The following is a 55,523-nucleotide window of genomic DNA, read 5'->3' on the forward strand; positions in this document are numbered from 1 at the left end:
CGTGCGGCGCCGGGGTGTCCACGGGTTGTCCACCGGCCGTCTTGCGGATCGGGCGGGGTGCGGGGGTGGGGAGCCGTGCACTTAGACTCACGCATTGGCGATGGTTATGACCGTGTAAAGAAACGTCGTAGAACTGCCTTGTAGGGCGGTTTTCACGGCCGATGTGGAGGCGAAGGCATGGAGGGGCAGCAGGCGGCTGCCGCCGCGGCCGACCCGGCGGTCGGCAGCGGCTACTTCGACGCGTATGCCGCGATGGGCCTGCTCGCCGTCGTCGGCGTGCTCTTCGTCGCCGTGGCGTTCACCGCCAACCGGCTGCTGCGGCCGGTGGTGTACTCGCCGGAGAAGCTCCTCGCCTACGAGTGCGGCGTGGACCCGGTGGGGGAGGACTGGGCGCACACGCAGGTCCGCTACTACGTCTACGCCTTCCTGTACGTGATCTTCGCGGTCGACGCGATCTACCTGTTCCCGTGGGCGACCGTCTTCGCCGCCGACGGGTACGGCGCCGGGACGCTGATCGAGATGTTCGTCTTCATCGGCTTCCTCGCGGTCGGGCTGCTCTACGCCTGGAAGAAGGGCGTTCTGGAATGGACGTGACGCACAACCACTCGCACGGGCACGGCGCCGCCGGCGGCCCCGTCCCGCTGGGCCTCCCGGACCCGTCGCGCCCCGGCGCCGCGGTCGAGCCGCACGGTATCGGCCCGCTGGCCAGGCTCGCGCCGGACCCGGTCAAGGTCGTGCTCAACTGGGGCCGCCGCTACAGCCTCTGGTGCTTCAACTTCGGCCTGGCCTGCTGCGCGATCGAGTTCATCGCCGCGTCCATGGCCAAGCACGACTTCATCCGGATGGGTGTCATTCCGTTCGCGCCCGGGCCGCGCCAGGCCGATCTGATGATCGTCTCGGGGACGGTGACGGACAAGATGGCGCCCGCCGTCAAGCGCCTCTACGAGCAGATGCCCGAGCCGAAGTACGTCATCTCCTTCGGCGCCTGCTCCAACTCCGGCGGCCCGTACTGGGACTCCTACTCCGTCACCAAGGGCGTGGACCAGATCATCCCGGTCGACGTCTACGTACCCGGCTGCCCGCCCCGGCCGGAGGCGCTGCTCCAGGGCATCCTCAAGCTCCAGGAGAAGATCGCCGCCGAATCGCTGCCCGCCCGCTACGCCGCGCCCGCCGCGGCGCTGCGGCGTCCGCTGGTGGCCGGCCCGGCACCCGAGGGAGGGGCCTCATGAGCACCGCCGAGCAGTACGCGGCGTCGGTCGGCGAGTGGGCCACCGGCGCCGAGGCATACGGGCTGATCACCGTCGACGTGCCCGCCGAGCACTGGATCGAGGCGCTGACCGCCGCCCGGGACGGGCTGGGCCTGGCCTTCTTCGACTGGCTGAGCGCCGTCGACGAGCTGGCCGAGGGCTTCTCCGTGGTCGCGCACCTGGCCGCCCCGGAAGCCCCCGGCGTGCGCCACCTGGTGCTGCGCACCCGGGTACCGCGTGACAAGGCCGCGCTGCCGACCGCCGTGGCGGTGTACGCCGGTGCCGCCTGGCACGAGCGCGAGACCCACGAGATGTTCGGCATCGACTTCCCCGGGCACCCCTACCTGGCCACCCTGCTGCTGCCGGACGGCTTCGAGGGGTACCCGCTGCGCAAGGAGTTCGTCCTCGCGGCCCGGGTCGCCAAGGCCTGGCCGGGTGCCAAGGAGCCGGGCGAGTCCGACCACGGCGACGGGCCGGCGCGACGCAAGATGCAGCCGGCCGGTGTGCCGGACCCGAACGAGTGGGGGCCGCTCAAGGGCACCCTGCCGCCGGTCGCCGAGCGGCCCGCGCGTGGCGCGCGGGCGGCGGGGGCGGCGCGTACGCCGCGGGCCGCGGCCGGTGCGGCGGCCGGTGCTGGTGCGGCCGGTGCCGAGGGTGCCGCGCCGGTGCGGGCGGATCGTCCGCGGCGGACCAGGACCGTCGGCGAGGGGTCGGTCAGCCAGGGCGCCGAGGCCGCCGGGCCTGCCGCATCCGCTGAGCCCGTTGCGCCCGCTGAGCCCGCCGCGCCGAAGCCGGAGCGGTCGGCGCCCGCCCGTACCCGGTCCGCCGACGCGCCCTGGCACTCGCCGGTGCCCGCGCACGACGAGCCCGGGAGCGCGGCGGAACCGGACGGCGCGGAGCAGCCCGGGACCGGGAGCGAGAAGCCGGCCGCACCGGCCGACCAGGACGGAGACAGCGCGTGAACCTGCTCGACACGTTGCTGCGCTGCGTCGCCACGCTCGTCGTCTTCCTCACCCTCCCCCTGGTCATCGGCCAGACCGAGCACAAGGTGATGGCGCACATGCAGGGCCGCCTCGGCCCGATGTACGCCGGCGGCTTCCACGGCTGGGCGCAGCTCGTCGCCGACGGCGTGAAGTTCGCGCAGAAGGAGGACATCGTCCCGGCCGGGGCGGACCGCCGGATCTTCCAGCTGGCGCCCGCCGTCTCGCTGCTGCCGTACCTGTTCGTGCTGCTCGCGATCCCGGTGGGCCCGGACGGCTTCGTCGGCCAGGCGGTGGACGCCGGCCTGTTCTTCGTCCTCGCCGTGCTCGGCGTCGGCGTGCTCGGCAAGCTGATGGCCGGCTGGGCCTCGGCGAACAAGTTCTCCCTGCTCGGCGGCCTGCGCACGGCCGCGCAGCTGATGTCGTACGAGCTGCCGATGGTGCTCGCCGCAGCCTCCGTCGCGATGGCCGCCGGGACGCTGTCGCTGCCCGGGATCATGGACGCCTGGCAGTGGTACTGGATCCCGTGGCAGATCATCGGCGCGTTCGTGTTCTTCACGGCCGGCCTCGCGGAGCTCCAGCGCCCGCCGTTCGACATGCCGGTCGCCGACTCGGAGATCATCTTCGGCGCGTACACCGAGTACACCGGCCTGCGCTTCGCGCTGTTCCTGCTCTCCGAGTACGTGGGCATCCTGGTGGTGTCCGCGCTGACCGCGGTGCTGTTCCTGGGCGGCTGGCACGGCCCGCTGCCGGACCAGCTCGGCTGGCTGTGGACGATCCTGAAGACCTTCGCGCTGGCCTTCGTGGTGATCTGGCTGCGGGTCACCTTCCCGCGGCTGCGCGAGGACCAGCTGATGCGCTTCGCGTGGCTCGTGCTGATCCCGCTCGCCCTCGTCCAGCTCGCCCTCACCGGCATCATCAAGGTGGCGATCTCATGAGCTTCCCCGGCGCCGGCCTGGCCAAGGGCCTGGCCGTCACTCTGCGGACGATGACGAAGAAGAGCGTCACCGCGCAGTACCCCGAGGTGCAGCCCGCGCTGCCGCCGCGCTCGCGCGGCGTGATCGCGCTGCTGGAGGAGAACTGCACGGTCTGCATGCTCTGCGCCCGGGAGTGCCCGGACTGGTGCATCTACATCGACTCCCACAAGGAGACGCTGCCGGCCGCCGATCCGAACGCCCGCGCCCGCACCCGCAATGTGCTGGACCGGTTCGCCATCGACTTCTCGCTCTGCATGTACTGCGGGATCTGCATCGAGGTCTGCCCGTTCGACGCGTTGTTCTGGTCGCCCGAGTTCGAGTACGCGGAGACCGACATCCTGGAACTGACCCATGAGCGGGACAGGCTCCGCGAGTGGATGTGGACCGTCCCGGCGCCACCGGCGCTGGACCCGGCGGCCGAGGAGCCCAAGGAGATCGCCACCGCGCGCAAGGCGGCGGACAAGCTGGCCGCCGCCGCTGCCGCCGCGGCTTCGGACGAGGGGGGTGCCGCGGAATGAGCCCGCTGCTGCTCGCCGCGACCGGGCCGCTGGATCCGGCCGCCCGGTCCTTCCTCTCCCCGACCGGGGTGGAGATCGTCTTCCTGCTGGTCGGCATCGCCGTGCTCGGCTCGGCCGTGGTCGCCGTCACCACCAGGCAGCTGGTGCACGCCGCGCTCTGGCTGGTCGTCGCGCTCGGCGGGCTGGCGGTGGAGTTCCTGCTGCTCACCGCCGAGTTCATCGCCTGGGTGCAGGTGCTGATCTACCTCGGCTCGGTGGTCGTGCTGGTGCTGTTCGGGCTGATGCTCACCAAGGCGCCGATCGGGCGCTCGCCGGACGCCGACTCGGGCAACCGGTGGGTGGCCCTGGTGGTGGCGCTGGCTTCGGCCGGCACCCTGGTGACGCTGGTCGTGGACGCCTTCCGGACCTCCTGGATCGACCTCGGTGCGGGCGGCGGCTCGGCGGCCGTGACGGGCGCGAGCCTGTTCCGGACCTGGGTACTGCCCTTCGAGGCGCTCTCGGTGCTGCTGCTGGCGGCGCTGGTCGGGGCGATCGTGCTGTCGCGCGGGGCCGGGCGGCGGGTGCCGCCGCCCCGGGCCGGCCGACTGCGGGCCGGGCGGCCGGTGGGGTCCAACGTGACCGTCGCCGCCGCCGCGGCGAAGGCCGCCGGTACGCCCGGGGCGCCGGCCGGTCCCGCCTCGACGACCCCGCCGCAGGAGGGCTGATGCATCTCGCCTACCCCGTCGTCCTCGCCGCGCTGCTGTTCAGCGTCGGCGTGTACGGCGTGCTCGCCCGGCGCAACGTCGTCCTGGTGCTGATGTCGGTCGAGCTGATGCTCAACGCCGTCAACCTCAACCTCGTCGCCTTCGACGCCTGGCTGCGCGACTCACTCCACGCCGGCCAGGCGCTCACCCTGTTCACCATCACCATCGCCGCCGCCGAGATCGGTCTCGGGCTCGCCATCGTCCTGCTGCTGTTCCGGGCCCGGGGCACCGCGGACATCGACAAGGTCACCGCGCTCGGCGACCCGTCCGAGTCCACCGCCGAGGAGGCGCCCGCCGGCGCCGAGGCGCTGAAGGGCCAGGCCGCCGTATGAACCTCGCCCTGCCCGCCCTCGTCCCCGCCCTGCCCGCGCTCGGCGCCGCGGCCACCCTGGCCACCGGCCGGCGCGCCCCGGGCCTGGCCCGGCCGCTGGCGATCGTGCCGGTCGCGGTCTCGGCCGTGCTGGCCCTGGTCGTCGCGCTCCAGCTCGGCACCGGCCAGACGCTGGACGCCGCCACCCGGCTCACCCCGACCGGCGGCCCCGACATCGCGCTCGGCATCCACCTGGACGGCTTCAGCTCGCTGATCTCCGTCCTGGTCGGCCTGGTCGCCACCTGTGTGCAGGTCTACTCGACCGCCTACCTCAAGGACGACCCGCGCTACCCGTCCTACGCGGCGCTGGTCTCGCTGTTCACGGCGGCGATGTTCCTGGTCGTCTACTCGGGCGACCTGATCGTGCTGCTGGTCGGCTGGGAGGTCATGGGCATCTGCTCGTACTTCCTGATCGGCCACCACTGGGAGACCGCCGACGCCCGTTCGGCCTCGCTGAAGGCCTTCCTGGTCACCAAGCTCGGCGACGTGCCGTTCCTGTTCGGCATCTTCCTGCTCGGCGCCGACGCCGGAAGCTTCCGGATCCCCGACGTGCTGACCGCGGCCACCGACGGGCGGCTCGGCCACCCGACGCTGATCGCGCTGCTGCTGCTCGCCGGTGTGGCCGGCAAGAGCGCGCAGTTCCCGCTGCACACCTGGCTCCCGGACGCGATGGCGGGCCCGACGCCGGTCTCCGCGCTGATCCACGCCGCCACCATGGTCGCGGCCGGCATCTACCTGGTCGCCCGGCTGCTGCCGGTCTTCCTGCTCTCGGGCGCGGCGCTGGTCGTGCTCGCGGTGATGGCCGCCGTGACGATGATCGGCTCGGCGCTCTGCGCGCTCGCCCAGGACGACCTCAAACGGGTGCTCGCCTACTCGACCGTCGGCCAGCTCGGCTACATGGCCGGCGCGCTGGCCAGTGGCGACCGCGAGGCGTCCGTCTTCCACCTGGTCAGCCACGGCGCGTTCAAGGCGCTGCTGTTCCTGGCCGCCGGTGTGGTGATCCACGCCGCGCACACCAACTCGATCTCCGCGATGTCCCGGATGCCGGGGCTGCGCAGGCGCGTCCCGGACGCCTACTGGACGATGGGCATCGCGCTGGTCGCCCTGGTCGGGCTGCCGCCGTTCTCCGGCTTCTTCAGCAAGGAGGCGGTGCTGACCGCGGCCGAGCACGCCGCCAACGGCGAGGCGCTGACCAACGGCCTCGGCCCGGCCTCGGCCGTGCCGCAGACGGCCGGCTGGATCGTGCTGATCTCGGCCGGGCTCACCGCGCTGATCACCGCCGCGTACGCGACCCGGCTGTTCCTGGTGGCGTTCCACGGCCCGGCGGCCGCCGCCGGTGCTGCCGCTCCCGCCGCGGCCGCCGGGCCGGAGGCGGACGCGCCGTACTCGCCCGAGGTGGACGAGGCCGACCCGGCCACCGCCGAGCCGCCCGCGATGCGCTGGCCGCTCTGGGTGCTCGCCGTCCCGACCATGGGCTTCGGCGTCGCCGGCCTGCGCTCCGACTGGCTGCCCGCGCTGCTGGACGGCGGCTCGCTGCGGCCGGTGCCGGTCACCGCGGTGACCGGCACCGGCCTCGCCCTGGTGGGCGTGCTGCTGGCGTACGGGGCCTGGCGGTCGGCGACCGCACGGCTCGGCGCGGGCCGGCCGGCCCGCGCCGCCGAGGGCCGGGTGCCCGGGCAGGCCGGTGCCCCGGCCGCCGAGGTGATCGTCGCCGACCCCGGGCGCACCCTGCTCGGCCCGCTGTTCGGCCCGGCCCGGCACGGCTTCGGCGTCGACCGCCTCTACAGCACGCTGTTCGTCCGCCCGGTGACCGCCGCCGCGCGGCTCGTCCGCTTCCTCGACCGCGAGGTCGTCGAGACGTACGTCCGCAGCGGCGGGCTCGGCGCCAACCTGCTCGGCCGGGCCGTCCGGCTGGCGCAGACCGGCAACGCGCAGACCTACCTCAGCGCGCTGCTCGCCGGCGTCGTGCTGCTGGCCGTCCTGGTGGCGGTGTAGCGCATGCCCCAGCCGACCCACCCCGTCCAGCCGACCGCAGCCCGTAGGAGCCACCGATGAACGCAGTCCTCATCGCCCTCCTGGCACTGCCGCTGCTCGGTGCGGCCCTCACCCTGGCGCCGGTGTTCGGCACCGACCCGGCCGTCGCCGACCGGCGCGCGCTGCGGCTGAACACCGTCCTCACCGGTGCCGTCCTCGTCCTCACCGTCGTCCTGGCGGCCGGTTTCGACCACGACGAGCCCGCCCGGATGCAGGCCACCACCGACGTGTCCTGGATCCCGGCCATCGGTGTGCGCTTCCACCTCGGTGTGGACGGCGTCTCGCTGCCGCTGATCGTGCTGACCTCGCTGCTCACCTTCCTCTGCGCGCTGTACTCGGAGCGGCGGCTGCCGAGCGGGGAGCACGTGCCCTCCGCCCGGGCCTTCACCGGGCTCTTCCTCCTCCTCGAAACCGGCATGCTCGCCACCTTCGCGGTGCTGGACCTCGTGCTCTTCTTCCTGGCCTTCGAGATCGTGCTGATCCCGATGTACTTCCTGATCGCCCGCTGGGGGAGCGGGGCGAAGGTGCCGGCCGCCAACCGGTTCATCCTGTACACGCTGCTCGGCTCGGCCGTGATGCTGCTCGGCTTCCTGCTGGTCGGCAGCAAGGCGGGCACCTTCGACATGCAGGCCCTGGCCGCCGCCCACGGCAGCGGCCTGAGCCACACCACCCAGGTGATCGCCGCGCTGGCGATCATGATCGGGCTCGCGGTCAAGGCCCCCGCCTGGCCGCTGCACAGCTGGCTCCCGGACGCGCACACGGCGGCCCCGACCGTCGGCTCCGTGCTGCTCGCCGGTGTGCTGCTGAAGATGGGCACCTACGGTCTGGTCCGCGTCCTCCTCCCGGTCGTCCCCGACGGCACCGCGACGCTCGCCCCCTACCTGGGCGCGTTCGCCGCCGTCGGCATCGTCTACGGCTCGCTGGTCTGCCTCGCGCTCGCCCGGTCCGGAGCCAAGGGCGACCTCAAGCGCCTGATCGCCTACTCCTCCGTCGGCCACATGGGCTTCGTGCTGCTGGGCATCGCCTCCCTCACCCCGGTGGGCGTCAACGGTGCCCTGTTCGCCAACATCGCCCACGGCCTGATCACCGGCCTGCTGTTCTTCGTGGTGGGCGCGCTGAAGGACCGCTACGGCACGGCGGACCTCGACACCCTCGCCGGCTCCACCGGCGCCGCCCTCTACGGGCGGGCGCCGCGGATCGGCGCCCTGCTCGCCTTCGCGGCCGTCGCCAGCCTCGGCCTGCCCGGGCTGGCCGGCTTCTGGGGCGAGCTGCTCGCGATGTTCGGCGCGTTCGATCCGGCCGAGGGCCTGTCGCGCCCCGCCTTCGTCACCTACATGGTCCTGGCCGGTCTCGGCACCCTCCTCACCGCCGCGTACCTGCTGATCGTGGTCAAGCGCGTCTGCATGGGCGACCCGAAGCAGCCCGCCCCGGTGCCGGAGCTCGCCGATCTGCGCCCGTACGAGGCCGTCAGCTGGACGCCGCTGGCCGCCCTCACCCTGCTCGCCGGCCTCTGGCCCGCGCTCCTGCTCGGTCTCTCCGATCCCGCCGTCAAGCACCTCCTCGGGGGTGGCTGATCATGCTCGGCACCGCGCTCGGAGCCCAGCTCGCACTCGGACCTCACTCCACGGGGCAGCCCACTGTGACCTCCCTCGCCGTAGCCAACCCGGGCAGCCTGATCCAGTCCGTGGACTGGGTGGCGATCGCGCCCCCGCTGATCGCCGCCGTGGCCGCCCTCGCCGTGCTGGTCACCGACCTCTTCCTGCCCGCGCGCCACAAGAAGCTGCTCGGCCGGCTCACCGCGGCCGGACTCGCCCTCGCGCTCGTCTCCCTCCTCCCGCTGACCGGCGGCGGGCCCCGGGGCACCTTCTGCGTCCGGGACACCGGCACCGACGCCCAGAACGCCGGCTGCTCGTACGTGGCCGACCACTTCGCCCTGGTCTTCCAGCTGCTGGCGCTCGGCGGCGCGCTGATCGCCGCGCTGCTGTCGATGCACACCGTGGACGAGGAGGCGCCGGGCGGCGGCTCCGCCGCGGGGCTGCCCCGCGGCGAGTACTGGTTCCTGCTGCTCTCCAGCGCCACCGGTGCCGCCCTGCTGCCCGCCGCCCGTGACCTCGCCACCCTGGTGGTCGCCCTGGAGGTGGCCTCGCTGCCGGCCTTCGCGCTGGTCGCGCTGCGCCGCGACGGCCGGGGTGCCGAGGCCGCGCTGAAGTTCTTCCTCTCCTCCGTCACCGCGACCGCCGTGATGCTGCTGGGCGTCGGCTTCGTCTACGCCGCCAGCGGCAGCCTGCACCTCGCGCTGATCGGCCACGGCCTGGACGGCGTCCCCGGACAGCTCAAGCCGCTGGCCGAGGCCGGTGCGGTGCTCACCCTGGTCGGCTTCGCCTTCAAGGTCGCCGCCGCCCCGTTCCACTTCTGGGTGCCCGACACCTACACCGGTGCCCCGCTGCCGGTGGCCGGCTACCTCTCGGTGGTCGGAAAGGCGGCGGGCCTGGCCGGTCTGGCGCTGGTCACCACGATCGCCTTCCGCCCGTACGCGCACACCTGGGGTCTGGCGCTCGCGGTGCTGGCCGCCGTCACCATGACGGTCGGCAACGTGGGCGCGCTGCGCCAGCGCTTCGACACCTCGTACAGCGCGGTGCGGCTGCTCGCCTGGTCCTCCGTCGGCCAGGCCGGCTATCTGCTGGTGCCGCTGGCCGCCGCCGGCTACGCGCCCACCGGGACCGACCCGCTCGGCGCCACCGCCGCGTACGCGCTGATCTACGGCGTGGTGAACCTGGGCGCCTTCGGTGTGGTCGCCGCCGTCGGCCGCCGGGCCGGGACCAGGGTCGACGACTTCCGCGGCCTGTTCGCCCGGCGCCGCTGGACGGCTCTGGCGCTCGCCTTCTTCCTGCTCTGCCTGGCCGGGCTGCCGCCGGGCGTGGTTGGTCTGTTCGGCAAGGTGGTGGTGTTCCGCGCCGCCGTCGACTCCGGGCTGGGCTGGCTGGCCGTGGTGATGGCCGTCAATGTGGTCATCGCCCTGTACTACTACCTGCTCTGGACGGCGCGGCTCTTCGCGCCGGCGGCAGACGGCGGGAAGGCGGCGGTAACGGCCCCCGAGCCACGGCTGCCCGCCTCGCTGGCCGCCACCCTCGGCCTCACCGCCTCGGCCGCCGTGGTGCTCTCGGTGGCTCCGCAGCTGGTCCTCCAGGTGGCCGGCGGCACGCTGTTCTGAGCCCCGGCCGGCGGTGCGGGGGATCCGGCGACCGGGTGTCGCGGTGGTCACAAGGGAACAAGGCCGACGGCCCCACCCGTTGAGCGGGCAGAGGGACGAGGCAGAAAGGGCTTCCCCACCGCGCACCATTGGAGGGCCTGCCGTGCACCGCCGGCACAACGGACTGAGGACCGCCGCACTGCTCGGCGGCCTCTCGGCGCTGATCCTGGTGATCGGCAGCTTCTTCGGCCGTACGGGTCTGGCGATCGCCCTGCTGGTCGCCCTCGGGACCAACGCCTACGCCTACTGGAACAGCGACAAGCTCGCCCTGCGCGCGATGCGGGCCCGCCCGGTGAGCGAGATCGAGGCGCCGCAGCTGTACCGGATCGTCCGCGAGCTCTCCACCTCGGCCCGCCAGCCGATGCCCCGGCTCTACATCTCGCCGACCCCGGCCCCGAACGCCTTCGCCACCGGCCGCAACCCGCGCAACGCCGCCGTCTGCTGCACCGACGGCATCCTGCAGCTGCTGGACGAACGCGAGCTGCGGGGCGTGCTGGGGCACGAGCTGAGCCACGTCTACAACCGGGACATCCTGATCTCCTCGGTCGCCGGGGCGCTCGCCTCGGTGGTGATGTTCCTGGTGAACTTCGCCTGGCTGATCCCCTTCGGCCGCAGCGAGGACGACGACGGCCCGGGGCTGTTCGGGATGCTCGCGATCATGATCCTCGGCCCGCTCGCGGCCTCGCTGATCCAGCTGGCCGTCAGCCGTTCCCGCGAGTACCAGGCCGACGCCGACGGCGCCCGGATCACCGGTGACCCGCTCGCCCTGGCGAGCGCCCTGCGCAAGCTGGAGATCGGGACCAGGCAGCTGCCGCTGCCGCCGGAGCCTCAGCTACAGACCGCCAGCCACATGATGATCGCCAGCCCGTTCCGGCCCGGCGAGGCCGGCGCCAAGCTGTTCTCCACCCACCCCCCGATGGCCGAGCGCATCGCCCGGCTGGAGCGGATGGCGGGCCACCGCGGCTGAGCCGCCGGCTCGCGGCCCGGGTGGCCCTGGCGGCCCTCTGTCGGCCCTGGCGCGGCCCGGGTCAGCCGGTCACGCAGCGCGCCCGTACCTGAACGGGGGTACGGGCGCGTGGACGGGCCTGTGGTGCCGGGTGGCGCGGAGCGCGGTCAGTGCGCGGCCTGCTCCGGGCGGTAGACGCAGAGCGCCCAGATGATGAAGACGTCGAGCGCGATCACGACGAGCGACCAGAGCGGGTAGTACGGCATGGACAGGAAGCTCTCGGCGGCGCTCAGCACGGTGAGGACGATACCGGCGTACCGGGCCCAGGCGGCTCCCCGGAGGACGAAGAGACCGACCACCGCGACCAGCGCGCCGACGACGATCTCGATCCAGCCCCATCCGGTGAGATCGAACCGGAACACGTACCGCGGGGTGGCGATGAACAGCTCGTCGTTCGAGACCGCCATGATGCCCCGCAGCACCTCCATGAAGCCGTTCAGCAGCATCAGGACACCCGCGAACATCACCAGGCCGGGGGCCCAGTCGCTGAACCGCTGCCCGGGCGGGGCGCCGGACCCGGCGCGCCAGGGCTGTGGCTGCTCGGGGCCGGCCGGCGGGGTGCCCGAAGCGCTGTTCATCTGCTCCTCCAGGGCCGAACGGACATGTGCTCCTCCAAAAGCCGAACGGACATTCGGACTTCGACCGTCTGCCGGGCCCGGGCGGCCGGCAACCGGGCCGCGCCTGTTCGGGTGACGCGTCGTGCGTGCCCCGGACGCCCACCGGCGGCGACTGGTAGTGGTTGTCCGACCACTGTCCGGGCCCGGTCCGGCCCCGAGCACGGAAGGCGCGGTGCGTGACTCTTCTGCCGCAGGACGTCGTGGAGCAGGCCCCGCACCCGTCGCACGCCCCCCGGCTGGACCGCTGGCTCTCCGTCCGGCGGCGCCGCCGCGGCCAGGCCCTGGTGGGCTGGCTGACCACCACCGACCACAAGCGCATCGGCACCCTCTACATCACCACCGCGTTCCTGTTCTTCCTGGCCGGCGGGGTGATGGCGATGCTGATGCGGATCGAGCTGGCCCGGCCGGGGCTCCAGCTGCTCTCCAACGAGCAGTTCAACCAGCTGTTCACCATGCACGGCACGATCATGCTGCTGATGTTCGCGACGCCGCTGTTCGCCGGCTTCGCCAACTGGATCATGCCGCTCCAGATCGGCGCGCCCGACGTGGCCTTCCCCCGGCTGAACGCGCTCGCCTACTGGCTCTACCTGTTCGGCTCGCTGATCGTCATGGCGGGCTTCCTGACCCCCGACGGCGCGGCCGACTTCGGCTGGTTCGCCTACGCGCCGCTGAACGGAGCCGAGCACAGCCCCGGTATCGGCGCGGACCTGTGGATCATGGGGCTGGCGTTCTCCGGCTTCGGCACCATCCTGGGCTCGGTCAACTTCATCACCACCGTCGTCTGCTTCCGGGCCCCCGGGATGACGCTGTTCCGGATGCCGATCTTCGTCTGGAACATCCTGCTGACGGCGGTGCTGGTGCTGTTCGCCTTCCCGGTGCTGGCGGCGGCGCTGCTCTGCCTGGAGGCGGACCGCAAGTTCGGGGCGCACGTGTTCGACGCGGCCAACGGCGGGGCCCTGCTCTGGCAGCACCTGTTCTGGTTCTTCGGCCACCCGGAGGTGTACATCATCGCGCTGCCGTTCTTCGGCATCGTGACCGAGGTGATCCCGGTCTTCAGCCGCAAACCCGTCTTCGGCTACCCCGGCCTGATCGGGGCGACCATCACCATCACCGGGCTGTCGGTCACGGTCTGGGCGCACCACATGTTCGTCACCGGGCAGGTGCTGCTGCCGTTCTTCTCGATCATGACGATGCTGATCGCGGTGCCGACCGGGGTGAAGTTCTTCAACTGGATCGGCACCATGTGGCGGGGCTCGCTGAGCTTCGAGACGCCGATGCTCTGGACGGTCGGCTTCCTGGTCACCTTCCTCTTCGGCGGTCTGACGGGCGTTCTGCTGGCGGCCCCGCCGATCGACTTCCACGTCTCGGACTCGTACTTCGTCGTCGCCCACTTCCACTACGTGGTCTTCGGCACCGTCGTCTTCGCGATGTTCGCCGGCTTCCACTTCTGGTGGCCCAAGTTCACCGGCAGGATGCTGGACGAACGGCTCGGGCGGATCCACTTCTGGACGCTCTTCGTCGGCTTCCACACCACCTTCCTGGTGCAGCACTGGCTCGGCGCCGAGGGCATGCCCCGCCGCTACGCCGACTACCTCGCCACGGACGGCTTCACCACCCTGAACACCGTCTCCAGCATCGGATCCTTCCTGCTGGGGATCTCCACGCTGCCGTTCCTCTACAACGTCTGGCACACCGCGCGGTACGGCGAGAAGGTCACCGTGGACGACCCGTGGGGTTACGGCCGCTCGCTGGAGTGGGCCACCTCCTGCCCGCCGCCGCGGCACAACTTCGTCACCCTGCCGCGGATCCGCTCCGAGTCCCCGGCCTTCGACCTGCACCACCCCGGGATCGCCGCGCTCGACCGGCGGGAGAACACGCGCGAACCGCTGCGCTGACCGGCCGGGCCGCCGCGCTGCCGGGCCGCGCTGCCGCCCCGGGCCGCTCGTTAGGATGACAGCGTGTCCCGCCGGCCGCGGGGCGCACCATCCGGAGGGAGTGGCCGTCATGGCAGAGGAGAGACACGGCCAGGCGGCCGGGGATCCGCGTGCCCGGCGGCGCGGCCAGGGCGAGCTGGAGGCCCAGGTCCTGGCGGTGCTCCAGCGAGCGCCGGGACCGGCCACGGCGGGGTGGGTGCAGGAGCGGCTGGACGGCGACCTGGCGTACACCACCGTGATGACCATCCTGTCCCGGCTGCACGCCAAGAAGGCCGTCTCCCGGACGCGTTCGGGCCGTTCGTACCTGTGGCAGGCGTCCTCCGACGCGGCGGGTCTGGCCGCGCTGCGGATGCGCCGGATGCTCGACGGCGAGGCCGACCGGGACGCCGTGCTGGCCAGCTTCGTCAGTGCTCTGCTGCCGCACGACGAGGAGTTGCTGCGGGCGCTGCTCGACACCGCGTCCGCCGATCCGGCAGTGGCCGACCGTGAGAGCTGACCCGTGGGCTTCTTCGTCTTCCTCCCGCTCATCCTGCCGCTGACGGCGGTGCCGATCGCCCGTCTCACCGAGCAGCATCTGCATCCGCGGGCCGCGACCCGCCTGCTGACCGTGATCAGCGCGGTGATGGCGGTGTGCAGTGCGCTCTGCCTCGGCCTGATCGGCGTGGTGGGCACGGCGCAGATCCCGGGCAACCCGCTGCCGGACAGCTGGTCCGACCCGGAGGTGCGGGCGGCGCTGCCGTACCACGAGACGGTCGGCACGGCGGCGATCTGCCTGCTGGTCGTGGTGACCGGGGCCTGCCTGCGGACGGTCGTGCGGCATCTGCGGGTGCGGGCCCGGGCGCGGCGGGCGCTGGACGGGCTGCCGGCCGGGCCGGCCGACGATCTCGCGGTGCTGCCGGACGAGAGCCCGTACGCGTACGCGCTGCCCGGGTCGCCCGGGCGGGTGGTGGTGTCGACGGGCATGCTGGCCGGGCTGGCCGAGGACGAGCGGGAGGCGCTGCTCGCGCACGAGCGGGCGCACCTCGTCCACCGGCACCACCGCTATCTGCTGACCACTCAGCTGGCGGGCAGCGTCAACCCGTTCCTGCGGCCGTTGCGGCAGGCGGTGGCGTTCAGTGCGGAGCGCTGGGCGGACGAGGAGTCGGCCCAGGCGGTGGGGGACCGGCGGATCACGGCGCGCGCGGTGGCGCGGGCGGCGCTGGTCTCGCGCCAGGCGCCGACCCCCGGGTTCGCGGCCTTCGCCGCCCCGGCGCCCGTTCCCGGCCCGGTGCCGCGCCGGGTGGCCGCGCTGCTCGGCCCGGTGCCGTCCACGCGGAACTGGCCGCCGGCGCACACCCGGGCGGGGCTGGCCGCGATGGTCGCCGCGGTGGGTACCGCGGCGTCGGCGCTCTGCGCGCTCAACGCGGCGGTCGCGCTGCTGCTGGTGCTGAAGGCCGTTACGCCGCTGTAGGCCCGCCGTGCCCTCGGGGCCGGCCCTGGCCTGGTCGGCGGCCGTCGATCGAACGTTTGTTCCTTCCTGTTCTATTGAGGCAGGGGTTCGTATGCATGGCGCCCAAGGGGGCGCCCGGCTGCATATGAGGGCGTGCGCGGCGTTTTGCACGCCGGTGCCGGGCTGTGCGGAATCGATTCCTCCCTTGGTGAGGGCGTGCCTTCCGTGGAGAAACCGCCGTTCCGGGCCGGTCTGCGGGTCCGAAAAAACCGGCCGACCGGCCGATCGATAGTCATATTTTCTTAACTATCGATTTGTGATCTGAACTTATCACTCCTAGGGGTGACGGGGCTGGACAGGCCGCCGGGGTGTCGACAATCTTGACGCGAAGTAAGGACCAATCACGTATGCCGAGTTGACCGCAGGCCGGTCAGCGGAATTCTTGGGAGACATCCCGTGGCGGAAGCCCGAGCAGAGTCGGCCCCCGTTATCCAGCAACGTGACACCAGGCGTCAGTTACGCACCGCCCCGATCGCGGCCACCACCCTGTGGGCCGGCACCCTGGCCGAGGTGTTCGATGCCCGGCTGTTCCGGGCCAGTACCGAATCGGTGGCCAGCCGGCTGGAAAAGCACCTGGCCGACGTGGCGATCCGAGGGCTCGAACTCACCGATCCCGAAATCCTGACCAAGACGGCCCGCGGGCTGATGACCCCGGAACGGGACCGGATCGCCGCCTTCGACGAGGAGCGGTTGTCGGCAATCGTCGACCTCTATGTCCGGACCGGAATCCAGGTCCACTCTCCCGGGGCCATGGGGCGGCAGTTCTCGGGGGTGATCCCGCTCGCCGGGGTCGTCGATTTCGTGAGTTCGGTGGTCAATCAGCCGTCCTCGTTCTACGAGGCGGGCCAGCTGCCCAATGTGGCGGAACGCATCATGGCGGAGGAGCTCAACCGGTTCATCGGGTGGGAACCGGACAGCTTCGCCATGGTGACGACCTCCGGGGGCTCCCTGGCCAATCTCACCGCGCTGCTGGCGGCGCGGAACAAGCACTTCCCGGACTACTGGTCACAGGGCGGCGGCGCGCTCGCCGGGCGGCCCCGGCCCGCCATCGCGGTCGGCGCGGACGTGCACTACAGCGTCTCGCGGGCGGCCGGGGTGATGGGGATCGGCGACGAGCAGCTCGTCCGCCTGCCCCTCGACGCCGACCAGCGGATCTGCCTGGACCGGGCGCGTGCGGCGCTGGCCGAGGCCGAGCGGCGCGGGCTGGAGGTGTTCTGCCTGGTCGCCTCGGCCGGCACCACCGCGGTGGGCGCCTTCGACCCGATCGACGGGCTCGCCGACCTCGCCCGGGAGAAGGGCATCTGGCTGCACGTGGACGGTGCCCACGGCGCCAGCCTGCTGGTCTCCGACAAACTCCGGGGAAAGCTCGGCGGAATCGAGAAGGCGGATTCGCTGACCTGGGACGCGCACAAGATGATGTTCGTCCCGGCGCCCTGCACCCTGCTGTTCTACCGGGACAAACGGGACAGTCTCGGGGCATTCCGCCAGCAGGCCAGCTACGTTTTCGACGAGCAGCCGGACATCTACACGGCGCTGGACAGCGGGGACAAGAACTTCGAGTGCACCAAGCGCCCGATGATCATGCCGCTGTGGGCGCTCTGGAGCATCCACGGGCGGGCCCTTTTCGCGGAGAAGATCGAATACCTCTGCCAGCTGACCGAGGATATCCACCGCATTCTGGTGGACGAGCCGGACTTCGAACCCGTGCACCGGCCGGAGGCGAACATCCTCTGCTTCCGGCACCTGCCGGACGGCCTCGGCGAGAACGAGGTGCACCGCCTCCAGCTGGATATCCGGAACCGGCTCAAAATCCAGGGCAATTTCTTCATCTCCAAGGTCGACATCGACGGGGTGGCCGCCCTGCGGGTGGTCATGATGAACCACCGGACCACCACCGAGCATTTCCGGATGCTGCTCGGCGAGATCAGGCGGGCCGGATACGACCTGCGCCACCGCGACCACAGCAGCGACAGTGAATAGGAATTCGACGATGAGCCCAGTGAGCGTTCCGCAGACCCGGACGCCGACCGTCGACGCCGCCGAGCTGGCGGTCCGGCTGATCCCCGACTGGGAGCTGAAGCCGGACTCGGTCGACGCGGTCGGCAAGCTCCCCACCTTCCTCAGCCGGATGCGGGAGGCCGAGCGGGCCTGCCACGCCCCGTACAGCGAGCTCCCGCACGAGGTGCAGGACGCGCTGGTGCTGCGCCGGCTGCAGCAGATGGTCAACACCGCGCTGCTCAACCCGCTCTGGCGCGAGCGGCTGGCCGGTGGTGGCATCGCCGGCGCCCCCGCGACGTACGAGGACTGGCAGCGCGTCCCGCTCTCCGACAAGGACGTCCAGCGCGACTTCTTCATGGACGGCCGCCCCGGCATGGTGGTGCCGATCGCGGCGGGCGGCTTCGAGATCGTGGCCAGCGGCGGCACCACCAGCGGCCGCCCGCTGGAGACCGTCTACTCGCTGCGGGAGCTGCGCGACACCTACGAGGTGGCCGGCCACTTCATGGGCACGTACCAGCTCGACGAGTACCTGGGCGGCACCGATCCCAAGTGGCTCTACACCACGCTGGCCGACTACCAGATGTGGAGCAGCGGCACCATGGTCGGCGGGGTGCTGGCCAACGTGCCCGGCATCAACTACATCGGCGCCGGCCCGGTGACCGCCCCGGTCCTGGAGCACATGTTCTCCTACCCAGGCCCCAAGGCGCTGATGGGCATCACCGCGGGCATCGCGATCCTCGGTGAACTCGGCGCCGGGATGAGCCGGGAGGCCAAGGAGAGCTTCCGGGTCGCGCTGTACGGCAGCGGGGTGCTGCCGCAGCGCAAGCGGGCCGAACTGCAGGCGATGTACCCGAACCTGGCGATCCTCAGCTACTTCGCCGCCACCCAGGCCGAGACCATCGGCCTCCAGCTGCGGGAGGAGTCGCCCTTCCTGGCCGCGGTCCCCGGTCTGCACCTGGTGGAGATCGTGGACGAGCCCGGCCGCTGGGTCGCCGAGGGCGAGGAGGGCGAGCTGGTCGTCACCCGGCTGCACGCCCACGAGGCGCCGCTGCTGCGGCTCAAGCTCGGCGACCGGATGGTCCGCCGGCCGCGGCTGGACGGGCCCGGGCTGAAGGCCGAGCAGTTCGAGTTCGCCGGCCGGACCGGGGACATCCTGCACCTGAACGACAGCCAGTACTCCGCCCGGCGCGCCTACGAGGCCCTCCGGGACGAGCTGCGGCGGGCCGGGACGGTCGACCTGGACGAGGTGGCGCACGAGATCCAGTTCGTGAACCACCGGGAGAGCAGGACCATCACGCTGCTCGCCTCGGTGGACGACGTGCCCGGCCTGACCTACCGGGCGGACACCGGGCTCGGGCCGTACGGGCTGCAGCGCGTCTTCGTCAACGCCCTGCCGCGCGCCCTGTCCCTGTTCAACCAGGGCGAGGCGAACCCGGCGTCGATCGAGAAGACCGGCTACCGGTTCCTGCTCACCTTCGTGCCCCGGTCCTCGACCGAGATCGAGCGGACGAGCGTGGGCAAGGTGCCGCTGGTCCGGGACCGCGGCTAGCGCGGACCCGACACCGAACAACCGTAGAGGACAGGAGTGTTATGAAGCCGCAGGTCAACATCGCCGTGGTGGTGGACGTCATCGGGGCGCTCTCGGCCGGCACGCTGCTCGACGGGAACCTCACCCTGGTGGACGACGGATCGTTCCAGAGCACCGGCCAGGGCACGCCCGAGCTGTGCACCGTCGTCGCCCCCGGCCAGGTGATCCAGTGGTCCGCGCTCGCGGTGGACCTCCAGACGCCGGTCGACATCAGGAGCATCACCTTCCTCGGGGCGGGCCACGGCGCGGAGCCGGACCCGGAGGACTTCACCGAGGAGGGCGAGAAGCTCGACCTCGACGTCTGGACCGGCGTGGTGCCGCCGTACATGACCCCCGGGGTGCCGTACCGGTACCGCCTCGAACTGCAGATGTACGAGGGCCCGCACAGCGTGCTGCACATCGACTCGCCCGCGCTGATGTGCATCTGACGGCACGCGCCGTCCACGGCACGCGGATCTGACGGAACTCCCCCGAACGACAACGAGAAAGGCGGGCTCATGCCCCAACAGCTAGCGGTCATCGTGCTGGTGGACGTCGGCAACGCGCTGGCGGCCCGGACGCTGCGGGACAACACCTACCTGTTCGACAACATGAAGCTGCACGGCTCCGAGGGCGAGGGCACCGGCGACCTGGTGACCATCATCAACGGCTCCTACTGGCAGGACGGCTCGCAGGCGAGCGAGCAGGTGCTCAACTGGCTCCCTTGCAGCCTCGGTTCGATCCCGCCGACGGTCCCGCGCGGCTACCACGCCGACCGGGCGCGGCAGGCCGACCAGCAGGCGCTGACGGAACTGGCGGCGCTGGCCGACGGATCGGGCACGGTCAGCGCGGCCGATCTCGGCCGGATCCGGCGCACCGCCGGCAAGCGGGTGCGCACCACGGCCGGCACCCGCGGCCTCTCCGGCCAGAAGATGCTGGACGTGACCGGCCAGCTGGTCGCCGACGGCGGGACGTCCGCGCACAGCTACCCCTCCCCGGTGATCACCGACATCATCGGCGAGGCGGTGGACCAGAAGATCATCTACCCGGCCGAGTACGGCTCGCCGGACCTGGTGACGGACGGCTGGTACTGGTCCGCGACGATCGACACCTCCCGGCCCGGCACCTACCGCTACACGATGAAGATCCAGCTCCACGACCTGGTGCGGAAGGGGGAGGACTGGGTCTGGGAGCCGGTGAACCTCAGCTTCGACTCCCGGCTCAAGATCGTCACCGAGCCGCGGCGCAACGCCTTCACCGGGACGGGCATGGGCTACCTCCCCATCCCGCTCGGCGCCCCCGCCTGATCCGCCACCGTCGACGAACGAGGAGGAGAGCAGATGACCACCCCCGCGAGCAACAGCGGTAGCAGCACCGGCGGCGGCAAGGCCAAGCAGGCCCCGCGCAAGGCCGGTTCGCAGCGGCCGATCTCGATCACCGCCGTCGTGGACTGCGTGGGCGCCCTGGCGTCCCGCAGCACCAGCGGCCATCTCTACCTGTACGACACCAACAGGGCCGGCGGCTCGACCGGGTTCGGCACCGAGGAGCTGCGTACCAAGGTCAAGGCCGGCGACCAGCTGCTCTGGAACGTCCTGGCGCTGGAGTGCGAGGCGTTCGTCGCCATCGACGACATCGTGATCGACCCGGACATCTGCGAGCCGGAGCGCAAGGTGTACCCCGGCACCGACGTCGCCTACTGGACCGCGACGGTGAAGAAGGACGCCGGCGGCGTGGTCCCGTACCGGCTGAAGTTCAAGCTGGGCACCCGGGACGCGCCGATCACCGCCGCGCTGTCGCCGGCCCTGGTCGGCTAGACCACTTTCGCACCCAACTCCACACCGAAGGAGGAACGTTGACGAGCGAGAAGCTCAACAGCGTTGAGGAGAAGCAGAATCCGGGCCAGCTGAACTCGGTCCAGCTCAACGTCGTCACCCTGGTCAACATGGAGCGGGCGGCCGCCGCCGGCTCGCTCGCCGACGCGATGTACATGATGGACAACAGCGTCGGCGGTTCCGGCCAGGGCACGTCGCACCTGGAGACGGTCTGCAAGCAGGGCCAGGTCCTGAACTGGATCATCCGCCCGATCGACATGGAGAAGCGGCTGGACGGCACCTGGCCGCCCATGCCGAAGATCAACAACATCGTCTTCCTGGACACCGAGGCCGGTGACGAGGAGGACGTCGCGGAGCGGAAGATCTTCACCGAGCTGAAGATCTACGGCATGCCCGACCGCATGCGCGACAAGTTCACCCCCGTCTACTACTACTGGGCGGGCACCGTGCTCAGCACCGCCAAGCCGGGCCTCTACCGGTACCGGCTGGTCGTCGAGCTGGAGCAGGAGCACACCAAGGAGAAGCTCTACCTGAACACGGTCGACCACCCCGCCCTGCGGGTCCTCGCGGTCTGACCCCCGCCCACGCCCTCCACGACGGCCCGCCGGTCTGCCCCCGGCGGGCCGTCGCGGCGTTCCGGAGCCGGTGGGGACCCACCGGAACGGGTATAGGCCACCGGGGGAGACCGTCCGTGGGAGGCTGGGCAGTATGAAGGTGATCGATTTCGTCCTGAACGTGCTCTGGCTGATCTTCTGCGGCATCTGGATGGCCATCGGCTATGTCGTCGCCGGCATCATCTGCTGCGTCCTGATCATCACCATTCCGTTCGGCATCGCGTCGTTCCGCATCGCCGGCTATGTGATCTGGCCGTTCGGCCGCACCACCGTGGAGAAGCCGGGCGCGGGCGCGCCGTCCTGCGTCGGGAACGTCATCTGGCTGGTGTTCGCCGGGTGGTGGCTGGCGATCGGGCACCTGATCACCAGCATCCCGCTGTTCCTGTCGGTCATCGGGATCCCGTTCGGCTGGGCCAACCTGAAGATGATCCCGATCTCGCTGATGCCGCTGGGCCGCGAGGTCGTCGCCACGGACGAGCGGTTCGGCGGGCGCTGAACCCGGCCGGCCGTCCGGCCGGGGGTGCGGGGTGGCGCCGGGGGCCGCAGCATGGAGGGCACGGGGGGTTCGACGTCCGGGCGCCGGGCGGTGGCGTGAGGAGATGCGATGGAGCCGAACGAGCCGCCGGACGCGGAGCGGTCGGCCGAGGCCGAAGCGCGGGTCGAGCTGCTGCGGGCGATCACCGACGAGGTCCACGCGCTGGGCGGGTACCCGGGGCAGCACCATCGTGCCCTGGTCGAGCTGGCGCACGCGTACGCCCTGGTGACCGGCGGCCGGGGAGCGGCCGCCACCTCCAGCCCGGAGCAGCAGCTGTAGCCGGAGCCGGAGGTGGCGTGATGGCGGGCGGTTCCGAGAGGAGTGGCGGCACGCCGGGGGTGGACCCCCGGCTGCTGGGCTCGGTGTTCACCGGGCTCTCGGCCGGCCTGCTCGTGCTGGACCCTGGCGGGCGGATCCTGGCCGCCAACCCGAGGGCCGAGGAACTGCTGGGCCGCCGGGCGGCGGCGATGGCCGGGGAGGACGCCCACGAGCTGCTGCACCGGGGGCCGGGCGGCACGGAGATCCCGCGCGAGCTGTGCGTCCTGCTGGCGGTCGCCGAGCACGGCCGGCCGGCGTGGGGGGAGAGCGACACCTTTCTGACCGGGGACGGGAAGGTACTGCCGGTGCGGTGGTCGGCGGCGCCGGTGGCCCGGGACGGGCGCGTTCTGGGGCTGGCCGTGCTGTTCGCCGATATCGCCGGAAGCAGCGCGCCGGTCGGGCGGGAGGCGGGCCGGGTGGACCTGCTGGAGGACCTGGCCGAGCGGCTGACCCTGGTCGGCGAGGTCACCGAGGTGCTGTCGGAGACGCTCGACATCGAGGAGGCGCTGGACCGGCTGGGCCCGCTGCTCGTGCCCCAGCTGGCCGACTGGGTGGCCGTCGACCTGCGGACCGCCGAGGGCGACGTCCGCCGGGTCGCCGTGCTGGGACCGAAGGGCCGGGCCACCGCGCTGGAGGCGTGGCGGGGACCGCTCCCCCCGCCCACCTCGGAGTTCCGGTCGGCGCTGGCCCGCGTCCTGCACGGTGCGGAGCCCGTGGTGATCGACGCCCGGGAGATGGCCCGGCTGCCGGACGACCCGCTCGCCGCCGTACAGGCCGGCTTCCTGCGCGCGCTCGGGGCGACCTCGGCGGCCGTCGTCCCGTTGACCAGCGCCCGTGAGATCACCGGCGCGATGACGGCGGTCCGGACCGTTCGCGACCGGCCGTTCACCGCCCGCGAGCTCGCCCTGCTCGCCGACATCGGCCACCGGGCGGGCGTGGCGATCGACAACGCCCGGCTGTTCGGGGAGCAGCGCGACATCGCCACGGCCATGCAGCACCACCTGCTCACCGACCTGCCGCAGGGCCGGGACCTGCGGCTGGCCGCCCGGTACCAGCCCGCTCCGGCGGGGTCGCGGGTCGGCGGCGACTGGTACGACGCCTTCCTGCTGAAGGACGGGACGACCGCGCTGGTGATCGGCGATGTCATCGGCCACGATCTGCAGGCCGCCGCCCGCATGGCGCAGTTGCGGAACATCCTCCGGGCGCTGGCCTGGGACCGGGGCGAGCCGCCCGCCGCCGTGGTCGCGCGGCTCGACGACGCCATGGCGGGTCTCACGGACGTCCCGATGGCCACCATGGTCCTCGCGTATGTCGAGGGCCCGGCGGGCGGGCCCTGGCTGCTGCGCTGGACCAGCGCGGGACATCCGCCGCCGCTGCTGGTAGCGGCGGCGGCCGGCCCGGCCGGTGGCGGGGCGCCCGGTGACGGCGCGCGCTACCTGGAGGCGGGACAGGGCCTGCTCCTCGGGGCGGGAGGTGACTCCGGGCGCCGGGACGGGGTCGAGCGGCTGCCGCCCGGCTCGACGCTGCTGCTCTTCACCGACGGCCTGGTCGAGGTGCCGGGCGCCGATTTGGGGGCCGGTCTGGAACGGCTCCGAGAGCTCGGCGCGGGCCTGGCGGGGCGTCCGCTGGGGAAGTTCTGCGACGGGATCCTCCGGAGCGTGCCGTCCGGCAGCACCGACGACACGGCCCTCCTCGCTCTGCGGCTGCCGTCGGCCTGAGCGTCGGCCCGGGCGCGGCCCGCTGACCGACCGCCACGGCCGGGGCGGTCGGTCAGCGGGCCGGTCAGCCGGTCAGGGAGGCGGCCAGGTCCGCCACGGCTGAGCGGGCGGCGGCCAGGGAGGCGGCGGCGAGCGGCTGGAGGCCGGCCAGGGCGGGGATGTCGTCGGCCCGGGTGAGTTCGGCGTGGACGAAGTGCAGTGCGCTGTCGGGGACGCCGAGATTGGTGAAGTAGGCGCGCAGGTAGGGGGTCTGGAAGTCGAAGGCCTCGCGCGGGGTGCCCGGGCCGTAGCCGCCGCCGCAGGCGGTGACCACCACGACGCGGGTACCGTCCAGGAGGCTCCGGCCGGTGGCGGGATCGGTGTACGCGCCGGGGAAGCTGACCCGGTCGATCCAGGCCTTCAGCGCGGCGGGAACGGTGAAGTTGTACATCGGCACGCCCAGCAGCACGGTGTCCGCTGCCAGCAGTTCGGCGATCAGCGGCTGGGTGAGGGCCCATTCGCGCCGCTCGTCCGGGCCCTCGGCCAGCGCGGACACCTCGGCGGGCGACAGCACGCCGCGGCGCTCGACCCGGCGGCCGAGGGGGGCGTAGGCGGGGCCCAGGAGGGGCACCTGGTCGGCGGCGAGGTCCCGGTAGCGGTAGCCGGACGCGCCGTGCCGGGCCCGCCAGGCGTGCGCGAAGCGGGCGGTCAGGTCACGGCTGACCGATTCGCCCGGGAGGTCTGCGCTTGAATCCAGGTGCAGCAGGGTGGTGGTGGTCATCGGGGTCTCTCCTCGTCACCTCGGTGGTGGGTGGATCGTCATCTCCGTGACGGGGTGGCCCGAGGAAAGGTGACCGATGGACGGACGCGAGGAACCGGCGGACGGGTGCGAGGAACTGGCGGCGCGGTTCGAGGGCGAGCGCGGCCGGCTGCGGGCCGTCGCGCACCGGATGCTGGGCTCGGCGGCGGAGGCGGAGGACGCCGTGCAGGAGGCCTGGCTGCGGCTCGGCCGGGCGGACGCGGCGGCGGTCGAGAACCTGCCCGGCTGGCTGACCACCGTCGTCTCCCGGATCTGCCTCGACCTGCTGCGGGCACGGGCGGTACGGCGGGAGGAGCCGGCGGGGGAGCGGCTGCCGGACGGGGCCGGCGAGGACGGTGGTCCCGAGGAGGCGGCGCTGCTGGCCGAGGAGGTCGGCCGGGCCCTGCTCGTGGTGCTGGACCGGCTCGGGCCCGCGGAGCGCGTCGCCTTCGTGCTGCACGACGGCTTCGCGGTGCCCTTCGAACAGATCGCGCCCATCGTCGGGCGCACCACGGTGGCCGCCAAGAAGCTCGCCAGCCGGGCCCGGCAGCGGGTGCGGGGCCCGGCCGCGGTGCCGGCGGCGGAACTGGCCGGGCACCGCGAGGTGGTGGAGGCCTTCCTGGCCGCCTCGCGCGGCGGCGACCTCGACGCGCTGCTCGCGGTGCTGGCGCCGGACGTGGTCCGCCGGGCCGATCCGGCCGCGCTGCCCGCCGGGCGGGCGGCGGTGGCGCGTGGCGCCCTGGTCGTCGCGGGGGAGACGCTGGTGTTCGGGCGGCGGGCGCGGTTCGCGGCGCCCGCCCTGGTGAACGGGGACGTGGGGGTGGTGGTCGCGCCGGGCGGGCGGCTGCGGCTGGTCCTGCTGGTGACGGTGGAGCGGGGGCGGGTCGCGGCGTACGAGGTGATCGCGGATCCGGAGCGGATCGCCCGGCTGGACCTGGCCCTGCTGCCGGACGGGTGACCGCCGGGGCCGTGTCCTGACTTGCCCTGTCCTGTCCTGCCCTGACCGGGCCGGTCAGGTCAGGGCAGGTCAGGGCGCCTCGGCGATCTGGACGATCATCTTGCCGGTGTTGGCGCCCCGGAGCATGCCGAGGAAGGCGTCCACCACGTGCTCGAAGCCCCGCACGACGGTCTCGTCCGGCACGACGGCGCCGGAGCGCAGATGCGGGACGAGGAAGTCGTACAGCTCCGGCCTGGCGTCCAGGTGGTTGCGGACCAGGAAGCCCTCCAGCCGCAGGCTCTTGCCGACCACGTCGAAGAGGTTGCGGGGCGCGGACGGCGGCTGCCGTAGGTGGTTGTACTGGGCGACGGCGCCGCACCAGGCGATCCGGCCGTGCTCGCGCAGCGCGGTGATCGCGCCTTCGAGGTGGTCGCCGCCGACGTTGTCCAGGTAGACGTCGAGGCCGTCGGGGGCCGCCTCGCGGAGCCGGTCGGCGATCGGGGCGTCATGGTAGTCGAACGCGGCGTCGAAGCCGAGGTGTTCGGTGAGGTGCCGGGCTTTGGCGGCGGAGCCGGTGCTGCCGATGATCCGGCCGGCGCCGAGCAGGCGGGCGAGCCGGCCGGCGGCGGTGCCGACGCCGCCGGCGGCCGCCGAGATGAAGATCGTCTCGCCGGGCTGGAGCCGGGCGACCCTGGTCAGGCCGACCCAGGCGGACAGCCCGGTGCCGCCGAGGACGCCGAGGTGGGCGGTGAGCGGGACGCCCTCGAAGGCGGGCAGCGGGGTGGCCTCGGCCGCGGTGACCACCGAGTGGGTGCGCCAGGCCCTGCGGTGGAACACCAGTTCGCCGACCGGCAGGGCGGGGGTGCGGGACTCGACCACCCGGCCGAGGGTGCGGCCCTCCAGCGGGGCGTTGAGCTCCCAGCCGCCCTCCTCCATCTCCTCGCGCATGTACGGGTCGACGGACTGGTGGATGTTCTCGACGAGCGCCTCGCCCGCGGTGAGCGCGGGGACGGTCTCGTCGAGGAAGGCGAAGTCGTCGGCGGTGGGCGGGCCCGACGGGCGGGCGACCTGGTGGACGACGCGGGCGATGGGGCGGGACATCGGGTGCTCCGGGGGTGGTGGCGGGCGCGGCGGACGTGATCACCGTAGGAAGGCGGCCGGGTCCCGGGCAGGGGCCGGCGTCGATGGAAGGCCGGGTTCCATGAGCAGCATTGATGGATGCCGGTAGATTCGGCGCATGAGCGATCTCGCCCCGCACGAACTGCGCATCCTGGTCGCCGTCGAGCAGGAACAGGGCTTCACGGCGGCGGCCGCGCGCCTGGGGATGACCCAGTCCGCCGTCTCGCACGCCGTGCGCTCCTGCGAACGGAAGCTCGGTGCGGTGCTCTTCGACCGCGGACGCCACGGCGCCCGCGCCACGGACGCCGGCGCGCGGGCCGTCACGTACGCCCGCCGGATCCTGCGGCTGCTGGAGGTGATGGGACCGGAGGTGCGCGGCGCCGGGGCCGGGGACGCGGCCGGGGAGGTGACCGGGCCGCTGCGGATCGTGGCCTTCCGCAGCGTCGCGGCCCACCTGCTGCCGCCCGTCCTGGCCCGGCTCACCGCCCGCCACCCCGGGCTGACGCCGCAGGTCCGGATCGTCCGCGAGCTCGGCCGCGGCGCGGCCGGCGAGGTCGCCGACGGCCGCGCCGACCTCGGGCTCGCCACACTCGACGACTCCGCCCCGCCGCCCGTCCCCGGTCTGCTGGCGGTGCGGCTCTTCGAGGAGTCGTACGCGCTGGTGCACCCGCAGGGCCATCCGGCGCCGCGCGGGCTGCCGCTGGTCGACTGGGACGAGAACTGCGGCTCCTACACCCGCGACTGGTGGGACCGACAGGACTGGATCCCGCCCGCAACCATCGACGTCGAGGACGACTCGGTCGCCGTCTCGCTGGTCTCCCAGGGCCTCGGCATGGCGATCATGCCCCGGACGGCCCTGCTCGGCGCCCCGGACGGCCTGGCCGTCACCGGCCTCGGTCCGCGGCCGCCGACCCGGTTCGTCGGGTACGTCACCACGCCCGAACTGGCCGGTACGGCGCCCGTCCGGGCGCTGATCCGCGAACTGCGGGCGCTCGCCCTGCCGGAGGGGTTGGAGCGGGTCTGACACATGAGGGCCGTCAGGCAGCCGAGCCGCCCGCCGATGCCCGCTCGCCCGACGCCCGCTTGCCCGACACCCGCCCGCCCGTCGTCTTCGTCAGCGCACGACCGCCGAGACCGGTCGGTGGCGTAGCGCCCAGGCGGCCGCCGACGCGGCGCAGGGCACCGCGACCAGGAGGCACACCCCGGCCACCAGCCCGACCGGCCGCCACGGCACCACCCACGGCGCCGGCACCCCGAGCAGCGCCAACCCGGTTCGCATGGCGGCCAGCTGGACGGCGGCCACCGCGCAGCCCAGCACCGCGCCGACCGCCGCCACCAGCGCAGACTCGGCCGTCGCCAGCCGCACCACCTGGGCCCGGGTGGCGCCCGCCAGCCGCCACAGGGCGAGCTCCCGGCGCCGGTCGGCGGTGGCCATGACGACGGTGTTGGCGAGCGCGAGGCCGGTGTACACCAGGGCGAGGCCGAGGACCAGGACGGTGCGCAGCCAGGCGATCCGGCCGGTGGCGGGTGCGGTGGCGGTGAGCCAGTCGTCCCGGGTGCGGACCGTCGCGCCGGACGGCCCGGCGGCGGCCCGTACCCGCGTGGTGGCGGCGGCCCGGTCGGTGCCGGGGGCGAACCGGACCTCGATCCGGTCGACCCGTGCGCCCGGGGCGTTGCGGGCGGTCACATAGAGGCCGTTGTCGCCGAGGCCGTCGCGCAGGACGGCGGCCACCCGCAGCGTCGTCCGGCTGCCGTCCGCCCGGATCACCGGCACCGGCTCGCCGACCGTCGTCCGCCCCCACCCGGCGGGCAGCACGATGCCGTCGTCGTCCAGGGCGGTCACCGAGCCGGCCGTCACGGGCAGCCGTGTGACCGCCGCCAGCCCGGCCGGATCGGCCGTCCGGGCCTCGGACCCGACGGCGATGCCGTCCGGCTCGACCAGGGCGAGCGTGGTGGGCCCCGACGGGGAGACGGTGACGTCGGGGACGGCGCGCAGCGCCTCGGTGAGCGCAGCCAGGGTCGGGGCCGGGGTCGCCGTCGTGCCGGGGACGACCACGAGATCGGCGGCGGTCCGCGCGTCGGCCTCGGCCGTCCGGGCGGCGCTCACCGTGTCCAGCGCCCCGGCCAGCGAACCGGTCAGGGCCACCGCGATCAGCACCGGCGCGGCGATCGCCCCGCTGCGACGCAGGGCCGCCGTGGCGTTCTCCCGGACCAGCCGGCCGGTGTACCGGGTCAGCCGGGCCGGGAGCCAGGTGAGGGCGCGGATCACCGGGCGGGCGAGGACCGGGGCGAGCAGCCCGCAGGCGCTGATCAGCAGCATCGGCTGGGTGGTGTAGGTCTTGCGGTGCAGGAGGTCGGCGGGGTCGGTGACGAGCGCCGTTCCGGTCAGCACGGCGGCGGTCAGCAGCAGCCCGAGGCCCCAGAGCCACCGGCCCGAGGTCATCACGCCGGTGTCGAGGTCGGCCACCCGCAGGGCGTCCAGGGGGCCGGCCCGGCCGGCGCGGCGGGCCGCCACCGCCACCCCGGACAGGGTGACGAGCAGACCGGACCAGAACGCGGCGTGCAGCGGCCAGGCCTGCTGGCCCGGTACGAAGCCGGGCGGCGCCATGCCGGCCTCCACCAGCCATCGCACCAGGCCCGGCGCGGCGAGCCGTCCGAGCGCGCAGCCCGCGGCGGAGGCGGCCGCGCCGAGGAGGAGCGCTTCGGTGAGAACGCTCCGCCGGACCTGCGCCCGGGTCGCGCCGGCCAGCCGGAGCAGGCCGAACTCGCGGCGGCGTTGGGCGACGGCGTAGGAGAAGGTGGACGCGACGACGAACGCCGAGACGAAGGCACTCACCCCGCCCGCCGTGCCGAGCGCCGCCACCAGCGAGACCAGCGCCTCCCCGCCGGGTGCGCCGACGGCGGTGGCGAGCCCCAGCAGCATCACCGCCGTCATCGCGACCCCGAGCGCGAGGGCCACGAACGCTCCGACGAGCGACGTCCAGCGGGTCTTCAGCGAGGTGATCGCGATCCGTACCATTCCCATGCCGCCAGCCAACCGTCGACGGGCACGGCCGGTCAGCGGGCCAGGGTCTACTCCGTGGGGTGGGGCGGGCCCTACCGACGCGGTCCCGGCGGGTGCCTAGGGTGGGCGTCGGCCCGAACGAGGCGGCGGGCCGGAGCCGGACCCGAACCGGCACGGGCACCCGCACCCGCACGGGAGCGGGCGCCGGCGCGGACACAGGGGGGAAGGCGGGGCGATGGACGGCGGTGGTCGTGGGCCCGGGGCGTGGGGAGCGCTGCCCCGGCCGGAGTTCATGGCGGCGGTGAATCCCTGGCGGGCGGCGGCCTACCTGCTGGCGAGCGGGACGGCCGGGCTGCTGCTCTGCGCCGGGCTGCTGGTGGCGGCGACCGCTGCCGGGCTGCTGGCGGTGCTGCTGATCGGGCTGCCGCTGCTGGCGGCGCTGGCGCTGGTCGGGGTGCCGTACGCGGCGTGGGAGCGGCGGCTGTTGAGGCTGCTGGACAGCACGCCGGTGCCCGGCCCGCATCTCGTGCCGAGCCGCCCCGGACTGCCCGCGTGGCTGCGGCTGCGCTACCGCGAGCAGGCGACCTGGCGGGAGCTGGGCTTCGCGGTGCTCGCCGCGTTCGTGCTGTGGCCGGTCGATCTGGTCGTCGCCGGCTGCGCGCTGGCGGTGCCGGGTTGTCTGCTCGCCGCCCTGCCGTTGCTGCTGCTGGACGGTGAGCAGGTGAACGTGCTGAAGCTGTTCCAGGTCCATTCCCCGCTCCTGGCCGCCCTGTTGGGACTGGGCGGCCTGCTGCTGCTCCCGTTGCCGGCCTACCCGCTGACGGCGGTGGCCGTCGGCCGGGCCGCGCTCGTCCGGCTGGTGCTCGGCCAGGGCGGGCAGGAGCGGCGGATCGGTGAACTCGTCAGCTCCCGGGCCCGGTTGGTGGACGCCTTCGAGGCGGAGCGCCGCCGGATCGAACGCGATCTGCACGACGGCGCCCAGCAGCGCCTGGTGGCGCTGACGATGGCCCTCGGGCTGGCCCGGCTGGACGCGCCGCCGGGCGGACCGCTGGCCGACCGGCTCGCCGAGGCGCAGCTGGCGGCCGGCGAAGTGCTCGCCGAGATAAGGGAGTTGATCAACGGCATCCATCCGCAGGTGCTCACCGACCGGGGCCTGCCGGACGCCTGCGCGGATGCCGCCGACCGCTCACCCGTCCCGGTGGAGGTCGGCTTCGACCTGCCCGGCCGGCTGCCGCCGCCGGTCGAGTCGGCGGGTTACTTCGCCGTCTCCGAGGCGCTCGCCAACGTGGCCAAGCACAGCGGTGCGCGCGCCGCCCGGATCCACGGGCGCTACACCGGAGGGTTGTTGACCATCGAGGTGGCGGACGACGGTCGCGGTGGCGCGGACCCGGCGGGCGGCACCGGTCTCACCGGGCTGGCCGACCGGGTCGCGGTGGTGGACGGCACACTGACGGTGAGCAGCCCGCCCGGCGGACCGACCCTGTTGCGTGTGGAGATCCCTTGTACCCAGATCAAGCCGTAGACCGGCCCCGGCCCCGACCGGCCGGACTGCGCGTGGTCCTCGCCGAGGACGGTGTCCTGCTGCGCGAGGGCCTGATCGGTCTGCTGGACCGCTTCGGCCACCGGGTGGCCGCCGCCGTCGGCGACGCCGAGGCCCTGCGTACGGCCGTCGCCGAGCACGAGCCGGACATCGTCATCACCGATGTCCGGATGCCACCGGGCCAGACCGACGAGGGCCTGCGCGCCGCCGTCGCCCTGCGCGAGCGACGCCCGCGACTGCCCGTCCTGGTCCTCAGCCAGTACGTGCAGCGCTCCTACGCCGCGGAGCTGCTGGACTCCGGGGACGGTTCGGGCGTGGGCTACCTGCTGAAGGACCGGATCGGCCAGATCGAGGAGTTCGTGGCCGCGGTCGGCACGGTGGCGGCCGGTGGCACGGTGGTCGACCCGGAGGTGGTGCGGCAGCTGCTGCGGCGTCGGCGGGATCCACTGGGCCGGCTGACCCCGCGCGAACGCGAGGTGCTGGCGCTGATGGCCGAGGGCCGGTCCAACGCGGCGATCTGCCGCGAACTGGTGGTGTCGGAGGCCGCGGTGAGCAAGCACATCGGCAACATCCTGATGAAGCTGGACCTGCCACCGGCCGAGGAGACGCACCGCCGGGTGCTGGCGGTGCTGGAGTTCCTGCGCGCCTGAGCCGCTGTCACCGCCCGGCGCCCGCCATGCGGTGCCTCACCGCGGCGCCGCTCACCGCTCCAGCGCCTCCCGCAGCCGGCGGAACTCCTCGGCCAGTGTGTCCAGGGTGTAGTGGGCGTTGAGGCCGCTCGGGTTGGGCAGCACCCAGACCTCGGTGTCGCCGATGCCCTCCGGCTGGCGGCCGACCGCCGCCCCGCGGCGGCCGAAGCCGGTCCGGTACGCGCCGATGCCGAGGACGGCCAGGGCGCGGGGGCGCAGCCGCAGCACCCGGTCGGTCAACGCGGCGCCGCCCGCGCGCAGTTCGTCGGCGGTGAGCTCGTCCGCCTTGGCGGTGGCGCGCGGGGCGACGTTGGTGATGCCGAGGCCGAGGCCGAGCAGCTCGCCCTGTTCGTCCGGGCGGAACTGGCGCGGGGTGAAGCCGGAGCGGTGCAGGGCGGGCCAGAACCGGTTGCCCGGGCGGGCGAAGTGGTGGCCGGTGGCGCCGGACCAGAGACCGGGGTTGATGCCGCAGAACAGCACCCGCAGCCCGGGCCCGGCGACGTCCGGGATGGTGGTGTCCCGGGCGGCGAGCAACTGCTCCGCGGTGGGCTTCACCGGCTGAACCGGCTCCGCGACGGGCTGTGCCGGCTTCGTGGGTTTCCGCATCCGTCCAGTCTGCCCGCCCGGCCCGGCCGGCCCGGAGGCGCCCCGTTCATCCCGGGCGCCCCCGCCACCGGGCCGCCGCTGTCACCCGGTGGCCTCTCCGGCGGCCAGGGTGAGCCGTCCGGCCCCGGCCCGCCGTTCCCGCAGCCACCGCAGGCCGAACACCACCGCCGCCGCGTACGCCCAGCCGGCGAAGATGTCGACGATGAAGTGCTCCGCCCCGTACACCAGGGTGAACGCCATCGCGAGCGGGTACGCGACGAGCAGCACCCGCAGCCACCGCGCGGCCGTCGGCCAGAAGAAGAACAGCAGCATCGCCGGGTAGGCGGAGTGCAGCGAGGGCATCGCGGCGACGTCGTTGGCGAACTGGCTGCCGTTCTCGAAGATCGACCCCGCGCGCGGCAGCCCGCTCTCGGTCAGCACGTCGGAGACCACCCGGGTGAGCTCCGGCATGTTCCCCTCCTGCCCGGTGAGCCACGGCGGGTCGGCCGGATAGAGGATGTACGTCGCGAAGCCGGCGAAGGTCAGCGCGAGGTAGCAGGTGAGCAGGTGCCGGAAGCGGTCGTGGCGGCGCCGCCAGAGCACCGCCAGGATCACGAAGATCATGAAGAAGTGCGACATGTAGACGGTGACGGCCGCGTAGTCGTACCAGTGCGGCGAGCCGGGGGTGTACAGCGCGTGCTGCAGCCGGACGGTCCAGGTCTCCCCGAGGCCGAGCAGCTCGTCGGCGCGCAACTGCGGCCGCCAGTGCGGGGCCCACGGGGTGTGCGCGCCGTAGCCGCGCAGCAGCGAGTACACCCAGACCACGGCCATGACGGGCACCCAGTCGCGCAGCACCAGCAGGAAGCCGCGCCGCCCGTGGCCGCTGTGCACGGCGGCCGCGAGCAGCGCGCCGATCAGCCAGCAGAAGACCACGTCATTGGCGTACGGCATGCCGTACGTGCGCAGGTACCAGAAGAGGGCGAGGAAATAGAGCGGCCACGCCAGTAGCCGCAGCCGGGCCAGTGCGGTGGTGTGCGCACGGGGCTGGGTCACCGGACGCAGCCGCCCGGCGCGCGCGGGTGGGGGCGGCGCCGGGCGGAGCATTTTGGTCATACCGATTGAAGCTAGCAAGGCATTCTTGGAGAACTCTTTACGTATGCGGCCTGTCGTTCAGCAAAGACTCAGACAGCGGAACGGCCCGGCCGGGCGCGCCCGTTAGGAGACGATGCCCAACTCGTGCGGCGTGTTGTTGAACCGCCGCCCGCCGTGCTCGGTGACGGTGACGATGTCCTCGATCCGCACCCCGAACCGGCCGGGCAGGTAGACGCCGGGCTCGATCGAGAAGCACATGCCGGGGACGAGCGGCCGCTCCTCGCCCTCGATCAGGTACGGCGGCTCGTGCGTGGTGATGCCGATGCCGTGGCCGGTGCGGTGGATGAAGTACTCGCCGTACCCGGCCTCGATGATCACCCGTCGGGCGATCCGGTCGATCTCCTGGCAGCTGATCCCGGGCCGGACGGCCTCGAAGGCGGTCTGCTGTGCCAGCCGGACGATGTCGTGCACCTTCCGCACCTCGTCCGGCACGTCCGTGCCGACGTGGACGGTCCTGGTGGTGTCGGAGCCGTAGCCGTCCTTGAGGCCGCCGAAGTCCAGGACGACGGTGTCCCCGGGCCGGATGACCCGGTCGCCGGCCTCGTGGTGCGGGTTGGCGCCGTTGGGGCCGGAGCCGACCACGGTGAAGTCGACCTGGCTGTGCCCGTACTGGATCAGTAGCGCGCTGAGGTCGGCGGCCACGTCGGTCTCCCGGCGGCCGGCGAACGTCACCTCCAGGATGCCCCGGTAGGCGGCGTCGGCGGCGCCGCCGGCCGCGGCCAGGCGCTCCAGCTCGTCGCCGTCCTTGACCGCCCGCAGCATCGGCAGCGCCTCGGTGAGGGAGGAGAAGCCGGTGCCGGGCAGGGCGGCCTGGAGGCCGAGCAGGTGCATGGCCCAGGCGTTGTCGGAGATGCCGTACCGCCCGGCGGGGTCGAGCAGCGGGACGGCGGCGGTGTACGGGTCCTCGCCGTCGGTCCAGTCGACCAGCCGCAGGGCGGGGGCGCCGGCCGCCTTCTCGGCGTCGGGGCGCTCCAGCTTGGGGACGATCAGGGCGGGTTCGCGCCCGGCGGTGAGGAGGAGGGCGGTCAGCCGCTCGGTGATGGCGGTGGGCTGGTAGCCGCAGAGGTAGAGCAGGTCGGGGCCGGGGGCGACGACCAGACCGGTGAGTCCGGCGGCGGCCGCCTCGGCGGTGGCCCGGGTCATCCGGGCGGTGTAGTCCTCGGTGGTGAACGGTCGTGGCACGGGTGTCTCCCGCCTTCCTTGTGTCGACGGTGTGCTGCCGGGTTCCGGTGCTGACGGCTTGTCACGGGCCCGGTGGCGGTGGTTCGGCCGGGTGGGTGAGGGGCGTTCCGGTGCCCGGGCGCGGCCCGGGCGGTCGCCGTCACGGTCGCGCGGAGTCCGCGTAGTTCCGGAGGAACAGCGCCTCCACATGGGCCATGTGCTCGATCTCGCCGGGGTCGACGCTCTCGTTGGGCGCGTGGATGAGGCAGCGAGGCTCCTCCACCCCCATCAGGATGATCTCCGCCTCGGGGTAGGTCCGGGCGAGGACGTCACAGAGCGGGATGGAGCCGCCCTGCCCCAGGAAGGACAGCGCCGTGCCGTAGACCTCCCGCACGGCCCGGTCGAGCGCGGCGTACGCGGGCCCGCCGGTGGCGGCCCGGAACGGCGATCCCGCGCTCTCCCGCTCGATCTCCACCCGGACGCCCCAGGGTGCGGCGGCCCGCAGGTGGGCGATGAGCGCCTCCTGGGCGGGGAACGCCTCGGTGCCGGGCGGCACCCGCAGGCTGACCCGGGCCCGGGCGGTGGCCGGGATCGCGGCGGCCGAGCCGACCACCGGCGGACAGTCGATGCCGAGCACGGTGACGGCGGGCCGGGCCCAGAGCCGGTCGGCGACCGTGCCGCCGCCGGTCAGCCGGACGCCGTCCAGCACGCCCGCGTCGGTACGGAACCGCTGCTCGTCGTAGCCGACGCCGGCCCAGGTGCCCCGGCAGTCCAGCCCGTCGACCCGGGTGCCGCCGTCGGCGTCGCGCAGCGAGTCGAGCATCCGGATCAGCGCGGCCAGCGCGTCCGGGGCGGGGCCGCCGAACATCCCGGAGTGCACGTCGCCGCCGAGTGTCGAGACGGTGACCAGTACGGTGGTGACCCCGCGCAGCGAGGTGGTGGCGGTGGGCACGCCGACGGCGGCGTTGCCGGTGTCGCAGACCAGCAGGGCGTCGGCGTGCAACTCGCCCGCGTGCGGGGGCAGATACGCCTCCAGGCCGCCGGTGCCCTGTTCCTCCGAACCCTCGGCGACGAGTTTGACGCCCACCGGGAGATCGTCGCCGAGCGCCCGCAGCGCGGTGAGGTGCATGACGATGTTCCCCTTGCAGTCGGCGCTGCCGCGCCCGTACCAGCGGCCGTCGCGCTCGGTGAGTTCGAACGGCGGGGAGGTCCAGGCGGCGGCGTCGAGCGAGGGCTGGACGTCGTAGTGGCAGTAGAGCAGGACGGTCGGGGCGCCGGGCGGGGGCGGGCGGTGGCCGATCACGGCGTGGCTGCCGTCCGGGGTCTCCTCCAGGTGGACGTCGCGCAGTCCGGCCTCGGTGAACGCGGCGGCGACCCACTCGGCGGCCTCGCGGCACTTCTCGGGCGGGTACTGGCGGGGGTCCGCGACGGAGGGGATGGCAACCAGCTCGGCCAGGTCGGCCTTGGCCCGGGGTATCAGAGCGGCGATCCGGCGGGCGAGTTCGTCGGTCATGGGTACGGCTCCTCGGGTACGGCCCGGGACAGGCCGTACCCGGCCAGTTCACCCGGTTGCCGAGGCCGCCGCACGCGGCGTGCGCCGCACGGGTGACCGGGGGCCGGAGCGGAGCGGCGGAGGTGCGGGCGGACGGGGCCCGGTCCTCTCGGGCTGATTCCCTTCGAGGCACGGAATCGTAAATATCGGGCCGATCGTCGGCGGGTTGAGCCAGGATGACTGAATGCCATACGAACTTCAGGCGTTGATCGGCCCGTTGGAGCTGCTCAGGGTGGCGGCCGCGGAGGTCCCGGCCGCCCGTCTCGCCCCGCTGGCCCAGGGGCTGGCGCTGATCCCGGCCACGCCCGCCTTCCTGGCCGCGCTCCGCCTGGGCGGCGACGGGGCATCCGGCCGCGCGTCCGGGTTCGAGTGGTTCCCGGAGGGCTTCGAGCGCCGGCTCGCCGCCTGGTCCAAGGCCGGCCCGATCGCCTGCGTCGAGGCCGACTACTTCGGCGGCACCGGCACCCAGCGCGCCGCCGTCTGGGCGGACGGGCGGCTGGAGCTCGGCCCGCTCACCAAGGCCGAGTCCGAACGCTTCCCGCCCGAGGGCAGCCCGATATCCCAGGCCCTGCGCCGGATCGGCGCCCGCGTGGACGGCGACCACTTCGACGAGTTCGAGGCGGTCGGCCTGCCCGCCCACCGCAGCACCGGGGGCTGGGCCCCGGCCGACTGAGCCTCCCGACACGGAAAGCCCCGGCCCCGAGGAGGCTCAGGACCGGGGCCGCGCCCGCGGGGTCAGCGGTAGTTCACGTACTGGATCGCGAAGTCCAGGTCCTTGCCCTTGAGCAGCGCCTGCACGGCCTGCAGGTCGTCGCGGCTCTTCGAGGTCACGCGCAGTTCGTCACCCTGGACCTGGGCCTTCACGCCCTTCGGGCCCTCGTCGCGAATGATCTTCGCGATCTTCTTGGCATCGTCCTGGGTGATGCCCTCCTTCACGTTCACGAAGATCTTGTATTCCTTGCCGGAGAGCTGCGGCTCCCCGGCGTCCAGAGCCTTCAGCGACAGGCCGCGCTTGATGAACTTGCTCTGCAGCACGTCCAGGACGGCCTTCACGCGCTCCTCGCCGTTGGCCTTCATCTCGATCTTCTCGCCGGAGCGGCTGATCTCGGCGCCGACGTTCTTGAAGTCGAAGCGGGTGGCGATCTCACGGGAGGTCTGGTTGATCGCGTTGTCGACCTCCTGCCACTCGACCTTCGAGACGATGTCGAAACTGGAGTCGGCCATGGGTGTTGGTCTCCTTGATGTTCTGGCTTCACTGACACGGCCCGCCCCACCGGGCGCCCGCCGCCCCAGCCTATCCAGCGCCACCCCGCCCCCGCCCGGGCCCGCCGCGCCGCGTTTCTTGATCCTCCGATGGCCAAAGGGGTGGCGAACCACCCCCCGGCATCGGGTATGGTTTATCCAGTCGAACGGGGCAGCGCCCCGCGAGACGAACATCCTGGCTGGTTGCCCGAGCGGCCAAAGGGAGCAGACTGTAAATCTGCCGGCATAGCCTACGTAGGTTCGAACCCTACACCAGCCACCGGATAGAGAACGGCCCCTGATCTGCGGAAACGTGGATCAGGGGCCGTTTTGTCGTGCCCGGGCGCAGGGGCGACGGGGCGTCAGGGGGAGCCGAGGAGGAGGGCCGCCGCGGCCGGGGTGTCGGGGGCGGTGTGGGTGGGGGCGGGGTGGTCCGCGGGGAGCGGCGGGGGTGGGGTGGGGGTGATCCAGATCGAGCGGAGGCCGGTGGCGTGGGCGCCCCGGAGGTCGGTGGCGGGGTTGTTGCCGACCATCCAGTCGTCGGGGGTGAGGGTGCGGCCGAGGCGGGCGGCGGCGAGGTGGAAGATCGCGGGGGCGGGTTTGCGGGCGCCGGCCTCCTCGGAGACGCAGACGGCGTCGACGTGGGGGAGCAGGCCGGTGCGGGCGAGCTTGGCGCGCTGGATGCCGGTGGAGCCGTTGGTGACGACGGCGATGGTCCAGCCGGCGTCGCGCAGGGCGGCGAGGGCGTCGGGGACGCCGGGGAGCAGGTGGGTGCGGGCGGCCTCGCGGGTGACGTGCTCCTCCCAGAGGGCTGCGCCGGAGTCGGGCAGTCCGTAGCGGGCGGCGATCCGGGTGAATCCGGCGGGGGAGCGGTCGGCGCGGTAGAGCTCGAAGACGGCGGGGGCGGCGTCGGCGGGGATGCCGTGGGTGGCGCAGAATCCGCCGGTCCAGGCATCGGCGGGGCCGTCGCGTTCGACCAGGGTGTGGTCGAGGTCGATGAGGAGAAGGGGACGCGAGGGGCGGGCGGGGCGATCCATGTGCGGAGCGTAGTGCGGCGGGGGTGGAGAGTGAGAATTCCTGGCATCGGCGGGCGGGCGCACTATTGCGCATTACTTGCAATTACTCCTGGCAGGCAGCAGAGTGTCCTCAGGGGTGGGGTGGGCCGTTCAGCCTCCCCGCTGAGAAGTCCCGGGCGTGCTCAGGTACGCGCCGGGAGTCCTCCGACAGTGCTGATCGTCTTCCCAACCGGCGCCCGCCGGGACATCGGCCCACCCGCCCCGTCCACGCCCCCCGGGGCCGGCCGCCGCATGGCGTCAACGGATCGTCAAAGGCACACGTCGAGGCGTCAGGAACGCGTAGGGGCAGGGGAGCGGGGCGGCACCCGGCCCGCAGGATCGGAGCAGCACCCGACTGCGGAGGTCCTGCCCGATGTCCAGCGCCACCACCACCCCGGCCGTCGCCGCGGAGCCCGAGCCCCCGGATACCGGCGCGGCCGGTGACCGGCACCGCCTCAGCGCCCTCGGCGGCCTGGCCGCGCTCTCCCTGGACGCGATGGCCTCCGTCGCGTACGGGCCCGAGTCGATCGTCCTGGTCCTGGCCGCGGCCGGGGCGTACGGGCTCGGCTTCACGCTCCCCGTGACGGCGGCGATCGCCGTGCTGCTGGCGGTGCTGGTGGCCTCCTACCGCCAGGTGATCGCGGCCTTCCCGGACGGCGGCGGCTCGTACGCGGTGGCCAGGGAGCATCTGGGCCGACGGACCGCGCTGACCGCCGCCGCCTCCCTGGTGATCGACTACATCCTGAACGTGGCGGTCTCGGTGACCGCGGGGGTGGCCGCGCTGACCTCGGCCGTGCCGGGCCTGTACGGCCACCGGGTCTGGCTCTGCCTGGGCGTGCTCGCCCTGGTCACCGCCGTCAACCTGCGGGGGATCGCCGAGTCGGCCCGCTGGTTCATGGCGCCGACGGCCGTCTTCGTGCTGTCCATCCTGGCGATCATCGCGGTCGGCCTGTTCCGGGACGCCCCGGTGAGCACCGAGGCGGCCACCGGGCACGCCTCGGCGCTGGCCGGCAACGCGACCGCGGTCGGCGCGCTGCTGCTGCTCAAGGCGTTCGCGGCGGGCTGCTCGGCGCTGACCGGGGTGGAGGCGGTGGCGAACGCCGTCCCGTCCTTCCGCACGCCGGGCGTGAAGCGGGCGCAGCGCACCGAGGTCGCGCTCGGCGCGCTGCTCGGCGTGATGCTGATCGGACTGGCCGTGCTGATCGGCCGCTTCCACCTCCAGCCGGTGGAGGGCGTCACCGTGCTCGCCCAGCTCGCCGACGCCTCGCTCGGCCACGGCGCCGGCTTCTACCTGGTCCAGTTCGCCACCGTGATCCTGCTGGGCCTGGCCGCCAACACCTCCTTCGGCGGCCTGCCCGTGCTGCTGCACCTGCTCGCCCGCGACAACCACCTGCCGCACGTCTTCGCGCTGCGCGCCGACCGCCAGGTGCACCGTCACGGCGTGCTCTTCCTCGCCCTGGTCTCCGCGGCGCTGCTGGCCGGCTCCGGCGGGGACGTCAACAGCCTGGTGCCGCTGTTCGCGATCGGGGTCTTCGTCGGCTTCACCGTCTGCCAGGTCGGCATGGTCAGGCACTGGTACGTCCGGCGGCAGCGGGGCTGGCGGGCCAGGGCGGCGCTGAACGGTTTCGGCGCGTTGCTCACCGGCGTCGCGGCGGTGGTCGTCACCGGGACGAAGTTCACCGAGGGCGCCTGGGGCATCTGCCTGGCGCTGCCGCTGCTCGTCCTGCTCTTCGAGGCGGTCCACCGCGGCTACGCGCGGATCGGCGAGGCGCTGGAGCTGGGGCGCGTGCCCGGCGCCGTCACCCGCCGGCGCAGCCTGGTCGTCGTCCCGGTCACCGCGATCACCCGGCTGACCAGGGACGGGCTGAGCGCGGCGCTCTCGCTCGGCGACGAGGTCCTGGCGGTCACCGTGGTGCACGACCCGGCGGAGGCCGAGGCGCTGCGCCGGGACTGGGAGCTGTGGCGGCCGGGCGTGCCCCTGGTGGAGATCCCGGACGGCCACCGCCGGCTCGGCCCGCCGATCGCCGCCTTCGTCAACCGGCTCGGCGCCGAGCGCGCGTACGACCGGCTCACCGTCCTCATCCCCGAGGTCGAGCCGGCCCGCCCCTGGCAGTGGGCGCTGCAGAACCGGCGCGGGGCGGTGATCGACCGGGCGCTGCGCCGCCACACCGATGCCGTGGTCTGCCGGCTCCGGATGCGGATGTAGGCCTGGGCGGGCCGTGCGTCGCGGTCGCGGCGCGGGCAAATTGCCCTATATGTGGCTAAATGTCCTATCGGGTCGTCATATCTTGACGATGTCTTAACGGGGGGGCTTAACGCCGTTGATACGCCCGGCAGGTGCGTGCTCATAGCGGCTCCGACCTGCGGGAACGCTCCTCCCGATCGGCGTGCCGGGCCTTTTCGGCACGCCTTCGGGGCCCATTGTCAGGCTGTTTTCGGCCCTTACGCTCGCCCATGTGTTCAACGTGCCCCAGGCGCTCAAGCGTCTAGTGATCGGCAAGGCCATGCGCAGCGAGGAGCTGGGCGAGACGCTGCTCCCCAAGCGGCTGGCGCTGCCGATCTTCGCCTCCGACCCGCTCTCCTCGGTCGCCTACGCGACCCAGGAGATCCTGCTGGTGCTCACCGTCGGTGGCACCGCGTTCCTCTACCTGACCCCGTGGGTCGCGGCCGGTGTGGTCGCGCTGATGGCGGTCGTGGTGATGTCGTACCGCCAGGTCGTGCACGCCTACCCCAGCGGCGGCGGCTCCTACGAGGTGGTGTCCCGCAACCTGGGGGCCAACTCCGGCCTGGTGGTGGCCGCTTCGCTGCTGGTCGACTACGTGATGACGGTCGCGGTGTCGGTGGCCTCCGGGGTGGACAACATCATCTCGGCGCTGCCCGCGCTCGCGGACCACCGGGTGGAGCTGGCGGTCGGCTTCGTCGCGCTGCTCGCGGCGATGAACCTGCGCGGTGTCCGGGAGTCCGGCAAGGCCTTCGCGGCGCCGACGTACCTCTTCATCGGCGGCATGCTGCTGATGGTGGTCACCGGTCTGATCCGGGTCGCGTTCGGCCACGCGCCGGTGGCGTCCAGCGCCTCGTACGGGGTCCTGCCGGTGGACGGCAAGGACACCCTGGCCGGGCTGGGCCTGCTGATGCTGGGCCTGCGGGCGTTCGCGTCCGGCTGTACCGCGCTGACCGGTGTGGAGGCGATCTCCAACGGCGTGCCGGCCTTCCGGGCGCCGAAGTCGAGGAACGCCGCCACCACGATGGCCGTGATGGGCACCACGGCCGTGGTCATGTTCGTCGGCATCACCGCGCTGGCACTGATCTCCAAGGTCCACATCACGGACGACGCCTGCCAGTTGACCGGGTTCCCCGGCGACTGCCACACCGCCCCGCAGCAGACCGTGATCGCCCAGCTGGCGGCCGCGATCTTCGGCGGCGACCACTCCGTGCTCTTCTACTTCGTCCAGGCCGTCACCGCGCTGGTGCTGATCCTGGCGGCCAACACCGCCTTCAACGGCTTCCCGCTGCTGGCCTCGATCCTGGCCGAGCACCGCTATCTGCCCCGGCAGATGCACACCCGCGGCGACCGGCTGGCGTTCTCCAACGGCATCATCGCCCTCGCGGTGGTGGCCGGCGGGCTGCTCTGGCTGTACGACGCGGACGTCACCAGCCTGATCCACCTCTACATCCTGGGCGTCTTCACCTCCTTCACGCTGTCCCAGATCGGCATGGTGAAGCACTGGAACCGCGTCCTGCGCACCGAGACCGAGCCGGGCGTCCGCGGCCCGGCCCAGCGTTCCCGGGTGATCAACGCCTTCGGCGCGGTCACCACCGCCCTGGTGCTGGTCATCGTGCTGCTGACCAAGTTCACCCAGGGCGCCTGGCTGGCCGTGGTCGCGGCGGTCGTGCTCTGGGTGATGATGCGCGGCATCCGGCGGCACTACGACGGTGTGGCCGAGGAGTTGGCGGTGGACGACCCGCACGCCGAGTCGGTGCGGCCGTCCAGCGTGCACGGGATCGTGCTGGTCTCCAAGCTGCACAAGCCCACCCTGCGGGCGCTCGGCTACGCGCAGGCGTTCCGGCCGGACTCGCTGGAGGCGCTGACCGTCGCGGTGGAGCAGGAGGCCACCGGCGAACTGGAGCGGCAGTGGCGGGAGCTCGACGTCCAGGTGCCGCTGAAGGTGCTGGACTCGCCGTACCGGGAGATCACCAAGCCGGTGGTGGCGTATGTGCGCGAGTACCGCCGGACCAGCCCCCGGGACGCGGTCGCGGTGTTCATCCCCGAGTACGTGGTCGGGCACTGGTGGGAGCACCTGCTGCACAACCAGTCGGCGCTCTGGCTGAAGAGCCGGCTGCTGTTCACCCCGGGCGTGATGGTGATCAGCGTGCCCTGGCAGCTGACCTCCTCCAGCAAGGCGTACCACCCGTCCCGCCGGGCCCCGGGCGCGGTGCGGCGCGGTGAGCCGGTGGGGCGGTCGGAGCACGAGAAGCTGCCGGCGCCCGAGAACTCCTGAGCGGCACCCAGGAACGCCTGCCGGCACCGGAGAACGCCCGCACGGCACCCGGAGACGTGCCCGGGCGGTCCCGGCACGACCGGCCGGAACGGGCCCCGGACAGCATCGCTGTCCGGGGCCCGAAACGTTTCCGCACACGGCCGGTCTCGGCCCGGTGACGCGGGCGTCAAGGTCGCGTCAACGTCGCGTATCCGCCCGTATGGAGGGCGTCAGGGAACCGTAGCGCCCCTCAACCGGCTGGTTTGCTGCTTCAGCCGGTCTTCCGCCGGTGCCGTGCGGTGCCTCCGGGCCCGGCCGCGGCCGTCTCCGAACCACTGTGGTGGAGCCCATGTCCGATCTCATCTACGTCGGTGTCACGGTCGCCGTGTTCGCCGTCATCGCCCTGATCGCACGGGGGGTGGAGAAGCTGTGAGCGCCGAGAACATCGCAGGTCTCATCGTCGCCGTCGCCCTCGTCGGCTACCTCGTCGTGGCGCTGATCTACCCGGAGAAGTTCTGACATGGGTTCCACCCTCGCGGGCTGGCTGCAGGCCCTCGCCCTGGTGGGCGCGCTGGCCCTGTGCTACCGCCCCCTCGGCGACTACATCGCCAGAATCCTCACCACTCCCAGGCACCTCGGAGTCGAGCGCGGCCTGTACAAGGTCATCGGCGTGGACGGCGACGCCGACCAGCGCTGGCCGGTCTACCTCCGTTCGGTGCTGGCCTTCTCGGCCGTCTCGGTCCTCTTCCTGTACGGGCTGATCCGCCTTCAGGGATATCTGCTGCTGAGCCTCGGCGTGCCGCAGATGGAGGGTCACCAGGCCTGGAACACCGCGATCTCCTTCGTGGCCAACACCAACTGGCAGTCCTACGGCGGTGAGTCCGCGATGGGCCACGTGGCCCAGATGGCCGGCCTGGCGGTGCAGAACTTCGTCTCCTCGGCCGTCGGCATCGCGATCGTCGCCACGCTGATCCGGGGCTTCACCCGCAACCGCACCGACCGGGTCGGCAACTTCTGGGTGGACCTCACCCGGATCACGCTGCGCCTGCTGCTGCCGATCGCGATCGTCTTCGCGCTGGTGCTGGTCGCCAACGGCGTGGTGCAGAACTTCCACGGCTTCCACGAGGTCGCCACGCTGGCCGGCGACCCGCAGTCGGTCCCGGGCGGTCCGGTGGCCTCGCAGGAGGTCATCAAGCTGCTCGGCACCAACGGCGGCGGCTTCTACAACGCCAACTCGGCGCACCCGTTCGAGAACCCGACCGGGTTCAGCAACCTGGTGGAGATCTTCCTCATCCTGCTGATCCCGTTCGCGCTGCCCCGCGCCTTCGGCCGGATGGTCGGGGACAACCGCCAGGGCTACGCGATCCTCGCCGTGATGGGCCTGTTCTGGGTGGCCTCGGCCGCGCTGATCACCTTCTCCGAGACGCAGCACTCCGGCAGCGCGATGCAGGCCGCCGGCGGGGCGATGGAGGGCAAGGAGCAGCGGTTCGGTATCGCGGCCTCCAGCCTGTTCGCCGCCTCCACCACGCTGACCTCGACCGGCGCGGTGAACTCCTTCCACGACTCGTACTCGCCGTTCGGCGGCGGGATCGCGATGTTCAACATGATGCTGGGTGAGATCGCGCCCGGCGGTACCGGCTCCGGCCTGTACGGCATGCTGATCCTGGCGGTCGTCGCGGTCTTCGTGGCCGGTCTGATGGTCGGCCGGACGCCGGAGTACCTGGGCAAGAAGCTCGGCGGCCGCGAGATGAAGTTCGCCTCGCTGTACATCCTGACCACGCCGACGATCGTGCTGGTCGGCACGGGCCTGGCGATGTCGCTGCCGGGCGAGCGTGCCGGGATGCTCAACTCGGGCGCCCACGGCTTCTCCGAGGTGCTGTACGCGTTCACCTCGGGTGCCAACAACAACGGCTCGGCGTTCGCGGGCATCACGGTCAACACCGACTGGTACGACACCGCGATCGGTCTGGCGATGGTGTTCGGCCGCTTCCTGCCGATGGTCTTCGTGCTGGCGCTGGCGGGCTCGCTCGCGCGGCAGCAGCCGGTTCCCGCCACTCCGGGCACCCTGCCCACCCACAAGCCGCTCTTCGTGGGCCTGCTGTCGGGCGTCGTCCTGATCGTCGTCGGTCTCACCTACTTCCCGGCCCTCGCTCTCGGGCCGATCGCGGAAGGTCTCTCCTGATGTCCACCCCTACGCTCACCCCCGCACCGCTCGAGAAGACGGAGAGCGCGGCGCCGCACAGAGTCTCCAACGGCCTCCTCGACCCCAGGCTGATAGTCGCCTCCCTCCCGGACGCGGTGAAGAAGCTGGACCCCCGGGTGATGGTCAGGAACCCGGTCATGTTCGTGGTCGAGGTCGGCTCGGTGGTCACCACCGTCGCCGCGATCGCCGACCCGTCCGTGTTCGCCTGGTCCATCACCGTCTGGCTCTGGCTGACCACCGTCTTCGCCAACCTGGCCGAGGCCGTCGCCGAGGGCCGCGGCAAGGCGCAGGCGGACACCCTGCGCAGGACCAGGACCGACACCATGGCCCGGCGGCTGACCGACTGGCCGGCCTCGCGGGCCGAGGAGGAGGTCTCCGGCACCGCGCTGGCGCTCGGCGACCACGTGGTGGTCGAGGCCGGGCAGATCATCCCCGGCGACGGTGACGTGGTCGAGGGCGTCGCGTCCGTGGACGAGTCGGCGATCACCGGAGAGTCCGCGCCGGTGATCCGCGAGTCGGGCGGTGACCGCTCCGCGGTGACCGGCGGCACCAGGGTGCTCTCCGACCGGATCGTGGTGAAGATCTCCTCCGAGCCGGGCAAGACCTTCATCGACCGGATGATCGCCCTGGTCGAGGGCGCCGCCCGGCAGAAGACGCCGAACGAGATCGCGCTCAACATCCTGCTGGCCTCGCTGACCATCGTCTTCCTGATCGCGGTCGTCACGCTCCAGCCGATGGCCACCTACGCGGGCGCCCCGCAGTCGATGATCGTGCTGGTCGCCCTGATCGTGGCGCTCATCCCGACCACCATCGGCGCGCTGCTCTCCGCGATCGGCATCGCCGGCATGGACCGGCTGGTGCAGCGCAACGTGCTGGCGATGTCCGGCCGGGCCGTCGAGGCGGCCGGGGACGTCAACACCCTGCTGCTCGACAAGACCGGCACCATCACCCTCGGCAACCGCCAGGCCGCCGAGTTCCTGCCGGCCCCCGGCGTGGGCACGGAGGAACTGGCCGGTGCCGCGCAGCTGTCGTCGCTCGCCGACGAGACCCCGGAGGGCCGCTCGATCGTGGTCCTCGCCAAGACCGGGTACGGCCTGCGGGCCCGCGCCCAGGGCGAGTTGACCCACGCCACCTGGGTGCCCTTCACGGCCCAGACCCGGATGTCCGGCGTCGACCTGGACGAGGCCGAGGCCGTCCACCAGGTCCGCAAGGGCGCGGCCGCCGCGGTCACCAACTGGGTGACCGAGCAGGGCGGTTCGGTCGGCGGCGAGGTCTCCGCGCTGGTCGACGGGATCTCCGCGGCCGGCGGCACGCCGCTCGTGGTCGCCGACAGGGTGGGCTCCGCCCCCGCCCGCGTCCTGGGTGTCATCCACCTCAAGGACGTGGTCAAGGAGGGCATGCGGGAGCGCTTCGACGAGCTGCGCCGGATGGGCATCAAGACCATCATGATCACCGGCGACAACCCGCTGACCGCCAGGGCGATCGCGGAGGAGGCCGGCGTGGACGACTTCCTCGCCGAGGCCACCCCCGAGGACAAGATGGCCCTCATCAAGAAGGAGCAGGCCGGCGGCAAGCTGGTCGCGATGACCGGGGACGGCACCAACGACGCCCCCGCCCTCGCCCAGGCCGACGTCGGTGTCGCGATGAACACCGGGACCATGGCGGCCAAGGAGGCCGGGAACATGGTCGACCTGGACTCCAACCCCACCAAGCTGATCGAGATCGTCGAGATCGGCAAGCAGTTGCTGATCACCCGCGGCGCGCTGACCACCTTCTCCATCGCCAACGACGTCGCGAAGTACTTCGCGATCATCCCGGCGATGTTCGCGGCGGTCTACCCGGGCCTCGACAAGCTCAACATCATGCACCTGCACAGCCCGCAGTCCGCGATCACCTCGGCGATCATCTTCAACGCCCTGGTCATCATCGGCCTCATCCCGCTCGCCCTGCGCGGCGTCCGCTACCGCCCGTCCGACGCCGGCTCCCTGCTGCGCCGCAACCTCGGGCTGTACGGCTTCGGCGGTCTGATCGTCCCCTTCGCCGGGATCAAACTGATCGACCTGGTCGTCCAGTTCGTCCCCGGCCTGAGCTGAGAAAGGAGCACCTGATGTCCAAGCCCCTGCCCACCACCGTGCGCACGCACTTCACCGCGCTGCGGATGCTGCTGGTGATGACGGTGATCCTCGGTCTCGCCTACCCCCTGCTGATCACCGGGATCAGCCAGCTGGTGCTCGACGACAAGGCCAACGGCTCGATCGTGGAGCTCGACGGCAAGGAGGTCGGTTCCAGCCTGCTCGGCCAGAGCTACAACCTCCCCAAGCAGAACCCGGACGACGAGAAGGAGGAGGCCAGGCCGGACCCGAAGTGGTTCCAGCCGCGGCCCTCCGCCGGCGGCTACGACCCGAAGAGCTCCGGCGCCTCCAACCTCGGCCCGAACAGCGAGGACCTGCTGAAGACCGTCGAGGACCGCCGTGCGGCCGTCGCCGCGTTCGACGGCGTCGACCCGGCGAGCGTGCCGGTGGACGCGGTCACCGCCTCCGGCTCCGGCCTCGACCCGCAGATCTCCGTCGCCTACGCGCAGGAGCAGGTCGCCCGGGTCGCCAAGGCCCGCGACCTGCCCGAGGAGACCGTGCGCAAGCTGGTCGAGAAGTACACCGAGGGGCGCTCGCTCGGCTTCCTCGGACAGGAGGGCGTAAACGTCGTACTGCTCAACACCGCGCTGTCGGAGCAGAAGTGACGATCCGTCCGAAAAATCCCTGAACAGGCCGACCCGGGCCGGGGCAGCAGCCCCCGGCCGGGGTCGGCCGCCGCCGTACCCTCCCTCGTACGAAAGAGCGCCCATGGCCCGCGACCTCACCCCCGGCTCCCGCCGAGGCCGGCTGAGGGTGTACCTCGGCTCCGCCCCCGGTGTGGGCAAGACCTACCGGATGCTGGACGAGGCCCGGCGCAGACGGGAACGCGGCGCGGACGTGGTGGTCGGCTACATCGAGTGCCACGGCCGCCGCTACACCGAGGCGCTGGTGGACGGCCTGGAGCTGCTGCCGAGGGTCAGCCGCTCCTACCGCGACAGCGACTTCGAGGAGATGGACCTCGACGCCGTCCTCGCCCGCCGGCCGTCCGTGGCCCTCGTGGACGAACTGGCCCACACCAACATCCCCGGCGGCCGCAACGCCAAGCGCTGGCAGGACGTCGAGGAACTGCTGGACGCCGGGATCGACGTCATCACCACCGTCAACATCCAGCACCTGGAATCGCTGAACGACGTCGTCCAGAAGATCACCGGCATCCCGCAGCGCGAGACCGTCCCGGACGAGGTGGTCCGCCGGGCCGACCAGATCGAGCTCGTCGACATGGCCCCCCAGGCGCTGCGCCGCCGGATGGCCCACGGCAACGTCTACAAGGCGGAGAAGGTGGACGCCGCGCTCTCCAACTACTTCCGGGTCGGCAACCTCACCGCCCTGCGCGAACTCGCCCTGCTCTGGGTGGCCGGGCGGGTCGACGAGGGCCTGCGCGACTACCGGGCCAGCCACAACATCGACCGGGTCTGGGAGACCCGCGAACGCGTCGTGGTCGCCCTCACCGGCGGCCCCGAGGGCGAGACCCTGATCCGCCGCGCCGCCCGGATCTCCCGCCCGTCGCCCACCACCGCCCCCGACGGTGACGCGCCGCGCCGCCCCTCCCTCCGCACCGCCGGCGGCGACCTGCTGGCCGTCCACGTCACCCGCAGCGACGGCCTGGCCGGCGCCTCCTCCGGCGCACTCGCCCAGCAGCGGCAGCTGGTCGAGACCCTCGGCGGCAGCTACCACGTGGTCGTCGGCGACGACATCCCCACCGCGCTGCTGGCCTTCGCCCGCGCCCACGACGCCACCCAGCTGGTCCTGGGCACCAGCCGCCGCGGCCGGATCACCCGCTTCCTCACCGGCCCCGGCATCGGCGAGACCACCGTGGACGCCTCCGAGGACATCGACGTCCACATGGTCACCCACGAGTTCACCGGCCGCGGCCGGCTGCCCTCGCTCGGCCGCCGCCACTCCCGGCGCCGCACCATCGCCGGCTACCTCGCCGGGCTCGTCCTGCCCTGGCTGCTGACGGCCCTGCTCTCGCAGGCGCCCGAGCGGGTGAACCTCACCACCGACGCGCTGATCTTCCAGCTCGGCGTGGTCGTCGTCGCCCTGCTCGGCGGTGCCACCTCGGCCCTGCTGGCCTCGGTGGTCGCCTCGCTGCTGCTGAACTACTTCTTCATCCCGCCCGTGCACACCCTGACCATCGGCGAGACCAACAACATCGTCGCGCTGGTGGTCTTCGCCGCCGTCGCGCTCGCCGTCTCCACCGTGGTCGACCACGCGACCCGGCTCACCAGCCGCGCCGCCCGGGCCACCGCCGAGGCCGAGACCCTCTCCACCCTCGCCGGCAGCGTGCTGCGGGGCGCCGACGCCCTGCCCGCCCTGCTGGAGAAGTCCCGGACGGCCTTCGGCATGGACTCCGTCGCCCTGCTGGAACGCGCCGGCGGCGAGGTGCTGGCCCGCTGCGACGGGGAGGCCCCGGCCGACGGCGCCCCCGACACCCCCGCCGCCCCCGACCGCGCCGGAAGCGCCAGAACCGGCGAGACCACCGAGGTCCCGGTCGGCGCGGACGCCGTCCTGGTCCTCACCGGCCGCCGGCTGCCCGCCGCCGACCAGCGCGTCCTCACCGCCTTCGCCGCCCACGTCGCCGCCGCCCTCGAACGCGACCGGCTCGCCGTCGTCGCCGCCGAGGTCGAACCCATCAAGGCCGCCGACCGGATGCGCACCGCCCTGCTCGCCGCCGTCAGCCACGACCTGCGCACCCCGCTCGCCGCCGCCCTCGCCTCGGTCGGCTCGCTGCGCAGCCCCGACGTCGAGTTCTCCGCCGAGGACCAGGCCGAACTCCTCGCCACCGCCGACGAGTCCCTGGTCAGGCTCACCCGGCTGGTCGACAACCTGCTCGACATGAGCCGCCTCCAGGCGGGCGCGCTCACCCTGCACCTCGCCGAGACCCACCTCGACGAGATCCTGCCCCGGGCCCTGGACACCCTCCCCGACCCGTACGCCCCGGTCCAGCCGCTCGACCTGGACACCGCGCCCGCCGTCCTCGCCGACCCGCCGCTGCTGGAACGCGTCCTCGCCAACGTCATCACCAACGCCCTGCGCCACAACGCCCCCGGCGCACCCGTGCTGGTCACCGCCAGCCACCACCGGGACCAGGTCGAGCTCCGGGTGATCGACCGCGGCCCCGGCATCGCCCCCGAGGACCGCGACCGGGTCTTCCTGCCCTTCCAGCGCCTCGGCGACACCGACAACACCACCGGCGTCGGCCTCGGTCTCGCCCTCTCCCGCGGCCTCGCCGAGGCCATGGGCGGCAGTCTGGAGGTCGAGGACACCCCCGGTGGCGGCACCACCATGCTGCTCACCCTGCCCGCCGCCCACCCGGGAGAAGCGCCCGTATGAGAGAGCGAAGCCGACGAATGACCGAAACGCGCCTGTCCCGCGAGGCGGGCGCCGGGCGACGGGGGCACCTTCCGGCCTCCGGGACCGGGGGAGTGGCGCGCGCATGAGCGAGATCCTGATCGTTGACGACGAACCCGCGCTGCTGCGCACCCTGCGGATCAACCTGAGCGCCCGGCAGTACGCCGTCCGGACGGCGGCCAGCGGCGGGGAGGCCCTCGACCGGGCCGCGCACACCGCGCCCGACGCCGTGCTGCTCGACCTCGGCCTGCCCGACCTGGACGGCATGGAGGTGATCCGGAGCCTGCGCAGCCGCAGCGCCGTGCCGATCATCGTGCTCTCCGGCCGGGCCGGCGCCGCCGACAAGGTCGGCGCCCTCGACGCCGGCGCCGACGACTACCTCACCAAGCCCTTCCTGATGGAGGAGCTGCTGGCCCGGCTGCGCGCCGTGCTGCGCCGGCCGCCGGGCGGGATCGCCCTGCCCGCACCGGTGATCGGCGACCACACCGTGGACCTCGCCGCCACCACCGTCAGCGGCCCGGACGGCCCGGTCCGGCTCACCCCGACCGAGTGGCGCATCCTCGCCCTGCTGCTCGCCAGCCCCGGCCGGCTGGTGCCCGGCCGGCGGATCCTGCGCGAGGTCTGGGGGCCGGCCCAGGAGGAGCGCGGCAACTACCTGCGGGTCTACCTGGCCGGCCTGCGCCGCAAGCTGGAACGCGACCCGGCCCGGCCGCGCCATCTGATCACCGAGCCCGGCATCGGCTACCGCTACGAGCCCTGACCGGACGGGAACCCCGCGGTGTCAACGGTCCGTCAAGGGGGGCCAGTCGCACGACAGGAGGGCGTCAAGGGCGGGCGGAACGGGTCGTCCGTGGGCGTAGCGTCAGCGCTGGGAGAGCGGCCCCGCTCCATGTGGGGGATGCCTGGGGCCGCTCCGCCGCCGGTGGGGCCCACCGACGTCATCGGCGGCCAGCAGGTGGGGGAGGGGCGCGCGGTTCAACACCGCGCGCCCCCATCTGTTTCGGCCCCGGCCCGCGGTCAGCCGCCGCCGGCGCCGCCGGACTGCCGGGGCAGGGCCAGCGCCACCGTGTCGGCGAACTCCCGGACCGCGCTGGTCCGGCTGACGATCCGTCCGCTGTGCACCACCAGGCGGCTGTGACCGCCCGCGAGCGCCCCCGCCAGGCTGTCCCCGCGCACCGCCAGCAGCTCGGCCGGGAACCCGGCGTCCACCCGGACCGGGGGGAGCCCGAGCGCCACCCGCGCCTGGTTCGCCACCGCGTCGTACGCCGCCTCCGGGGCCAGCACCCCGCTCGCCGCCAGCAGGTACGCGGCCTCCAGCGGATCGGCCCGCCCGACCGGGTTGGCGGCGTCGCGCAGCGAACCGCTGCCCGCCGCGAGCGGCACCCCGGCCTCCGTCAGCTCGCGCAGCAGCCCCGGCCGCAGCCCGCTGGGCCGGCCCTCCAGCCCGGTGCAGCAGCCGTTCTGCGGCAGGCAGACCACCCGGATGCCGTGACCGGCCAGCACCGCAGGGGAGCCCGGCGCCAGCGCGCCGCACGGGCCGAGCATCACCCGCGGCCGCAGCGGGGCGAGCGCGCTCGCCAGCCGGGCCAGCCGCGCCGGGTCGGCGGCCGTGGCGTGCAGGTCGACCGGGCAGTCCGCCTCCCGGGCGGCCTCCAGCAGCACCTGGGCGTACCCCGCCGGGTCCGGGTCCAGTTCGGGGCAGCCCCCGGCCGCGGTGGCGCCCAGCTTGAGGGCTTCGCGCAGCTGGGCCCGGCCGTCCGCCCCGGCGCGGCCGGTGAGCAGCCGGGGCATGGCGACCGCCTGGAGCTCGGCCAGGCCGCGCAGCGCCTGCCGGGCGGTGAGCACGGCCTCCAGCCGGCGCAGCCCGTGCACGTCGCCGATCCGGACGTGGGTGCGCTGGGCGGTGGCGCCGTAGCCGAGCGAGGTGAGCGCGGCCTCGGTGACCCGGCGGGTGAGGTCGGTGGGGGTCTCCGGCGGCGGAGCGGGCAGCGCGGCGGAGAAGGCGACGTCGTAGTGGGCGTGCGCCTCGGCGGGGGCGGGCAGCAGCAGGTAGCCCTTGAGGTCGATCCGGGCGCCGGTGGTGGCCGTGGGGGTGCCCGGCAGGGCGGGCAGCGGTCCGAGGCTGCCGGCGGTGCCGACGGCCTGGATCCGGTCGCCGCTGATCCGTACGTCCACCACCCGGCCGTCGGCGAGCCGGGCGTCGGTGAGCAGCAGGACGGGGCCGTGCCCGAGCGGGTTGGCCGCCGGGCCGGGTCCCGGCTGAGGCCCGTCGGCGGGTGCGCTGTCCATCGCCCGGCTCCTTCTCGCGCTGGCCCGTCTCGTACCCCGGCCCGTCCCGATCAATGAGCGACGAGCCTATGGCGGCCGGGCGCGGGGCGACGGGAGGCGGGCAATAGTCGTATCGGGTCGGGCCGCGCGGCCGGGGGGGTGGTCGAACGCCCGGCCTTCGATCGGTCATCCGCGCACCCCGCCGACCTGCGGTCTTCGCGCCGGGATACGGATTTCACCTCTGGGCGCGGAACGTGTAATCTCTTCCTCGTTCGCCCCTATAGCTCAGTCGGTAGAGCGTCTCCATGGTAAGGAGAAGGTCTGCGGTTCGATTCCGCATGGGGGCTCTGGTGAAAAGCGGTCAGCTACGGCTGTGCTGCGGATCACTGTGGCGGTGTAGCTCAGTTGGTAGAGCAAGCGGCTCATAATCGCTGTGTCACCGGTTCAAGTCCGGTCACCGCTACCCCGCGTAGTCGGTCGGGAGATCGCACTCCCGGTCGGCTACTCTTGTTGTGTTCTTATTCATTGTCCAAGGAAGGCACTCCCGTGGCTGCCACCGATGTCCGCCCGAAGATCACGCTGGCCTGCGTGGAGTGCAAGGAGCGGAACTACATCACCAAGAAGAACCGGCGTAACGACCCGGACCGTCTTGAGATGAAGAAGCACTGCCCCCGCTGCAACTCGCACACCGCGCACCGCGAGACCCGCTGACCCTGTTGCAGGGCATCGGGCCTGTGTGACTCAGGTCTTCGACTCCGGGCCGCATCCCTCACTGGGTGCGGTCCGGAGTCTTTTTTGTCACCCGTTTCCGTGACCCGCTCTCTGTGACCCACTTCGGTGGCACCGGACAGTTGAGGAGTTGCCCATGGCGCTCGACCCCTCCTTCATCGGGCGGACCTATCCGCCCACCGAGCCGTACGAGGTCGGCCGGGAGAAGATCCGCGAGTTCGCCGTCGCCGTGGGCGACGCCAACCCCGCGTACAGCGACCCGGAGGCCGCCAGGGCCCTCGGCCACCCGGACGTGATCGCCCCGCCGACCTTCCCGTTCGTGATCACCTACCAGGCCGCCGGCCAGGTGGTCGAGGACCCGCAGCTGGGCCTGGACTACACCCGGGTGGTGCACGGGGACCAGAAGTTCGCCTACACCCGGCCGGTGCGCGCGGGGGACCGGCTCTCGGTCGCGGTGACCATCGACAACATCAAGTCGCTCGCCGGCAACGACGTCCTCACGGTGCGTGGCGAGGTGACGGACGGCAGCGGCGAGCACGTGGTGACGTCGATCATGACCCTGGTGGCCCGGGCCGCCGACGAGGCGGGGGAGTAACGCGATGGCGATCAGCTATGACGAGGTCGCGGTCGGCACCGAGCTGCCCGCGCAGTCCTTTCCCGTGACGCGCGCCACCCTGGTGCGGTACGCGGGTGCCTCCGGCGACTTCAACCCGATCCACTGGAACGAGAAGTTCGCCCTGGAGGTCGGCCTGCCGGACGTCATCGCGCACGGCATGTTCACCATGGCCGAGGCGATCCGGGTGGTCACCGACTGGGTCGGCGACCCGGCCGCGGTGGTCGAGTACGGCGTGCGGTTCACCCGCCCGGTGCCGGTGCCCAACGACGGCGTCGGCGCCGTGATCGAGGTCACCGGCAAGGTGGCCAAGCTGCTGGACGACCGCAGGGTCCAGGTCGACCTGCTGGCCACCGCCGACGGCCGGAAGGTGCTGGGCATGTCCCGCGCGGTCGTCCGGCTGGCCTGAGCCCCGGGGCGTACGGGGAGAGGGGCGCCGCGCCCTCCCCGTACGCTGGTGGGCGTGCTGGTAGAACTCGACGCCCCCCTCGCCCCGCTCACCACCCTCCGGCTCGGCGGCCCGGCCCGCCGACTGGTGTCCGCGCACACCGACGACGAGGTGGTGGCCGCCGTCCGTGAGGCCGACGCGGCCGGCGAGCCGCTGCTCGTCATCGGCGGCGGCTCCAACCTGGTGATCGGTGACGCCGGTTTCGCCGGCACCGTGCTGCGGATCGCCACCACCGGCTTCGCGCTGGACGGCCTCACGCTGGAGCTGGCCGCCGGCGAGGTCTGGGAGGACGCGGTGGCCCGCACCGTCGGCCACGGCCTGGCCGGCATCGAGTTCCTGGCCGGCATCCCCGGGTCGGCCGGCGCCACGCCCGTGCAGAACGTCGGCGCGTACGGCCAGGAGGTGGCGCAGTCCGTCACCGAGGTGGTCGCGTACGACCGCCGGGCCGGCGAGGTGGTCACCCTCTCCAACGCCGAGTGCGTCTTCTCCTACCGGCACAGCCGCTTCAAGGCCGACCCGGACCGCTACGTGGTGCTCCGGGTGCGCTTCGCGCTGGAGGACAACGGCGGCCTCTCCACCCCCGTCCGCTACGCCGAGACGGCCCGCCACCTGGGCGTCGAGCAGGGCGAGCGGGTCGGCGTCGACGTCGCCTGGAACGCCGTGCTGGCGCTGCGTTCGGGCAAGGGCATGGTGCTGGACGCGGCCGACCACGACACCTGGTCGGCGGGCTCCTTCTTCAC

At 73.0% G+C, this 55,523-nt stretch carries 51 protein-coding genes and 3 tRNA genes (1 of these 54 only partly in view); 43 read left to right on the forward strand and 11 right to left on the reverse strand.

Features of this window, described 5'->3' with window-relative positions; all coding sequences use genetic code 11:
* The first annotated feature begins 177 nt into the window (after positions 1–177).
* The 11 genes from ACIP82_RS18630 to htpX all read left to right on the forward strand — a co-directional run bounded on the left by ACIP82_RS18630 (position 178) and on the right by htpX (position 11,086).
* Positions 178–594, forward strand: coding sequence for an NADH-quinone oxidoreductase subunit A (locus tag ACIP82_RS18630; protein ID WP_363605926.1), 417 nt, complete (start codon positions 178–180; stop codon positions 592–594).
* A complete protein-coding gene (locus ACIP82_RS18635) occupies positions 585–1,229 on the forward strand; it encodes an NADH-quinone oxidoreductase subunit B family protein (RefSeq protein ID WP_363605925.1) in 645 nt (214 codons plus the stop codon). The genes ACIP82_RS18630 and ACIP82_RS18635 overlap by 10 nt, the downstream gene beginning before the upstream one ends.
* Complete coding sequence (locus ACIP82_RS18640) at positions 1,226–2,209, forward strand: NADH-quinone oxidoreductase subunit C (RefSeq protein ID WP_400654439.1); 984 nt, start codon at positions 1,226–1,228, stop codon at positions 2,207–2,209. Before ACIP82_RS18635 ends, ACIP82_RS18640 begins: the two co-directional genes overlap by 4 nt.
* Positions 2,210–2,211: 2 nt before the next feature.
* Positions 2,212–3,165, forward strand: a complete 954-nt coding sequence (locus ACIP82_RS18645; RefSeq protein WP_363606055.1) for a complex I subunit 1 family protein — start codon at positions 2,212–2,214, stop codon at positions 3,163–3,165.
* A complete protein-coding gene (locus ACIP82_RS18650) occupies positions 3,162–3,722 on the forward strand; it encodes an NADH-quinone oxidoreductase subunit I (RefSeq protein ID WP_363605923.1) in 561 nt (186 codons plus the stop codon). Before ACIP82_RS18645 ends, ACIP82_RS18650 begins: the two co-directional genes overlap by 4 nt.
* On the forward strand, positions 3,719–4,426 hold the full coding sequence (locus ACIP82_RS18655) for an NADH-quinone oxidoreductase subunit J (protein ID WP_363605922.1): 708 nt from the start codon (positions 3,719–3,721) through the stop codon (positions 4,424–4,426). Before ACIP82_RS18650 ends, ACIP82_RS18655 begins: the two co-directional genes overlap by 4 nt.
* Positions 4,426–4,797 carry an NADH-quinone oxidoreductase subunit NuoK gene (gene nuoK / locus ACIP82_RS18660; RefSeq protein WP_363605921.1) on the forward strand — a complete coding sequence of 124 codons (372 nt, stop codon included), beginning with the start codon at positions 4,426–4,428 and terminating at the stop codon, positions 4,795–4,797. Before ACIP82_RS18655 ends, nuoK begins: the two co-directional genes overlap by 1 nt.
* Complete coding sequence (locus ACIP82_RS18665; RefSeq protein ID WP_400654442.1) at positions 4,794–6,830, forward strand: NADH-quinone oxidoreductase subunit L; 2,037 nt, start codon at positions 4,794–4,796, stop codon at positions 6,828–6,830. Before nuoK ends, ACIP82_RS18665 begins: the two co-directional genes overlap by 4 nt.
* A 56-nt stretch (positions 6,831–6,886) precedes the next feature.
* Positions 6,887–8,443: a NuoM family protein gene (locus ACIP82_RS18670; RefSeq protein WP_400654444.1), complete on the forward strand. Its 1,557-nt coding sequence runs from the start codon at positions 6,887–6,889 to the stop codon at positions 8,441–8,443.
* A gap of 2 nt (positions 8,444–8,445) precedes the next feature.
* A complete protein-coding gene (locus tag ACIP82_RS18675; protein ID WP_400654446.1) occupies positions 8,446–10,080 on the forward strand; it encodes an NADH-quinone oxidoreductase subunit N in 1,635 nt (544 codons plus the stop codon).
* Positions 10,081–10,222: 142 nt separating this feature from the next.
* Complete coding sequence (gene htpX, locus ACIP82_RS18680) at positions 10,223–11,086, forward strand: zinc metalloprotease HtpX (protein ID WP_400654448.1); 864 nt, start codon at positions 10,223–10,225, stop codon at positions 11,084–11,086.
* A 146-nt stretch (positions 11,087–11,232) separates the two neighbouring features.
* Here the strand turns inward: htpX and ACIP82_RS18685 are convergent, their stop codons facing one another.
* Positions 11,233–11,703 (reverse strand): hypothetical protein, encoded by a 471-nt coding sequence (locus ACIP82_RS18685; protein ID WP_363605916.1) that lies wholly within the window; start codon positions 11,701–11,703, stop codon positions 11,233–11,235.
* A 275-nt stretch (positions 11,704–11,978) separates the two neighbouring features.
* On the opposite strand from ACIP82_RS18685, the gene ctaD reads away from it, so the two are divergent.
* The 12 genes from ctaD to ACIP82_RS18745 all read left to right on the forward strand — a co-directional run bounded on the left by ctaD (position 11,979) and on the right by ACIP82_RS18745 (position 23,747).
* On the forward strand, positions 11,979–13,637 hold the full coding sequence (gene ctaD / locus ACIP82_RS18690; RefSeq protein WP_400654555.1) for a cytochrome c oxidase subunit I: 1,659 nt from the start codon (positions 11,979–11,981) through the stop codon (positions 13,635–13,637).
* Between the two features lie 109 nt (positions 13,638–13,746).
* Positions 13,747–14,172 (forward strand): BlaI/MecI/CopY family transcriptional regulator, encoded by a 426-nt coding sequence (locus ACIP82_RS18695; protein ID WP_363605914.1) that lies wholly within the window; start codon positions 13,747–13,749, stop codon positions 14,170–14,172.
* Positions 14,173–14,175: 3 nt separating this feature from the next.
* Positions 14,176–15,126: a M56 family metallopeptidase gene (locus tag ACIP82_RS18700; RefSeq protein ID WP_363605913.1), complete on the forward strand. Its 951-nt coding sequence runs from the start codon at positions 14,176–14,178 to the stop codon at positions 15,124–15,126.
* A gap of 435 nt (positions 15,127–15,561) precedes the next feature.
* Positions 15,562–17,145 carry a pyridoxal phosphate-dependent decarboxylase family protein gene (locus tag ACIP82_RS18705; protein ID WP_400654451.1) on the forward strand — a complete coding sequence of 528 codons (1,584 nt, stop codon included), beginning with the start codon at positions 15,562–15,564 and terminating at the stop codon, positions 17,143–17,145.
* Between the two features lie 10 nt (positions 17,146–17,155).
* On the forward strand, positions 17,156–18,712 hold the full coding sequence (locus ACIP82_RS18710; RefSeq protein ID WP_400654453.1) for a hypothetical protein: 1,557 nt from the start codon (positions 17,156–17,158) through the stop codon (positions 18,710–18,712).
* A gap of 41 nt (positions 18,713–18,753) precedes the next feature.
* Positions 18,754–19,179, forward strand: a complete 426-nt coding sequence (locus tag ACIP82_RS18715) for a hypothetical protein (RefSeq protein ID WP_400654455.1) — start codon at positions 18,754–18,756, stop codon at positions 19,177–19,179.
* Positions 19,180–19,248: 69 nt separating this feature from the next.
* Positions 19,249–20,037 (forward strand): hypothetical protein, encoded by a 789-nt coding sequence (locus ACIP82_RS18720; protein WP_400654457.1) that lies wholly within the window; start codon positions 19,249–19,251, stop codon positions 20,035–20,037.
* A 33-nt stretch (positions 20,038–20,070) separates the two neighbouring features.
* Positions 20,071–20,544 (forward strand): hypothetical protein, encoded by a 474-nt coding sequence (locus ACIP82_RS18725; RefSeq protein ID WP_400654459.1) that lies wholly within the window; start codon positions 20,071–20,073, stop codon positions 20,542–20,544.
* A 38-nt stretch (positions 20,545–20,582) separates the two neighbouring features.
* Positions 20,583–21,137 (forward strand): hypothetical protein, encoded by a 555-nt coding sequence (locus tag ACIP82_RS18730; RefSeq protein WP_400654461.1) that lies wholly within the window; start codon positions 20,583–20,585, stop codon positions 21,135–21,137.
* A gap of 133 nt (positions 21,138–21,270) precedes the next feature.
* Positions 21,271–21,672, forward strand: coding sequence for a YccF domain-containing protein (locus ACIP82_RS18735; RefSeq protein ID WP_363605904.1), 402 nt, complete (start codon positions 21,271–21,273; stop codon positions 21,670–21,672).
* Between the two features lie 108 nt (positions 21,673–21,780).
* Positions 21,781–21,990, forward strand: a complete 210-nt coding sequence (locus ACIP82_RS18740) for a hypothetical protein (RefSeq protein WP_363605902.1) — start codon at positions 21,781–21,783, stop codon at positions 21,988–21,990.
* A gap of 20 nt (positions 21,991–22,010) precedes the next feature.
* Positions 22,011–23,747 carry a SpoIIE family protein phosphatase gene (locus ACIP82_RS18745; RefSeq protein WP_400654464.1) on the forward strand — a complete coding sequence of 579 codons (1,737 nt, stop codon included), beginning with the start codon at positions 22,011–22,013 and terminating at the stop codon, positions 23,745–23,747.
* Between the two features lie 64 nt (positions 23,748–23,811).
* Here the strand turns inward: ACIP82_RS18745 and ACIP82_RS18750 are convergent, their stop codons facing one another.
* Positions 23,812–24,507: an FMN-dependent NADH-azoreductase gene (locus tag ACIP82_RS18750; RefSeq protein WP_400654466.1), complete on the reverse strand. Its 696-nt coding sequence runs from the start codon at positions 24,505–24,507 to the stop codon at positions 23,812–23,814.
* Between the two features lie 76 nt (positions 24,508–24,583).
* Here ACIP82_RS18750 and ACIP82_RS18755 point away from each other — a divergent pair, with 76 nt between their 5' ends.
* Entirely contained in the window at positions 24,584–25,483 is a 900-nt protein-coding gene (locus ACIP82_RS18755; RefSeq protein ID WP_363605897.1) for a sigma-70 family RNA polymerase sigma factor, read from the forward strand.
* 69 nt (positions 25,484–25,552) lie between these two features.
* Here the strand turns inward: ACIP82_RS18755 and ACIP82_RS18760 are convergent, their stop codons facing one another.
* Positions 25,553–26,563: an NADP-dependent oxidoreductase gene (locus ACIP82_RS18760; protein WP_400654469.1), complete on the reverse strand. Its 1,011-nt coding sequence runs from the start codon at positions 26,561–26,563 to the stop codon at positions 25,553–25,555.
* A 136-nt stretch (positions 26,564–26,699) separates the two neighbouring features.
* Here ACIP82_RS18760 and ACIP82_RS18765 point away from each other — a divergent pair, with 136 nt between their 5' ends.
* Positions 26,700–27,605: a LysR family transcriptional regulator gene (locus ACIP82_RS18765; protein WP_400654471.1), complete on the forward strand. Its 906-nt coding sequence runs from the start codon at positions 26,700–26,702 to the stop codon at positions 27,603–27,605.
* Positions 27,606–27,695: 90 nt separating this feature from the next.
* Here ACIP82_RS18765 and ACIP82_RS18770 read toward each other — a convergent pair whose 3' ends face one another.
* Positions 27,696–29,606 (reverse strand): FtsX-like permease family protein, encoded by a 1,911-nt coding sequence (locus ACIP82_RS18770; protein WP_400654473.1) that lies wholly within the window; start codon positions 29,604–29,606, stop codon positions 27,696–27,698.
* 271 nt (positions 29,607–29,877) lie between these two features.
* Between ACIP82_RS18770 and ACIP82_RS18775 the strand changes: the two genes are divergently transcribed.
* Together ACIP82_RS18775 and ACIP82_RS18780 are read left to right on the forward strand one after the other, a co-directional pair.
* Positions 29,878–31,107, forward strand: a complete 1,230-nt coding sequence (locus tag ACIP82_RS18775) for a sensor domain-containing protein (RefSeq protein WP_400654475.1) — start codon at positions 29,878–29,880, stop codon at positions 31,105–31,107.
* The gene (locus ACIP82_RS18780; protein WP_400654477.1) at positions 31,086–31,775 is read left to right on the forward strand and encodes a response regulator; all 690 of its coding nucleotides are present in this window, start codon (positions 31,086–31,088) and stop codon (positions 31,773–31,775) included. The genes ACIP82_RS18775 and ACIP82_RS18780 overlap by 22 nt, the downstream gene beginning before the upstream one ends.
* Positions 31,776–31,826: 51 nt before the next feature.
* On the opposite strand, the gene mug is transcribed toward ACIP82_RS18780, so the two are convergent.
* The 4 genes from mug to ACIP82_RS18800 form a co-directional block, all read right to left on the reverse strand.
* Entirely contained in the window at positions 31,827–32,420 is a 594-nt protein-coding gene (mug, locus tag ACIP82_RS18785; RefSeq protein ID WP_400654479.1) for a G/U mismatch-specific DNA glycosylase, read from the reverse strand.
* An 81-nt stretch (positions 32,421–32,501) separates the two neighbouring features.
* The gene (locus tag ACIP82_RS18790; protein WP_363605886.1) at positions 32,502–33,512 is read right to left on the reverse strand and encodes a phosphatase PAP2 family protein; all 1,011 of its coding nucleotides are present in this window, start codon (positions 33,510–33,512) and stop codon (positions 32,502–32,504) included.
* A gap of 102 nt (positions 33,513–33,614) precedes the next feature.
* Positions 33,615–34,694 carry an aminopeptidase P family protein gene (locus ACIP82_RS18795; RefSeq protein ID WP_400654557.1) on the reverse strand — a complete coding sequence of 360 codons (1,080 nt, stop codon included), beginning with the start codon at positions 34,692–34,694 and terminating at the stop codon, positions 33,615–33,617.
* Positions 34,695–34,872: 178 nt separating this feature from the next.
* Positions 34,873–36,225 carry a dipeptidase gene (locus ACIP82_RS18800; RefSeq protein WP_400654482.1) on the reverse strand — a complete coding sequence of 451 codons (1,353 nt, stop codon included), beginning with the start codon at positions 36,223–36,225 and terminating at the stop codon, positions 34,873–34,875.
* Between the two features lie 223 nt (positions 36,226–36,448).
* Here ACIP82_RS18800 and ACIP82_RS18805 point away from each other — a divergent pair, with 223 nt between their 5' ends.
* A complete protein-coding gene (locus tag ACIP82_RS18805; protein WP_363605882.1) occupies positions 36,449–36,937 on the forward strand; it encodes a hypothetical protein in 489 nt (162 codons plus the stop codon).
* 62 nt (positions 36,938–36,999) lie between these two features.
* On the opposite strand, the gene ACIP82_RS18810 is transcribed toward ACIP82_RS18805, so the two are convergent.
* Entirely contained in the window at positions 37,000–37,488 is a 489-nt protein-coding gene (locus ACIP82_RS18810) for a YajQ family cyclic di-GMP-binding protein (protein ID WP_363605881.1), read from the reverse strand.
* A gap of 216 nt (positions 37,489–37,704) precedes the next feature.
* Here ACIP82_RS18810 and ACIP82_RS18815 point away from each other — a divergent pair.
* Positions 37,705–37,786 (forward strand) — tRNA-Tyr (locus ACIP82_RS18815).
* Between the two features lie 82 nt (positions 37,787–37,868).
* On the opposite strand, the gene ACIP82_RS18820 is transcribed toward ACIP82_RS18815, so the two are convergent.
* A complete protein-coding gene (locus ACIP82_RS18820; protein ID WP_363605880.1) occupies positions 37,869–38,543 on the reverse strand; it encodes an HAD family hydrolase in 675 nt (224 codons plus the stop codon).
* 391 nt (positions 38,544–38,934) lie between these two features.
* Between ACIP82_RS18820 and ACIP82_RS18825 the strand changes: the two genes are divergently transcribed.
* From ACIP82_RS18825 to ACIP82_RS18860, 8 genes are all read left to right on the forward strand, one after another.
* Entirely contained in the window at positions 38,935–40,767 is a 1,833-nt protein-coding gene (locus tag ACIP82_RS18825; RefSeq protein ID WP_400654485.1) for an APC family permease, read from the forward strand.
* Positions 40,768–41,065: 298 nt separating this feature from the next.
* Positions 41,066–43,060, forward strand: a complete 1,995-nt coding sequence (locus ACIP82_RS18830; RefSeq protein WP_363606049.1) for an APC family permease — start codon at positions 41,066–41,068, stop codon at positions 43,058–43,060.
* 408 nt (positions 43,061–43,468) lie between these two features.
* The gene (gene kdpF / locus ACIP82_RS18835) at positions 43,469–43,558 is read left to right on the forward strand and encodes a K(+)-transporting ATPase subunit F (RefSeq protein ID WP_097237446.1); all 90 of its coding nucleotides are present in this window, start codon (positions 43,469–43,471) and stop codon (positions 43,556–43,558) included.
* Between the two features lies 1 nt (position 43,559).
* Entirely contained in the window at positions 43,560–45,221 is a 1,662-nt protein-coding gene (gene kdpA, locus ACIP82_RS18840; protein ID WP_363605878.1) for a potassium-transporting ATPase subunit KdpA, read from the forward strand.
* Positions 45,221–47,335, forward strand: a complete 2,115-nt coding sequence (gene kdpB, locus ACIP82_RS18845; RefSeq protein WP_363605876.1) for a potassium-transporting ATPase subunit KdpB — start codon at positions 45,221–45,223, stop codon at positions 47,333–47,335. The genes kdpA and kdpB overlap by 1 nt, the downstream gene beginning before the upstream one ends.
* A 14-nt stretch (positions 47,336–47,349) precedes the next feature.
* Positions 47,350–47,979: a potassium-transporting ATPase subunit KdpC gene (gene kdpC / locus ACIP82_RS18850; protein WP_400654489.1), complete on the forward strand. Its 630-nt coding sequence runs from the start codon at positions 47,350–47,352 to the stop codon at positions 47,977–47,979.
* A gap of 103 nt (positions 47,980–48,082) precedes the next feature.
* A complete protein-coding gene (locus ACIP82_RS18855; protein WP_400654491.1) occupies positions 48,083–50,707 on the forward strand; it encodes an ATP-binding protein in 2,625 nt (874 codons plus the stop codon).
* A 103-nt stretch (positions 50,708–50,810) separates the two neighbouring features.
* Positions 50,811–51,485, forward strand: a complete 675-nt coding sequence (locus ACIP82_RS18860; protein WP_363605871.1) for a response regulator — start codon at positions 50,811–50,813, stop codon at positions 51,483–51,485.
* Between the two features lie 257 nt (positions 51,486–51,742).
* Here ACIP82_RS18860 and ACIP82_RS18865 read toward each other — a convergent pair whose 3' ends face one another.
* Positions 51,743–53,014: a hydrolase gene (locus tag ACIP82_RS18865; RefSeq protein WP_400654494.1), complete on the reverse strand. Its 1,272-nt coding sequence runs from the start codon at positions 53,012–53,014 to the stop codon at positions 51,743–51,745.
* 253 nt (positions 53,015–53,267) lie between these two features.
* On the opposite strand from ACIP82_RS18865, the gene ACIP82_RS18870 reads away from it, so the two are divergent.
* The 6 genes from ACIP82_RS18870 to ACIP82_RS18895 all read left to right on the forward strand — a co-directional run.
* Positions 53,268–53,340: transfer RNA gene (locus ACIP82_RS18870), tRNA-Thr, on the forward strand.
* Between the two features lie 43 nt (positions 53,341–53,383).
* Positions 53,384–53,456, forward strand: a tRNA-Met gene (locus tag ACIP82_RS18875).
* Between the two features lie 83 nt (positions 53,457–53,539).
* Positions 53,540–53,704 (forward strand): 50S ribosomal protein L33, encoded by a 165-nt coding sequence (gene rpmG / locus ACIP82_RS18880; protein ID WP_006604855.1) that lies wholly within the window; start codon positions 53,540–53,542, stop codon positions 53,702–53,704.
* A 154-nt stretch (positions 53,705–53,858) separates the two neighbouring features.
* On the forward strand, positions 53,859–54,317 hold the full coding sequence (locus ACIP82_RS18885; protein ID WP_363605867.1) for a MaoC family dehydratase N-terminal domain-containing protein: 459 nt from the start codon (positions 53,859–53,861) through the stop codon (positions 54,315–54,317).
* Positions 54,318–54,321: 4 nt separating this feature from the next.
* Complete coding sequence (locus ACIP82_RS18890; RefSeq protein WP_363605866.1) at positions 54,322–54,744, forward strand: MaoC family dehydratase; 423 nt, start codon at positions 54,322–54,324, stop codon at positions 54,742–54,744.
* Between the two features lie 54 nt (positions 54,745–54,798).
* Positions 54,799–55,523: the 5' portion of a UDP-N-acetylmuramate dehydrogenase gene (locus tag ACIP82_RS18895; protein WP_363605865.1), read on the forward strand. Its footprint extends 316 nt past the window's final position; the window shows 725 of its 1,041 coding nt (coding positions 1–725); it begins with the start codon at positions 54,799–54,801; the stop codon falls past the right edge of the window.

Origin of the sequence: Kitasatospora sp. NPDC088548, from assembly GCF_044753005.1 — a bacterium.
In the GTDB taxonomy this organism is placed as follows: Bacteria; Actinomycetota; Actinomycetes; order Streptomycetales; family Streptomycetaceae; genus Kitasatospora.

Excerpts from the sequence above, each read along its gene's own strand:
- ACIP82_RS18635 (WP_363605925.1), top strand. The coding sequence starts at position 585 with ATGGACGTGACGCACAACCACTCGCACGGGCACGGCGCCGCCGGCGGC.
- kdpA (WP_363605878.1), top strand. The coding sequence starts at position 43,560 with ATGGGTTCCACCCTCGCGGGCTGGCTGCAGGCCCTCGCCCTGGTGGGC.
- ACIP82_RS18790 (WP_363605886.1), bottom strand. The coding sequence starts at position 33,512 with ATGACCAAAATGCTCCGCCCGGCGCCGCCCCCACCCGCGCGCGCCGGG.
- ACIP82_RS18655 (WP_363605922.1), top strand. The coding sequence starts at position 3,719 with ATGAGCCCGCTGCTGCTCGCCGCGACCGGGCCGCTGGATCCGGCCGCC.
- ACIP82_RS18795 (WP_400654557.1), bottom strand. The coding sequence starts at position 34,694 with ATGACCCGGGCCACCGCCGAGGCGGCCGCCGCCGGACTCACCGGTCTG.
- ACIP82_RS18745 (WP_400654464.1), top strand. The coding sequence starts at position 22,011 with ATGGCGGGCGGTTCCGAGAGGAGTGGCGGCACGCCGGGGGTGGACCCC.
- ACIP82_RS18675 (WP_400654446.1), top strand. The coding sequence starts at position 8,446 with ATGCTCGGCACCGCGCTCGGAGCCCAGCTCGCACTCGGACCTCACTCC.
- ACIP82_RS18810 (WP_363605881.1), bottom strand. The coding sequence starts at position 37,488 with ATGGCCGACTCCAGTTTCGACATCGTCTCGAAGGTCGAGTGGCAGGAG.
- ACIP82_RS18830 (WP_363606049.1), top strand. The coding sequence starts at position 41,066 with ATGCGCAGCGAGGAGCTGGGCGAGACGCTGCTCCCCAAGCGGCTGGCG.
- ACIP82_RS18820 (WP_363605880.1), bottom strand. The coding sequence starts at position 38,543 with ATGGATCGCCCCGCCCGCCCCTCGCGTCCCCTTCTCCTCATCGACCTC.
- ACIP82_RS18765 (WP_400654471.1), top strand. The coding sequence starts at position 26,700 with ATGAGCGATCTCGCCCCGCACGAACTGCGCATCCTGGTCGCCGTCGAG.
- ACIP82_RS18770 (WP_400654473.1), bottom strand. The coding sequence starts at position 29,606 with ATGGGAATGGTACGGATCGCGATCACCTCGCTGAAGACCCGCTGGACG.
- ACIP82_RS18825 (WP_400654485.1), top strand. The coding sequence starts at position 38,935 with ATGTCCAGCGCCACCACCACCCCGGCCGTCGCCGCGGAGCCCGAGCCC.
- ACIP82_RS18725 (WP_400654459.1), top strand. The coding sequence starts at position 20,071 with ATGACCACCCCCGCGAGCAACAGCGGTAGCAGCACCGGCGGCGGCAAG.
- ACIP82_RS18865 (WP_400654494.1), bottom strand. The coding sequence starts at position 53,014 with ATGGACAGCGCACCCGCCGACGGGCCTCAGCCGGGACCCGGCCCGGCG.
- ACIP82_RS18735 (WP_363605904.1), top strand. The coding sequence starts at position 21,271 with ATGAAGGTGATCGATTTCGTCCTGAACGTGCTCTGGCTGATCTTCTGC.
- ACIP82_RS18860 (WP_363605871.1), top strand. The coding sequence starts at position 50,811 with ATGAGCGAGATCCTGATCGTTGACGACGAACCCGCGCTGCTGCGCACC.
- ACIP82_RS18750 (WP_400654466.1), bottom strand. The coding sequence starts at position 24,507 with ATGACCACCACCACCCTGCTGCACCTGGATTCAAGCGCAGACCTCCCG.
- ACIP82_RS18720 (WP_400654457.1), top strand. The coding sequence starts at position 19,249 with ATGCCCCAACAGCTAGCGGTCATCGTGCTGGTGGACGTCGGCAACGCG.
- kdpB (WP_363605876.1), top strand. The coding sequence starts at position 45,221 with ATGTCCACCCCTACGCTCACCCCCGCACCGCTCGAGAAGACGGAGAGC.
- kdpC (WP_400654489.1), top strand. The coding sequence starts at position 47,350 with ATGTCCAAGCCCCTGCCCACCACCGTGCGCACGCACTTCACCGCGCTG.
- ACIP82_RS18855 (WP_400654491.1), top strand. The coding sequence starts at position 48,083 with ATGGCCCGCGACCTCACCCCCGGCTCCCGCCGAGGCCGGCTGAGGGTG.
- ACIP82_RS18685 (WP_363605916.1), bottom strand. The coding sequence starts at position 11,703 with ATGAACAGCGCTTCGGGCACCCCGCCGGCCGGCCCCGAGCAGCCACAG.
- ACIP82_RS18665 (WP_400654442.1), top strand. The coding sequence starts at position 4,794 with ATGAACCTCGCCCTGCCCGCCCTCGTCCCCGCCCTGCCCGCGCTCGGC.
- ACIP82_RS18775 (WP_400654475.1), top strand. The coding sequence starts at position 29,878 with ATGGCGGCGGTGAATCCCTGGCGGGCGGCGGCCTACCTGCTGGCGAGC.
- ACIP82_RS18760 (WP_400654469.1), bottom strand. The coding sequence starts at position 26,563 with ATGTCCCGCCCCATCGCCCGCGTCGTCCACCAGGTCGCCCGCCCGTCG.
- ACIP82_RS18800 (WP_400654482.1), bottom strand. The coding sequence starts at position 36,225 with ATGACCGACGAACTCGCCCGCCGGATCGCCGCTCTGATACCCCGGGCC.
- ACIP82_RS18640 (WP_400654439.1), top strand. The coding sequence starts at position 1,226 with ATGAGCACCGCCGAGCAGTACGCGGCGTCGGTCGGCGAGTGGGCCACC.
- ACIP82_RS18890 (WP_363605866.1), top strand. The coding sequence starts at position 54,322 with ATGGCGATCAGCTATGACGAGGTCGCGGTCGGCACCGAGCTGCCCGCG.
- ACIP82_RS18670 (WP_400654444.1), top strand. The coding sequence starts at position 6,887 with ATGAACGCAGTCCTCATCGCCCTCCTGGCACTGCCGCTGCTCGGTGCG.
- ACIP82_RS18715 (WP_400654455.1), top strand. The coding sequence starts at position 18,754 with ATGAAGCCGCAGGTCAACATCGCCGTGGTGGTGGACGTCATCGGGGCG.
- ACIP82_RS18755 (WP_363605897.1), top strand. The coding sequence starts at position 24,584 with ATGGACGGACGCGAGGAACCGGCGGACGGGTGCGAGGAACTGGCGGCG.
- ACIP82_RS18650 (WP_363605923.1), top strand. The coding sequence starts at position 3,162 with ATGAGCTTCCCCGGCGCCGGCCTGGCCAAGGGCCTGGCCGTCACTCTG.
- ACIP82_RS18695 (WP_363605914.1), top strand. The coding sequence starts at position 13,747 with ATGGCAGAGGAGAGACACGGCCAGGCGGCCGGGGATCCGCGTGCCCGG.
- ACIP82_RS18740 (WP_363605902.1), top strand. The coding sequence starts at position 21,781 with ATGGAGCCGAACGAGCCGCCGGACGCGGAGCGGTCGGCCGAGGCCGAA.
- mug (WP_400654479.1), bottom strand. The coding sequence starts at position 32,420 with ATGCGGAAACCCACGAAGCCGGCACAGCCCGTCGCGGAGCCGGTTCAG.
- ACIP82_RS18805 (WP_363605882.1), top strand. The coding sequence starts at position 36,449 with ATGCCATACGAACTTCAGGCGTTGATCGGCCCGTTGGAGCTGCTCAGG.
- ACIP82_RS18710 (WP_400654453.1), top strand. The coding sequence starts at position 17,156 with ATGAGCCCAGTGAGCGTTCCGCAGACCCGGACGCCGACCGTCGACGCC.
- nuoK (WP_363605921.1), top strand. The coding sequence starts at position 4,426 with ATGCATCTCGCCTACCCCGTCGTCCTCGCCGCGCTGCTGTTCAGCGTC.
- ACIP82_RS18885 (WP_363605867.1), top strand. The coding sequence starts at position 53,859 with ATGGCGCTCGACCCCTCCTTCATCGGGCGGACCTATCCGCCCACCGAG.
- ACIP82_RS18630 (WP_363605926.1), top strand. The coding sequence starts at position 178 with ATGGAGGGGCAGCAGGCGGCTGCCGCCGCGGCCGACCCGGCGGTCGGC.